Below are 57,671 nucleotides of genomic sequence, written 5' to 3'. Positions count from 1 at the left end.
GCAGCGCCGCCATCGTGCTCATCCAAAATGTTTGCCGCATGCCCACTCCACTGCCTGAAAACCGCCATTATGCATGGCCGTTCAGGCAAGACCGGACACGCGAGGACGCCGGCCGAACAGGGGCCGCTGCACCGTCTGCGCCAGCAGCACGCCCAGCAGCGAGATGCCGCCGCCGACCAGGTGATACACATGCATGCTTTCGTGCAGCCAGACGATGGCCAGCAAGGCCGTCAGCAGGGGCAGCAGGTTGACGTAGATGCTGCAGCGGTTCGGCCCCAGCAGTTTGACGCCTTCGATCCACAGGTAGGACAGCACGATGGATGAGCCGATGCCCGCATAGCCGATCAAGGGCAAGGTGGTGGCGTCCAGCTTGGCGCTGCCGGGCGGCAGGAGCAGGAAGAACGGCAGCATGCACGCCAGGGCCGCCAGCGCCTGGCAATAAATGGCTTGCCAGGCGGGAATGGACAACCGCCAGCGGCGCAGCAGCACGCCGTACAGGGCGAAGCTCAGGGAGGCGAGCAGCATCAGCGCATCGCCCGCATGCACGCCTTGCTGCAGCAAGGCCAGCACGTCGCCGCGCCCCACCAGGTACAGCAGGCCGCCAAACGACAGCACGCCGCCGGCCGCCATGCCGACCGTCAGGCGCTCGCCCAGCAGCAGCACGCTGAGCAGGGCCGTCATCAGGGGCGCCAGCGCCGTGACGATGGCCATATTCGTCGCCGTGGTGCTTTCCGCTGCGCGATAAGACAGGCTCTGGAACAGGGCCATCGACATCAGGCCGCACAAGGCCAGCTGCCACCAATGACGGCGGATGGCGGCGCGGTTGCGCCACAGGGGCCGGGCGATAAACGGTGTCATCACGAGCAAGACCAGCACCAGGCGGTAAAAGGTGATGGCCGTGGGGGCGATGCTGGACGCGGCCAGCTTGGACACGACGACGTTGCCGGCCCACAGCAACATGGCCAGAAACGGATACAGATAGGCGCGCACAGGCATGCGAGGCTCCATAAATAATTGCGGGTATTCATCATGCCGCAGGCACGCCGCGCCTTCTCGCGCTAAGATGTCCGAACCTATCGCAAAACTGACCTTATTTGATGGATTGTTCCTCTCCCGCCTTTCAGGAATTGCTGCCCGTCACGGCGCGTGCCATGGCGCTGGCCGTCGACTATGCGCACGGCCACGTGATTTCCGCGCACCGCCACACGCATGCGCAATTGCTGTACGCCATCGAGGGCGTGATGACCATCGAAGCGCAAGGCGGGCGCTGGGTGGTGCCGCCCACGCGCGGCGTGTGGCTGCAGCCCGGCATCGCGCACAAGGTGCGCATGAGCGGCGCCGTCAAGATGCGCACGGTGTTCGTCAACTGCGCCAATTCGCCATTGCTGCCTGGCCACAGTTGCGTGCTCGAGATCGGTCCCCTGCTGCGGCAACTGATCGTGGCGGCCGTCGACATCGCGCCCGATTTCACGGAAGGCAGCCGCGACTGGCATCTGCTGCAATTGCTGTTGCACGAGCTCGACAGCCTGCCCGTGCTGCCCCTGTATCTGCCGCTGCCCATGGACGCGCGCCTGCGCGGCATTTGCGCACGGCTGATGGAACAACCGGGTGAACAGCAGACGGTGGCGCACTGGGCGCAGGAACTGGCGATCACCGAGCGCAGCCTGCACCGGCTGTTCCAGAAACAGACGGGCATGCGCTTTGGCCAGTGGCGCCAGCAGGCGCGATTGCTGCGGGCACTCGAGCAATTGGCGCAAGGCGTCAAGGTCATCGACGTGGCCATGGACAACGGCTACACGAGCCAAAGCGCGTTCACGGCCATGTTTAAAAAACATTTCGGCACCACGCCCACCGCGTTTTACCAGGCTAAAGTCATTGCGGCGTAAAAAAAATGCTGCTATGCATCAATAATCATGGGCGATTGGGAGCAGGCTTGTTATCATCGCAAGCCTTATCGCACCGCGCCCATCCTGGCGGCGGTGTTGACCTCATCTCCACACCACCATGACACAGAATTTCTTCCAGACTTTTATCCTGCTTTTGCTCGTCACCGACCCGTTCGGCAACGTTTCCCTGTTCGTCAATGCCCTGAAACGGGTGCCCATCGAGCGGCGCTGGAAAGTGGTGGTACGCGAGTGCATGATCGCCTTCGGCATCTTGCTGTTGTTCATGTTCTTCGGCCGCCATTTCCTGAACGCCTTACAATTGTCGGAAGTGGCGCTGCGCATCGGCGGCGGCGTGATTTTGTTCCTGATCGCCATGCGCATGGTGTTTCCGCAGCCAAACGCGGGCAATAGCGACCACGAAATGGGCGGCGAACCGTTCATCGTGCCGCTGGCCATCCCCGCGCTGGCCGGTCCGTCCGCGCTGGCGACCGTGCTGCTGTTTTCCTCGCATGAAATGAATGAAGTGATCGCCCACGTGGCGGGGCTGACGGCCGTGGCCGTCGTCTGGCTGGCCGTCTTCCTGTGCGCCGAACGCTTGCAGCGTGCGCTCGGTCCAAGGGTCATGACGGCATTCGAGCGCCTGATGGGCTTGATCCTGACGGCGATGGCCATTGAAATGCTGCTCGCTGGCATACGCGCATTCCTGAAATCCGTTTAACATCAGCATTCATCCACTGAAGGAGTCCAGCATGAGCCGTTGCGCCCACATTTGCCTGATGGCCGATTACAACCAGTGGATGAATGCCAAGGTCTATGCGGCGGCGGCCAGCCTGCCGGCGGAAGAGCTGCAGCGCGAGCGGGGTGCCTTTTTTGGCTCCCTGCTGGCCACCCTGAATCACGTGATGGTGGGCGACACCCTGTGGCTGCAGCGCTATGCGAAGCACCCGGCCAGCTTCCCCCTGCTCGACCCCATCCGCGCCATCACGCCGCCCGCGTCGCTCACGCACCCGCTGTTCGCGGCCGAGGATTTTGCCGCCATGCACGCGCACCGGCAATGGCTGGATGAGCTCATCATCGACTGGGCCGCCTCCATCCGCGAAGAAGACCTGGACCACTTGCTCGACTACCGCAACAGCAAGGGGCCGAACCGGCGCGAGTTTTTCAGCCTGCTCATGCATTTCTTTAATCACCAGACCCATCACCGGGGCCAGGCCAGCACCCTGCTGTCGCAAGCGGGCGTGGACATTGGCGACACGGATTTACTGTTTCGCATCCCCAACCATCTTGCCGACTGAAGGCGCGCGGTACAACCACGCTTTCCCGGCAATCGCCGCCAGCGCCAAGGCACCGAGCAGCGCGCCGCAGCCCAGCGCCCCCGGCATGCCGTAGGACTCGATGGCGATGCCGCCCGCCATTGCGCCCACCGTCACGCCCAGGTTGATGGCGGCGATGTACACGCCGATGGCGAACGCGGGCGCCTCGCGCGCTTCGCTGCTGAGCCACACTTGCGTGACGATCAGCCCGCTCGTATGCGCCGCGCCCCAGAACAGCAGCAAGACGGCCAGCGCCAGCCAGCTGATACCCGTGCCCGCATACTGGTACAGCAGCCAGTACGCCAGCCCCAGCAGCACGGGCTGCAGCAGCACCGTGCGCAACACGTGCGTGCTCAGCTGCCGCCCCGCGAACAGATTGCCGGCCACGCCACCGATACCAAACACCACCAGCGCCAGCCCCGTCTGGCGCGCCGACAAGCCCGCCTGCTGCTGCAGATACGCGGCCGCATACGCATACACGGCAAACATGGCGGCAAACACGAGCACGGCGGCGGTAATGGTGAACCACAGGGCGGGTTTGCGCAGCACGGCCAGCTGACGGCCATACGCCAGCGGCGCCTCGCGCGGCGTGTCCGGCAAGAACAAATATAGCCCCAGCGCCGCCAGCGCGTTGACGAGGGCGCAGGCAAGGAACGATGCCTCGTAGCCATATTGGGCGGCGATCCACGTGGTGAGCGGGATGCCCAGCACCATGCCCATGCTGGTGCCCGTGAATGCGTGCGCGCCGGCCCGCGCCGCCTGTTGCGGCGGGTACAGGGCGGCGGCCGCCACCATCGCCAACGAGAAATACACAGGATGAAACAGGGCCGGCACGATGCGCAGCGCCAGCAGCAGCTCGAAGCGGGGCGCATACGCCGACACCACGCTGGCCAGCGCAAACACGAGCAGGGAAACGATCAACACACGCTTGCGGCGCCAGCGCGTAGCCAGCAGCACGAGAAAGGGGCCGCCCACGGCGATCACGAGGGCGAACAGGCTCACCAAGGAACCCGCCTGCGCGGCCGTCACGCCATAGCGCTGCATGATCATCGGCAAGATGCCGACGACGCCAAACTCGATGCAGTACACGCCGAACAGACCCAGCGCGAGGAAGACGATCGGGTGCGGCCGTGTCATGGCGCCTCCATCACGCCATACACCGCCTGGCACAGTTCAGTCACGAACGGTCCCGCCATGCCTTCCAGTGCCGTATTCGTAAACGCCACCACGGACAATTCCTGCGCCGGGTCGACAAACCACGAATGGCCATACGTGCCGCCCATGCGCCAGCTGCCGACGGACTCCGGCGTGGCAGCGGCAAGCGGGTCCGTCAACACGGTAAAGCCGAGGCCAAAGCCGCGGCCCGGCCAGAACGGCAAGTCGAACGCCCCAGTCTGGCTCGTGCCCATCTGCTGCGCCAGACCGGCTGGCAGCAAGGGCGCGCCACCCAGGCGCAGGGTTTCCAGCAGGCGCATGAAGTCGGATGCCGAGCCGACCATGCCGGCGCCGCCCGATGGATACGCTTGCGCATCGCGGGCGCGCGCCGGTGACAGGGTAAAACCGGCCATCCCTTCGAGAAACGGCAGATGGTCTTCACCCTCATCGCGCAAGCGGCGCGGCAGGGATTCTCCCGCTGCGCGGTCCGCATACGCGACGGCCAGACGCGCCGGGTCGGCAGCCACAAAACCGGTGTCGCGCATGGCCAGCGGCACAGTCACCAGGTATTCCACGGCGTGCGCCAGCGGCATGCCGGCCGCCTGTTCGATGACGGCGCCCAGCACATCGGTGGCAATCGAGTATGCCCAGCGCTCGCCCGGCGCATACGCGAGCGGCACCGTGGCCAGGCGGCGCAGGTTGTCCTCGAGGGAAATGCGGGACGCATCCATACCGTCGGACACCCCGGCTTGCGCATACGCGCCGCCCGGCGGCTGGAAAAAGCCATAGTCGAGCCCGGCCGTGTGCGTAAGCAAGTGGCGCACGGTGATGGCCGCCACCGTACCGTCCGGCTGACGCGGCGCAAAATACGGCAGCCAGCGCGTCACCAGGTCGTCCAGGCCCAGCCGGCCCTGCCCCACCAGCGCCAGCGCGGCCGTCGACACGATAGGCTTGCTGACGGACGCCAGGCGGAAGACGGCATCTTCAACCATGGGCGTACCCGCCTCGCGGTCCAGGTGGCCGGCCGCGCGGCGATACACGTCCTTGCCGCGCTGGCGTACCAGCACGACGGCGCCCGCCAGGCGCTGCTGCTGCAAGACTGCGTCCAGCAAGGGATCGATACGGGCGGACAGGGCCGCGGGAGAGAAGTTGTACATCATGGCGTAGCCTTTCAAATGATCAGGCTGCCAAGGTAAGGCAGGCGCGATCAAAGAAAAACAGGCTATAGTTTCTGTCTGTGCGGACGTTGGCATCCGCAATCAAAGGTAAAAAATGGATAACCTGGCGGGATTCACGGCCTTCGTACAGGCGGCCGAAACGCGCAGTTTTGTGGCAGCAGGCCGCGTGCTCGGCATTTCCGCCTCGGCCGTGGGCAAGAGCATCGCGCGGCTGGAAGAGCGCCTCGGTGTGCGCCTGTTTCACCGCAGCACGCGCAGCATCGCGCTCACGAGCGAAGGCACCGTGTTCCTGGAACGCTGCCGGCGCATCCTGGGCGAGATCGAAGCGGCCGAGCTGGAGTTATCGAACAGCAAGAGCGCGCCGCAAGGCCGGCTGCGCGTCAGCTTGCCGCAGGTGGGCAGCCTGCTCAATCCCGTGCTGGCCGCGTTCGCGCGCGCCTATCCGCTGGTGGAACTCGACCTCGACTTCAGCGACCGCCGGGTCGACGTGATCGAGGAAGGCTATGACGCCGTCGTGCGCGCGGGAGAGAGCGCCGACAGCCGTTTGATGAGCCGCCAGCTGGGCCAGTTCCAGCTGCAACTGGTGGCCGCGCCCGCCTACCTGGCGCAGCACGCCATGCCGCTGCTCCCCGCCGACCTCGCGCAGCACACTTGTTTGCTGTACAAATTTCCCAGCAGCGGCAAGGTCGAGGCCTGGCCCCTGCCCGAATGGCCTGCCCTGCATGCGGCCGGTTTGCCAGCCCTGCTCCACTGCAACAATGTGGAGACCTTGCTGCACTTTGCCGAAAGCGGCCTGGGCATCGCCGCCCTGCCCGACTTTGCCGTGCGCGCGGCGCTGGCCGCGGGCCGCTTGCAGCCGGTGCTGGACGCGCACCGCCAGCACGACGGCGCCTTCCGCATCCTGTGGCCCAGCAGCCGCCATCTGACGCCGAAACTGCGCGCCTTCATCGATTTCCTTGCCACCCACGTATTTCCGGAAAGCTGAGCCCGCATCCGGCGCAGCGCTCGTTGTTTCCACACGACAACTTAGTCAAGTTGCTACCAGTTTTTCAGCTTTTCACGGACTTGATACAAGTTTTTGTATTGCAGTGCGGAATTTTGAGGAACAATTACAGGCTAGCCGCCGCTACGTATAAACCCGTAGCCCCGGCCTGTCCGATGTTTTCCCTCACTTCCGCAATACGAAAGCAATCATGTCACTCACACAATTCAAAATCGGCACCCGGCTCGGGATCGGGTTTGCTGTCGTCCTCGGCCTGCTGGTGGCTGTCTTGCTCGTCGGCTTGTATTCCATGGGACAACTGAGCGCGCGCACGCACGACATCGTGGCCGACAAGAACGTCAAAATGGCGGCAGCCAATACCATGAGCGACAACGTGCGCAACATTACCCTGGCGATCACGAGCATTGTCGTGGCGCCGACGGAAGCGCTGGTGCAGGCGGAACTGGCAAAGATCGGCGAGTCGCGCAAGAAATACGGCGCTGCCAAGGAAACCTTGCAAAAGAAAATTTCGACGGACAAGGAAACGGCGCTGATGGCCGAGCTGGACGCTGCCCTGAAATCGGGCGCACCGCTGAACAACAAGGTCATCGAACTGCGCAATGCGGGCCAGACAGACGAAGCGATCGCTTTCCTGACGCAGCAGGCGGCACCGAGCCTGAAACGCGTGCTGGGCGCGCTCGACAGCCTGGTCGCGTATGAAGGCGAGCAGGCGGCGCAGGCGGCAACGGAAGCCGAAACGCTGAGCAACAGCGCGCGCGCCTCCATGATTACCTTGGGCAGCGTGGCCGTGCTGCTGGGCGCTTTTGTTGCGTGGATCATCACGCGCTCGATTACCCAGCCCATCAATGCGGCCGTCAGCGTGGCCGAAACCGTGGCGTCGGGCGACTTGTCATCGCACATCGTCGTCAATTCCAGCGATGAAACGGGCCGCCTGCTGGGCGCTCTGAAAGCCATGAACACCAGCCTGCTGGGCGTGGTGGCGCAAGTGCGCAACGGCACGGATGCGATTTCCACGGCATCGAGCGAAATTGCCGCCGGCAACCTCGACCTGTCGTCCCGCACGGAAGAGCAAGCCAGCTCGCTGGAAGAAACGGCATCGGCCATGGAAGAGCTGACCTCGACCGTGAAACAGAACGCGGACAATGCGCGCCAGGCGAACCAGCTGGCGAAAAGCGCATCGGAAGTGGCCGTGCGCGGCGGCAGCATCGTTTCGCAAGTGGTCGACACCATGGGCACGATCAACGCCTCGTCGCGCAAGATCGTCGACATCATCGGCGTCATCGACGGCATCGCCTTCCAGACCAACATCCTGGCCTTGAACGCGGCCGTCGAAGCGGCGCGCGCGGGCGAACAGGGACGCGGTTTTGCCGTCGTGGCCTCGGAAGTGCGCAACCTGGCGCAGCGCTCGGCTGGAGCGGCGAAGGAAATCAAGGAGTTGATCGCCGCCTCCGTCGCCAACGTGGACACGGGTTCGCGCCTCGTCAATGAAGCGGGCCAGACCATGGGCGACATCGTCGACAGCATCGTGCGCGTGACCGACATCATGGGCGAGATCACGTCGGCCACGCACGAACAGACCATCGGCATCGAGCAGATCAACATGGCCATTGCCCAAATGGATGAAGTGACGCAGCAAAACGCGGCCCTCGTGGAAGAAGCGGCGGCCGCCTCGCAAAGCATGCAGGACCAGGCGGGCGAACTGGCGCATGTGGTCGGCTTCTTTAAAACCGGCAACCATGTCGCCAGCGCGGCCAAGCTGGCGCCTGTGCGCACGGCACCAGCCGCCCCCGCCATCGCGCGCCCCGCGGCCAAGCCAGCGCCAGCGCGCAAGGCCGTCGCGGCCGCGCCGGCACGCCGCAGCAATGCGGCCGCCGAGAGCGAATGGGAAGAGTTTTAATGCACGAGTTTTAACCCTCAGCAACATCGCAACGGGGGAAGGCCAGGCAGGAAGTTGCTGCCTGGCTTTTTTTCGTCTGCCAATACCACTTTTTTTGCCGTAAAGCCCGCGCAATAGACAAAAGTGCAAAACGTGCAGCGCGCATACGCTTTACAATCCTCGCTCGCTTTACAAAATATTGGTCATCATGAATCAGGCAGAACAGCAGCGCCTCCTGGCTATCCTGGAGTATTGGCACAAGATCGAATTTTTTATCCCGTTTGACCTGAATCAAATCACGGACGTTGAAGACCAGTCCAGCGTGCGTCTCCTGCACCGCGAACAGCTGGCGCAATTGCCGCCGCAGTTCGCCACGCAATGGCAAGTACCGTCCGACCGCGAGATCGACGGCTTTTCATTGTTCCTCGGCGTGTTCGACAAGGCGGAAATCAACAAGGCTTGTCCGCCAGCCACTGGCCCGGAAAACATTACCGAAACAGAAAAAACAGAACTGCTGGGACGCTCGTGCTTTGCCCGCCTCAATCTCAATGCGCTGGGCGAGCCGCAGTTCGATCCGGTGTCCGTGTCGACCTTGCCGTGGGCGCTGGGCCGCGCCCGCACGCCGGACTGGTCGGGCCTGAGCCTGGACGCCTTCAGCGACAGCCAGCTGGCGCTGCAGGACAGCCTGCGCAACTTCGCGGCCAGCCGCACGCCACAGCAAGTGACGGACGAGGCCGGCAATGTCTCGTCTCCCCTGTCCGGTATGGAAATCGCGGCCCTGGCCGACCTGTTGCGCGACTGGGCCGGCTTCCACCCGTCCGCCGGCCAGCCGCTGGCCGTGCTGGAATTGCGTACGCGCAAGAAACGCGCAACGGTCACGGAAGCCGATGCGCTTGAGTCCAGCCAGAACCGCAGCCTGGACTTTGGCGACGCGGTGGAACCGTCGATCGATATCCTCAACAGTTTTTACCTCGATGACCTGGAACAGATCATCCGCGCCTTGCGTGGCGGCAAGTTGCCCGCAACGGTCGCGGCCTACCTGACGCCGCTGGCGCAGGATGAGCGCATCGACCTGTACAGCCCGGCCGGCCGCCAGGCGCTGGCCGCCATGCTCAATCCGGGCAATATGAACAGGGGACACTGGCTGGAAGACGCCAGCTACGCCATGAGCCTGATGCAGCAGTTCGCCATCCACGGCGCGCGCACGGGTTTGAGCGAACGCGGCATCTTTTCCGTCAATGGCCCGCCGGGCACGGGCAAGACGACCTTGTTGCGCGAATTGTTCGCCGACAACATCGTGCGCCGGGCCAGCGTGCTGTCCTGCCTCGATCGCGCCGGCGACGCCTTCATCGGCAAGGTGGCCGTGGCCTTCGAAGGCGTGCGCGACCCGATCACCATCGCCCGCTTGCGCCCGGAACTGACGGGCTTTGAAATGGTCGTCGCCTCGTCGAATAACGCGGCGGTGGAAAACATTTCCGGCGACCTGCCAAAACCGAAGCAGCTGGGCAAGGAATGGGCACGCACGCGCTACTTTGAAAGCGTGGCGCGCCGGGTCGTGGCGGACGGCAATGGCGCCAACCGCGCGCTGAGTGAGGCGGAAGCGCCATGGGGCTTGATGTCCTGTGCACTGGGCAATAGCGCGAACCGCCGCCGCTTCGTCAGCAATTTCTATGACGACGACTGGGACAAGACCACGACGCGCAAGACGCCGAATGCGCAAAATATCCGCCAGTGGCTGGCCAGCCACCAGGGCGTGAGCTTCGCCCAGGCGGCGCGCGAATTCCGCGAGACGGAACACGTGGTGGAAAAGGCGCTGGCCGAGCACGCCCAGTACGCGGCCCTGTGGCAAGCCGTGGGTACGTGCACGGAAGCCGAATTCATCCACAGTAGCCAGCAGGCGCTGATCGCTGCCGAGCAAGAGATGGATGCGGCGAATGGCGCCCTGTCCGACGCGCTGGCGCAGCAGGACACCCTGCTCGCCAGCAAGAAGGAATTGCTGGAAGAAGAACGCCTGGTGGCGCTGACGCAGCCCGGTTTCTTTGCCCGCTTGTTCCGCACGGCACCGGCGCGCGCCTACAAGGAAGCCGTCGTGGCCAACGCCGAAGCGCAGCGCCAGGCTGCGCGCGACGTGTCCGCCATCAAGCTGCTGCTGAAGGGCGAACTGGAGCCGCGTTGCGAACGGGCCCGCAACAGCCTGCACATCGCCCTGCGCACGGCGCAATCGCGCCAGCGCGAATGGGATGACAGCACGGAACTGTTGCGCCGCGCGCGCATGCGCTTCCCCACCATCGCCGCGCCGGCGACCCTGGACGAGCTGGACGGCGACGCGCTGCAAATTGGCGGCCTGTGGCATGAACCGGCCCTGGCGCGCCTGCGCTCGCGCCTGTTTGCCAAGGCCCTGGCCCTGCATGAAGCATGGCTGGCGGAAGTGGCAAAGAAAGGCGGACCCGGCTTTGGCGGCAACTTGCTGGCCGTGTCGAAATTGCTGAAAAACAAGCGCGCCTATGACCAGTCGCACATCGCCATGATCTGGCACAGCCTGTTCATGGTGGTGCCCGTCGTGTCGACGACGTTTGCCTCGTTCGCGCGCCAGTTCCAGGGCATGGGTCCTGAATCGCTGGGCTGGCTGTTCATCGACGAGGCGGGCCAGGCCGTGCCGCAAGCGGCGCTGGGCAGCTTGTGGCGCGCCAAGCGTGCCGTCGTCGTGGGCGACCCGCTGCAGATCGAGCCCGTGTTCACGGTGCCGGGCCGCCTCGTGCAAACCCTGTCCGCCCTGTCGCCGTACACGCAGGATGGCAGTTATGCGCCGACAAGCGTGTCCGTACAGACACTGGCAGACAAGGCCAACCGCTATGGCGCAACTGTAGGCGCCAATAGCGTGCAACCGCTGTGGATCGGCAGCCCCTTGCGCGTACACCGCCGCTGCGTGGAACCGATGTTCTCGCTGGCCAACGCCATCGCCTATGAAGACAAGATGGTCTACGGGCTGGCCGAGCGCACGCCGCCGGCCGGCGCGCGGGGACTCACGCGTGGCCCCAGCTGCTGGATTGACGCCGCCGGCCCCGTCAGCTACAAGCAGGTCGTGCCCGTGCAACTCGATTTCGTGCTGGAAGTGCTGCTGAAGCTGTATCGCCGCGACGGCAAGTTGCCCGACATGTACGTGATCACGCCGTTCAAGGCCGTGCGCAACGAATTGCGTTTGCGCATCATCGACATGGACTGGGACCGCCGCCTCGGCTACGGCAAGGCGCCGACGGCGCGCGAATTGCGCCAGTGGAGCAGCCAGATGGTGGGCACCGTGCATACCTTCCAGGGCAAGGAGCAAAGCGTGGTGATGCTGGTCCTCGGCGCCGATGACAGCACGGCCGGTGCCGCCCAGTGGGCGGCAGCCACGCCGAACTTGCTCAACGTGGCCCTCACGCGCGCGCAGCACCATGTGTACATCGTCGGCAACCCGCTGCTGTGGGGCCAATTGCCGCATTTCGCGCCCGCGTGTGCGCAGTTGCCGCATACGGGCATGCATGAGTTTTTGGTGGAGATGGGTTGACGGCCCCATGACCATGCTTTACGGCGTAGGTCGGATTAGGTCCGCAGGACCGTAATCCGACAATATGGTTGGCGCGTGATGTCGGATTACGCGCTTGCGCGCTAATCCGACCTACAGTCCTCGAGCGGAAACACTAAAGTAAACGTCGTGGCGGCCGCGTCCGATGCCACGGTCGCGCTGCCGCCATGCAACTGCATGATGGCCGTGACGATGGCCAGCCCTAAGCCTGTGGAAGCGGCCGAGTCGCTGCGGGCCGGGTCGGCGCGGTAGAAACGCTCGAACAGGTGCGGCAAGTGGCGCGCGGGGATGGCGGGGCCGAGGTTGCTTACGCTCAGTTCCACACCCTCGTTGGTCGCATGCGAGCGCAGCAGTATCGTGCTGCCGGGCGCCGCGTGGCGTATCGCGTTCGACAGCAAATTGCCGAGCGCACGACGCAGCAGTTGCGGCTCGGCCGTCACCGTGCCGCTGCCATGGCAAGCCAGCGCCAGCTCGCGCTCTTCGGCCAGTCCCTCAAAGAAATCGGCCAGGCGCAAGAACTCGTCCTGCACGGGCAAGACTTGCTTGACGAGCACCATTTCATCCTGCTGCGCACGCGCCAGGAACAGCATGCTGTCGATCATGCGCGACAGCCGTTCCAGCTCCTCCACATTCGATGACACCAGCTGTTCATACTCGTGCGCGCTGCGCGGGCGGGCCAGCATCACTTGGCTTTGCCCCAGCAAATTGGTGACGGGCGTGCGGAATTCATGCGCCAGGTCGGCGGAAAACTGCGACAGCCTCGCATAGCCTTCCTGCAGCCGCGCCAGCATGGCGTTGAGCGCCTGAATCAGAGGCAGCAATTCCGTGGGCGCGCCGCGCGCATCGAGTTGCTGCTCCAGCTTGCCAGGCCGCACGAGGGCCGCATGGGCGGCGATATTGCGCAGCGGCCGCAGTCCCCGCAGCAGCATCAGGCTCGCCAACAGCGCCGCCACCAGCGCGCTGACGGCCACGGAGACGACGATTTGCCAACGGTAGGCCGCAAACATGGCCGTGCGGTCGCCGTAGACCCGGGCGACGGAAATGTCCGCCATCTGCGCCGGGTCGCCGATGCGCGCGCTGGCCGCCACGACCCTGGCCGGATAGCCGTCGCGGCTGGTCCAGCTGACGATGTCGCTGTCCGTCACGGGCGCATCGACGGCCACGGGCACAGGATGCGCCACCGTCTCGCCGTTCGGATTGACGTCGATCAAACGCGTGCCATCGGCGCGCACGATGCGCACCAGGGAATTTTCTTGGCCGCTCATGGTGTCGCGGAAATACTGGGGCCGCTCGCGGATGATGTCGAGGGTGCCCGCATTGCCCAGCAGCTGCTGAATCTGCCGCAGTTTTCCCAGCAATAAAATATCGTCGCGGCGCTCGATTTCCGCGACAAATGAACGGTACAAATGCATGCCCAGCCCGGCCGACACGAGCGCCACGATCAGTACGAACACGAGCGTGACGCGCAGGGTCAGCGAGCGGCGGAGTTGCGCCAGCTTCATTGAGCGGTGCCACTGTCAGCCACGGCAGGCGCGCGCAATTCGCAGACATAGCCCATGCCCCGCAAGGTGTGGATCAGCTTGGGTTCGAACGGATCGTCGAGCTTGCTGCGCAGGCGGCGGATGGCCGCATCGATGACGTTGGTGTCGCTCTCGAAATTGATGTCCCACACTTGCGAGGCGATGATGGAGCGCGACAAGACTTCGCCCTGGCGCCGCGCCAGCAGATGCAGCAAGCCAAATTCCTTGGCCGTCAGGGTGATGCGCTGGCCTTGCCGGCTCACCTTGCGCTTCATCACGTCGATTTCCATGTCGCCGATGCGGATCACGTCGTCTTCGCGCGGCGGCCCGCGCCGCAGCAAAGTGCGGATGCGTGCCACGAGTTCAGCAAAGGCGAACGGTTTCACCAGGTAATCATCGGCGCCCAGTTCCAGGCCTTTCACGCGGTCCTGCACCTCGTCGCGCGCCGTGAGGAAGATTACGGGCACGTCGGCGCCGCCTTCCTGCAAGCGCAGCGCGCGCAAGACTTGCCAGCCGTCCATGATGGGCAGCATGACGTCGAGCACGATGAGATCGGGCGCCTCGCTGCTGGCCATATGCAGGCCGTCGCGGCCATTGCGCGCCAGGCTCACCGTAAAGCCGGACTCGGCCAGGCCACGCAGCAGATAGTCGCCCGTCTTCGGTTCGTCTTCAATGACCAGGATGCGCATGGGTAGGGGCTTTCTTGTGGGAAGTTGAACCATTTTACGCCGCGTGCAAACCGCTGCGGATGATAAAAATGTCATGCGGCGATCATCTTCTCGTAGGGCAACACTGGCCATACTGGCGTCACTTCACTCAACGGACAGCCACATGAAAACCCTGTTACTCGGCAGTACCCTGCTGTGCCTGCTGGCCAGCCCAGCGCACGCTCAATTGCGCAAGGTCGATGACCTCTCGCTGGCGGCGGCCAACAAGCTGGCCGATGCTGCCATGGCCGCATGCCAGGCGCAAGGACGGCACATCGTCGTCACCGTGCTCGATCGTGGCGGCAATATTGTCGCTGTGCAGCGCGCCGATGGCGTCGGGCCGCACAACACGGATGCGAGCCGGCGCAAGGCCTACACGGCCCTGTCCACCAAGAATGATACCCAGGCGCTGGCCGTGGCCGCACGCGGCAATCCCGACATGGCCAATTTGACGACCGTGCCGGAACTGTTGCTGCTGGGCGGCGGCCTGCCCTTGCGAAGCAAGGGCGAAGTAGTCGGCGCCATCGGCGTGGCCGGTGGCGGCGGTGCCCTGCAAGACCGGGCCTGCGCCCATGCCGCCCTGGCCGCCATCCCTGAACTCGATTCCCCTACCCTTTAAACTGAAAGATACGACGATGAGCACACTGAAACAATTCACCGCCGCCCTGGCCTTCGCCAGCCTGTCCAGCATGGCCCTGGCCGCCGCCAATCCCTTGAGCGTGCACATTCTCGACTTGCAGAGCGGACAGCCGACGGCGGGCGTAACGGTCACCCTGGAGCAAAAGAACGGTGAAGGCTGGCAACAACTGGGCAGTGCCGTGACGAATGCGCAGGGGCGCATCGCGGCCATGTATCCGGTGGATGCGCCCATGCAGGCGGGCGATTACCGCATCGTGTTCAAGACAGGCGAGCACTATGCGCGCCTGAAACAGGAAACTTTTTTCCCGGAAATCCCCGTGCAATTCCACGTAGAAAAGACTGAGCAGCACTATCACATTCCGCTGCTGCTCAGCCCTTTCGGCTTTTCCACGTATCGGGGCAATTAACCGTTGCTCAAGCCACCGTCTTCGCCGTCTGCCCGAAGAGCACGCTTTTCGCATCGCCGCTGACGGTCGGCTGCACATTGATTTCTGCCGCCCGCGCATACGCGCGCACGGTGGCGGGACGGGCGGCAATGGCCGCGAACCAGCGCGCCAGGTGGGGGAAATCTTCCAGCTTCTGGCGCTGGCGTTCGTGCGGCACGATCCACGGGTAGATCGCCATGTCGGCGATGGAATAGCTGTCGCCTGCCACGAATGCACGGTCCGCCAGGCGCTTGTTCAGCACGCCGTATAGCCGGTTCGTTTCGTTGACGTAGCGCGTGATGGCATAGTCGATCGGTTCGGGCGCATATTGCACGAAATGGTGGTTTTGCCCGGCCATGGGGCCCAGGCCGCCCATTTGCCAGAACAGCCATTGCATGACTTCGGCACGGCCGCGCACGTCGGCCGGCAGGAATTGCCCGCTTTTCTCGGCCAGGTATTGCAGAATCGCACCCGACTCGAACAGCGACAGCGGCGCGCCGCCATCTTCCGGCGCCTGGTCGACGATGGCGGGGATGCGGTTATTCGGCGCGATGGCGAGAAACTCGGGCTTGAACTGCTCACCCTTGCCGATATGCACGGGAATAAGGTTGTAGGGGATGCCCGCTTCTTCCAGGAACATCGTCACTTTGTGCCCGTTGGGCGTGGTCCAGTAATACAGGTCGATCATCGTGGTCTTTCCAGGTAGATAAGTAGGGGCAGGCGAACTTGGCATAACTATTGTCGCGCCGCAACTGATATGCATGGATATAATGCCACGTAAGCGAAAAACAAGGCGGCGCAAGCACCCACTAGCGCCGTCACGCAGGCATCCCGACATTCCCGAGCACAAAACAAAGAAAGCCGACCATGCGCAAACTCCTGATCGTCACGCTGTCCGTCCTGCTGTCAGGCTGTGTCCAGGACTTCGCCATCTACATGTTCGATGGGCAAGACCATTCCCTGACCGTGCGCCGCCAGCAACGTTATTTTTGGCAAGATACCGTGGAAGTGCAGCTGATGGCGACCAATCTGCCGCAATGCCAGCGCTTGCATACCCTGTCCACGGATGCGCCGGCCGACATCACCGTCGAGCTGTTCGCGGCCGGCGATGGCCTGTGGAATATCCGCATGGGCAAGCAGTTGTGGCAGGCGGAAACGAATACCTGCAATGAACTGACGGAAATGGAAAACGACCCGAAAGCCGACCTGGGCCAGCCGGTCGGGCAATTCGTGGTCGTCGATGACAAGCTGGAATTCGAACCGGCGCCGCCAGCGGCGGCACCGGCCCAGTAAATCAGCGCGCCGCCAGGCTGCGCAGCGGCTTTTTCGCCGCGGCGCGCGGTGCGCCAGCCGAAGTGGCCGCCAGGCGCGGCGACGTGCCCGGCTCCTGCGCCGACAGTTTGAAGCGCGCCACCAGTTGCGCCAGCACGGCCGCCTGGTCCTGCATGCTCGACGCCGCTGCCGCCGCCTCTTCCACCAGTGCCGCATTTTGCTGCGTCACGCTATCCATCTCCGTGATCGCCTGGTTGACGTGGCCGATGCCCGTGCTTTGCTCGTGCGAGGCGGCCGTGATGTCGGCCATGATGTCGGTCACGCGCGAAACGGAAGCGACCACCTGATCCATGGTCGTGCCCGCCTGTGCAACGAGCGTGCTGCCGGCCGCGATGCTGTCGACGGAAGCGCCGATCAGCTCCTTGATTTCCTTCGCCGCACCGGCCGAGCGCTGCGCCAGATTACGCACTTCTGATGCCACGACAGCAAAGCCGCGGCCCTGTTCGCCGGCGCGCGCCGCTTCCACGGCCGCGTTCAAGGCCAGGATATTCGTCTGGAACGCGATGCCGTCGATGACGCCGATGATGTCGACGATCTTGCGCGACGAGGCGTTGATGGTGTCCATGGTGCCGATCACTTGCGCCACCACGGCGCCGCCCTGGCGGGCCACGGCGGAAGCGGACTGCGCCAGTTCATTTGCCTGCACGGCGTTGCCCGCGTTTTGCGTCACGGTCGAGGTCAATTCCTCCATCGAGGCAGCCGTTTCTTCCAGCGAGCTGGCCTGCATTTCCGTGCGCGCCGACAAGTCCATATTGCCGCTGGCGATCTCGCTCGACGCCGTGGCGATCGTCTCGGCGCTATGGCGGATTTCGCTGATCGCATCGACCAGGTTGGTTTGCATGGTTTTCATCGCGTACAGCACGCTGTGGCGATCGTTGGCATGCGTGCGCACGACGCCGCTCAAATCGTTATTCGCGATCTTTTCCGCCACGTCGGCCGCATACTCGGGATCGCCGCCCAGCGCATGGCGCAAGCTGCGGTTGATCACCACGACAACGGCGGCCAGCAAGCCGCACACGAGCACCAGCACGCCCAGCGAGGTCAGCAGCGACTGGCGGAAGGCCGCGTCGATATCGTCCATGTACACGCCCACCACCAGGGTCCAGGCCCATGGCTTGTAGGCCACCACGCGGCTCATCTTCGGTTCGGGGGTCTTCTGGCCGGGACGGGGGAAATAATAATGAACGAAGCCCTTGCCCGTATCGCTCTTGCCGACGGCCACGATGTCGCGGTACAGATAGGTGCCGTTGGCATCTTTAAAATCCGACATGTTCTTGCCATCCGTTTGCGGCGCGGCAGGATTCATCACGACGACGGCGTCGAGGTTGATGATGGACAAATAACCGGTCTCGCCGAAACGCATGCTCTTGATGACGGCCGTGGCCTGCTTCTGCGCTTCTTCCTTCGTCAAGGCGCCGCTGGCGGCCAGGTCGCCGAACATCTTGACGGCGCCCAGGCCCAGGTCGGCGGCATTGCTCAGGTCGGCGCTACGTTCTTCGATGCGGATCTTGCGCACTTCCAGGGCGTTATAGACAAAAATAACGGTGATGCACAACAGGCTGCAAATCAGGGGAATCCATAACTTCTGCTGGAACGTCAATTTCTTCATGCTGTGTCTCCAACTATCTATTTGCGGCGGTGGGGCGTGGCCCGCTTCCTGCGCGACAGGCCAGGAATGCGGCGGCGACGATGCTCTGGCGGCACCGTTCAGACGACACCAGCATACGCTCGAAATACCGGTATTTACAATGCCGGGAGGCAATGATTTTTGCTTGGTGTTGTTAATGCGTTGCGACAATTGATGAGAATTGATGCTGCATTGCAGTAAAAAAGCATGCAGATAGGGCCGGCAAGGCAGGCGGGGGTGGCGTGCCTGTGTCAAAATGCAGCCCGGATATAAGATGAATCACGAAAGCACAGCATGACCAAGAATGAAGCCATGAAACGCATCAACGACCGCCTGGGCAAACCCACCTTGACGGACAAGAACACGCATTTTGCCAGCGTCGCCAGCTATGGCACGGACGAAGGCTGGTGGCTGAAGATCCCCTTCCTGACCTTCAAGCAGGAATTGCATTTCATCCTCAACAATGAGAAAACGAAAAGTTTCCAGCACCTGAAAATCGGCGCCAACCAGATCCTCAGCCCCGGCATGAAATTCCGCAGCACGGGCGGCGCGGCCGACGCCTTCATGTCGGCCTCGGCGCCGAAGCGCCTGGTCGACTTGCTCGACGGCGGCAGCAAGTACAATTTTACAAAACACTTTGTCAACGATTATCGCTATTAGGAACACCTGACCAAACCTGCTGCGCGTCGGTTTTGTCAGGCGTTGTGTAGCCTTGTCAGATCATTTTTGGGGCGGCAGCCACGCGTGCAGCAAATGCTGGGCGATGTCGAGCGCGTCGTCGCGGCTGGTGCCGAAATGCAGGGAATAACCCCAGAACTTGCCGAACATCACGGCAAAGGCCTTGCCCGCCAGACGCTTGGCGGCGCTCGGTTCGACCAGCACCATGCCCTGGATATACGCGCGGATGGCCGCCTTGTTCTGCTTCATCCAGAGTGACGCCCGCTTGCGCTCTTCCTGCGGGTGTTCGTGCCCATCCTCGTCAAAGCCTTCCTCGCTGAGAATGACAAACGCCTGGCGGCGCGCCAGCAGCGCGTCAAACTGGGCAAACAGCATATCGGGCTGGACAGGCGCTGCCTCGCGGCGCATCCAGACGAGGGGAAAAGTGGATAGATCAAGCTGCATAGTGATGACTCCTTCAAGGGGTTGCCGTTCCTCCTTACCTTCATCAGAACACTGGCGGCGGCGGTTGCCGTTGAAGCGGGGCTGCGGATCTCCATACAATACCGTTGGCGGTGCTGCGCGTCATTGCATAAAATAGCCACAATATTATTCAATCCAGCCAGAATCCACCCATGTCCCATCCATTGCAGCCCAGCATGCTCACCACCGAGCTGGGCCTTGACGCCAGCGCCTCCCTCATGGATTTCGACGTCGATGGCGTGTTGCGCCCGCTGCTGGCCGTGGGCCTGGCCAGCGTGCCCGAGGAGGCCGAGCAGGCACCGCACCAGCACCGCAAGGGGCAGTTGCTGTATGCCACGCGCGGCGTGATTCATTGCGAGGTGGACAGCGGTGTGTGGATCGTGCCGCCCCAGTGCGCCGTGTGGATACCGGGCGGCCTGATGCATTCCGCGCAGGGCGTGGGAGAGGCCCAATGTTATTGCCTGTTTGTCGAACCGGCCATGGCGCCGGCCTTGCCCACCGTCTGCTGCACCGTGGCCGTCTCGCCCCTGCTGCGCGAACTGATCGCCAAGGCGGCCGGTTTTCCCACCCTGGCCGCGCTGCATGGCGCGCAGGAACGCCTGGTGTTCACCCTGCTCGACGAACTGGCGGCCGCGCCCGTGGAAGACTTGCATCTGCCGATGCCGCGCGATGCGCGTTTGCGCCGCCTGGCCGCCCTGCTGCTGGCGCAGCCCGCCGATAAAAGCACCCTGGCCGAGTGGGCCGGCCGCATCGGCATGAGCGAGCGCAGCATGACCCGGCAGTCACTGGAGGAATTGGGCATGAGCGTGGGCCGCTGGCGCCGGCAATTGCACGTCATCCTGGCCTTGCGACGGCTGGCGCAAGGCCACAGCGTAAAAGCGGTGGCGCTGGAACTCGGTTATGAAAATACCAGCGGTTTCGTCACCATGTTCCGCAAGGCGGCGGGCAAGCCGCCAGCGCGCTACCTGGCGGAACGGGAATCGGGAAGAGCATAAAAAAAGGCGGCATCTGCCGCCTTCGTCACGCATCATCGCCGAACAATCAGCTTTCGCGCGCCAGTGCCAGAAATTCCGTACGCAGCGCCAGGTTCGGCTGCATCTCGCCCAGCATGGCCGAGGTGATGGTTTCTTCGCCCGGCGTACGGATGCCGCGGCTTTCCATGCACAGATGGCGGCAGCGTACGACCACGCCCACCGATTTCGGTTCCAGCACTTCCATCAGGGCATTGGCGATCTGCATCGTCATGCGTTCCTGCACTTGCAGGCGCTTGGAGAAACAATCGACGAGGCGCGTCAGTTTCGACAGGCCGACGATCTTGCCGTTTGGCACGTAACCGATGGTGGCCTTGCCGAAGAACGGCGCCAGATGGTGTTCGCAATGGCTGTAGACGGGAATCCCGCGCACGACGATGAGCTCGTTGTACTGTTCCGCGCCATCTTCAAACGCTTTCAGCAAGTCCACCGGATCCTGGCCATAGCCGGACGTCCAGTGCTTCCACGCCTTGGCCACGCGTGCCGGCGTTTCCAGCAAGCCAGGACGCTGCGGATCTTCACCAAAGCTGCTGATCAGCCGGCGCCAGTCGTTTTCGGAGAATTCTTCTTGAGACATGCTACACCACCCTAAAATTTTCAATTGCCGCCAGTATATAGAAAATGCGGCAGGCTGCCCGAGCAGCCCCGGCTTTCTATGCCGTTGGCGGACGGTGGGCGCCCACCAGCAACGCGGAAATCGACACGCTCGAACTCGCCTCCGGCCACGCATCGCCGGGGCCGAACCAGCGCGCCTCGGCGATCTCGTTCTCGTCGAGGCGGATCTCGCCGTCGAGGTAATCGGCCGTAAACGCGATCATCAGCGAATGGGGAAACGGCCAGGACTGGCTCATGAAGTACTGCAGATTGTGCACGCGCAAGCCCACCTCTTCCATCACTTCGCGGTGCACGGCTTCCTCGATCGATTCACCCGCTTCCAGGAAACCGGCCAGCGGGCTGAAACGCTGCGATGGCGAGTGCTTGTGCATGGCCAGCAACACCTGTTCGCCCTTGCGGATGAGCACCATCATGGCCGGCGAAATGCGCGGATACGCGAGCATGCCGCAGGCGGCGCAGGTGAAACAGCGTTCGCCGCGCGTGCGCTGCATGGGCGTGGCGCACACGCCGCAATGGCGGTGCGTGCGCGCCCACTCGGCCAGTTGCACGGCGCGGCTGGCCAAGCCCAGGAAAGCATCGTCGACGGCATTGAACAGCGAGCGCATGCCGTGCCAGGCCAGGCCGGCACCCGGCGGCAACTCTTCGTCGGCCCAGACCGTCTGGCAATAGCGGCCCTGCCACCAGCCCACGGGCTGTGCGCGGCTCAGATCGATATCGTACGCGGCTACCTCGGCGGCCGTGGGCAAGGTCAGCTCTGGCGTACGCAACAACAAACGCCCGCGGTGAAAGACAAACGTCAGCGTATCCGTGGCGGCCGGGGCCGGTTCGGGCGCATCGATCAGGGGGACAAAGGCATCGGGAGTCTGCAGCATTCTGAAAGGAAATTTGTAAAGGTTGCTCATCATACTCCCGCCGGCGGACGCTTGCGCGCATAGCAGCGGCCGGGCCGCAAAGCAAGCATTCATCAGCCATGACAGTGTTTTTTTTGCGGCACGCCCAATCCGTTGCGTAAATGATACTGATAACGATTCTCATTTACGAAATAGCGCCCAGTTATTACAATACGGCCTATTCCGTCTCCATCGCCAGCCACTTGCCCGCGTGCCCAAGCACTGCGGCGCAGAGCCAGCCAGGAACCACTACCCTGACCTTTTCGAAAGAGCAAGATGGCAATCAAGAGCCGCAAACACGCCCCCACCCGTTTCAACCAGCACATCGGCGCCGCCCTGGCCGTGATGCTGCTGCCCGTTGCCGCCCAGGCAGCCGACCCGGCCGGCCAAAGCGCGCCCGCATCGCAGCAAACCCTGAACGAAATCAAGGTCGTGGGCTCCAAGGAAAATGATTTCAAGGCAGAAAAAGCCTCGTCGCCGAAATACACGGAAGAGCTGGTCAATACGCCGCAAACCATCGTCGTGATCAAAAAGGAATTGATCGAGCAGCAAGGTGCGCTGACCCTGACGGACGCGCTGCGCAACACGCCAGGCGTGGGTACTTTTTTCCTCGGTGAAAACGGCAACACGAACACGGGCGACGCCGTCTACATGCGCGGTTTCGATTCGTCGGGCAGCATCTATGTCGATGGCGTGCGCGACGTGGGCTCCATCTCGCGCGACGTCTTCAACATCGAACAGATCGACGTATTGAAGGGCCCGGCGGGCACGGACAGCGGCCGCGGTTCGCCGACCGGCTCGATCAACCTGGTCAGCAAGACGGCGACCATGGAAAACAAATTCAATTCGCTGCTGACAGTGGGCAGCGGCAAGCAGAAACGCGCCACGGCCGACTGGAACCGCGTTCTCGACAGCGATACCGGCACGGCATTGCGCCTGAACCTGATGACGCAGGACAGCGGCGATCCGGCGCGCGACGAAGTCAAGAACAAGCGCTGGGCCTTCGCGCCCACCGTCACCTTCGGCATCGGCAAACCGACGCGCATCACGGCCAGCTACCTGCATGTGGATCAGGACAACGTACCCGACGGCGGCGTGCCGACCATCGGCTTGCCTGGCTACTCGACGCCGGACACCATCACGAAGACAAACCCGGTCATCCGCACTTTCCTGAACGGCGCGGCCAAGGTCGATCCGAAGAATTTCTACGGCTCCACTGCGGACTACAACAAGGTCAAGGCCGATATGGGCACCTTGCGCATCGACCATGATTTCTCGCCAACCTTGCAAATCCAGAACACCACGCGCTATGGCAAGACCCAGCAGGACTACCTGCTGACGGCCTTCATGGGCAGCACCGTCAACCTGAAGACACCGGTCGCCACCGATCCGTCGACCTGGACCATGGCGCGCTCGTTGCGCACCGTGAAAGACCAGGAAAACACGATCCTGACCAACCAGACCGTGGTCAGCGCACAATTCGACACTGGCGTGCTGAAGCACTCCGTGGTGGCCGGCGCCGAGTTCACCAGCGAAAAACAGACCAACTACAGCTATGTGCCCGCCAGCCTGGGCACTTTGCAGGATGCCAATCTGTACAACCCGAACCCGCGTGACACCGTCACCGGCCATAACCCCGTACGCAGCGGCGCCTTCACCGAAGGCGAAGTCAATACGCAAAGCCTGTACGTGTTCGACACCATCAAGTTCGGCGACAAGTGGCTGTTCAACGGCGGCGTGCGTTTCGACCATTTCAACACCACGTATGATGCCGTCGCTCTGCAAGGGGCCGTGACTGCGCCTGCGGTACAGCCCTTGCCCGTCGGCACGCCGATTCCGACGCATCTGACCCTGAGCGACACCTTGGCCAACGGCAAGATCTCGGCCATGTACAAGCCAACGCCGGACAGCAGCGTGTACGCCTTGCTGGCCACGTCGAAAGCGCCGCCGGGCGTCAACTTCGCCTTGAGCGCGGGCGCCAACAGCGCGCAAAATCCAAAATATGACCCGCAGGAAACCATTACCAAGGAAATCGGTACCAAGTGGGACTTCCTGAAACAAAAACTGTCGTTCTCGGCCGCCGTCTACCAGACCACCGTCAAGAATGAAGTGGAACAAGATCCTGTGATCCCGACCATTTATTACCAGACCGGCAAGAAACGCGTGGAAGGCCTGGAACTGGGCGTGGTGGGCGAGATCATGCCGAACTGGCTGGTCAGCGCCGGCTACACGCGCATGAATACCAAGGTCGAGTCGGGCAAGGTCGTCACGGCCAGCGGCGTCAACAACCTCAGCTACACGCCAAAACAGGCGTTCACCAGCTGGACCTCGTACACCCTGCCATTCGGCCTGAAGATCGGCGGCGGCGCGCGTTACGTGGGTGAAATGCTGCGCGGCACCGATGGCGCCGTCGGCACGCCGGCACGCGTCGATGCCTACTGGGTCTTCGATGCCATGGCAAGCTACACCGTCAACAAGAACCTCGACTTGCAGCTGAATGCCTACAATCTGGCCGACAAGACCTATGTGGCGGCCATCAACAAGTCCGGCTTCCGCTACACGCCAGGCCAGCCCCGTTCGTTCAGTCTGATGGCCAATATCAAGTTCTAACGTCAAGAAAACAAGTATTACGCGACATCGAGCCCCTCTTCGGAGGGGCTTTTTTATTGTCCTGATAATCTTGCCTTTTTGACGCACTGCCGCCCTGCCGCCCTGCCGCGACTAGCGTATGAAAAGTCATACAGCGATGGCCCGCCGCGTCCAATATTTCGCGCAAGCACGCGAAGTTGCAACATCCTAACAACAAAAAAGCTTCCTTAAATCAACAACTTAAGAAGTTATGCGCCAAATGCCAATTTCAGGCATATCCTTTGCTATGTACAGGTTTTGCTGCAAATAATCGCTAGCACGCAAGGGCTTGTTTTTGAGAAATATTGACTCCAAGCTTGAGTTGCTCGCTATCAATAATCCGCTCACAGCGGCGTTTCACCGGAGGAGTCAAAATGAAAAAGAAACGGCCATTAACCCTGTACATCCTGATTGCCATGGTCCTCGGCATTATTGTCGGCTATGGATGCAACACCGCTTTCCCTGATGCCAAGCTCAGCGCTCAGATCGCTGGCAATATTTCCATCGTCACCGACGTCTTCCTGCGCCTGATCAAGATGATCATTGCGCTGCTGGTGTTCTCGACCCTGACAGTCGGTATCGCTCACATGGGCGACGGCAAGACGGCCGGCCGCATCGGCCTGAAAGCCATGTGCTGGTTCGTCGTTGCCTCGCTGGTTTCGCTGGCGCTGGGCATGGTGCTGTCGAACCTGATGCAGCTGGGTACCAACCTGGGCTTGCCGTTGCCGGACGTACACGCTTCGACGAATTTGAAAACGGCCGCCTTCACCTTGAAAGACTTCTTCACGCACCTGGTGCCGAAGTCGCCGATCGAGGCCATGGCCAACAATGAAATCCTGCAAGTGCTGGTGTTCTCGATCTTCTTCGGCGGCGCACTGGCCGGCCTGGGCGAATCGGGCAAGACCCTGACGGCCGTCGTCGACCAGCTGGCGCAAGTCATGCTGCGCATCACCGGCACCATCATGAACCTGGCCCCACTGGCCGTGTTCGCCGCGATGGCTTCCGTCATCACCACGCACGGCCTGGGCGTGCTGGTCACGTTTGCCAAGTTCATGGGTGGCTTCTACCTGGGCCTGATGTGCCTGTGGGCACTGCTGATCGGCGCCGGCTTCGTCGTCATCGGCCCGCGCGTCTTCAAACTGGTCGGCCTGATCCGCGAACCGTTCCTGCTGGCATTCTCGACGGCCAGCTCGGAAGCGGCCTATCCAAAACTGCTGACGGCGCTCGACCAGTTCGGCGTGGACCGCAAGATTTCCAGCTTCGTGCTGCCGATGGGCTACTCCTTCAACCTCGATGGCTCGATGATGTACTGCACCTTTGCCGTGCTGTTCATCGCGCAAGCCTACGGTATCGACCTGTCGATCGGCACGCAGATCACCATGCTGCTGCTGCTGATGCTGACCTCGAAAGGCATGGCCGGCGTACCGCGCGCCTCGCTGGTGGTGATTGCCGCTACCCTGAACCAGTTCAATATCCCGGAAGCGGGCTTGCTGCTGCTGATGGGCGTCGACCAATTCCTCGACATGGGCCGTTCGGCCACCAACGCGGTCGGCAATGCCGTCGCCACGGCTGTCGTCGCCAAGTGGGAAGGTGGCCTGGCCACCGAGGAAGAAGCCGCCGCGGCCAACGCGGCCAGCCAGAACACGGAAAGCCATTGGGGCGAAGCGGATCACGCTAGCAAAGCCTGATAGCGCCATGGCCCGCCACAAGCGGGCCATTTATTTGTTGTCGATGTTGAGTAACAAGCAGTCAGGTAGTGCGATCAGTAGTCATTCCAACTTATTAGAGAGATTTTCATGAAAAAAGTCCTGTTTACCCTGCTGACCCTCGGCGCAGCCTCCACCGGCGCCATGGCCCAATCGAGCGTGACCATGTATGGCGTGGCTGACGCCGGCCTGGTGTTCGACAAGGATGCGTCCGGAGACCGCCTGAACCGCGTCGCTTCCGGCGTCGCTTCGGGCTCGCGCATCGGCTTCAAGGGCAAGGAAGACCTCGGTGGTGGCCTGGCCGCTACCTTCGTACTGGAAAGCGGTTTCAATATCGATACCGGTACCTCGGGCCAGGGCGGCCGGCTGTTCGGCCGCCAGGCGTATGTGGGCCTGACCGGCAGCGCCGGCGCCCTCACCCTGGGCCGCCAATATACGCCGTACTACCTGGCCCTGCGCGACGTGGCCGATCCGTTTGTCATCGGCCTGGCCGGCACGGCATCGAACATTATGGCGACGAATTATCGCATCGACAACATGGTGCAATACAGCACGCCGACCTGGAGCAAGCTGTCGGCCGACCTGGCGTATGGTTTTGGCGAAGTGGCCGGCGACAATGCGAAAAACCGCAGCATGGGCGGCGCCGTGCATTACATCGACGGTCCGCTGAACGTGACCCTGACGCACCACCGCCAGGAAAATGCGCTGGCGACCCAGCAAACGCGCAACACCCTGCTGGCCACGCGCTACGACTTTGGCGTGGTGCAAGGTAACTTCGGCTACGCCGACAACCGTGCCCTCGACGACAGCAAGAGCAACGACATCCTCGTCGGCTTCAGCGCCCCGTTCGGCGCCACCAAGCTGGTCGCGTCGTACATCCGCCACAACGACAAGAGCAATGCCAACCGTGACGCCCAGCAGTGGGCCATCGGCGCCTTCTATGCACTGTCCAAGCGCAGCGACCTGTACACAGGTTACGGCCACATCAGCAACAAGAACGGCGCTACCTACAAGGTTGGCAATGCCACGGACGATGGCACCGGTAACAGCGGTTTCAACCTCGGCATGCGCCACACGTTCTAAGGACGTCGGCCAAAATCTACTGCGCGGCGCGCTTTGCGGCCGGCGATGCTCACCGTACTAAAGTACGGTTGCGCTTCTCGGCCACAAATCACTGCCGCTCGCTACGATTTTGTCGGACGTTGAGATGTCCGTAAAATAGAAGTGTGGGCCGCCGGATGCATATCCGGCGGCTTTTTCTTTTTACGCAATATTTAAATGCGATACTGTGGGTTCTTGCAAGTTGGCAGCTGATTTTATGAATAGCAGTACTACCAAACCCTCCCTTTCCTGGCGCCAGCGCCTGTCGCAACGGTCGGGCCGCGAAACGCTGGCCTGGGGCGTGGTGCTGGCCGCCTGCCTGGCCACCGTCTGGCTCGTGTATTTCTGGACCGAACGCATCGCCATCGGCAAGCTGCAGGCCAGCGGCGCGCAGCGCCTCGAGGTGTATGTCAGCAGCCTCGAAAATGCGCTGGAGAAATACGACTTCCTGCCCAAGACCCTAGAGCTGAACCGCGACGTGATCCGCCTGCTGCAGCACCCGGAAGATCCGGTCCTCGTCGATACGGTCAATCATTACCTCGAGCAGATGAATGCCCAGGCGAAATCGTCGACCATTTTCATCAGCAACCTCGATGGCAACACGCGGGCCGCCAGCAACTGGCAGCAGCCCGACAGCTTTATTGGCGACAATATCTCGTTCCGCCCCTACGCCCAGGACGCGCTGCGCGGCACGCCGGGCCGCTTCTATGGCGTCGGCACGACACGGCTGGAACCCGGTTACTTCTTTGCCCACGGCATCTACCAGAATGGCCACATGCTGGGCCTGGCAACGGTAAAGGTGAACCTGGAAACCCTGGAAAAACGCTGGGTGCAGGGCGCCGACAAGGTCATGCTGGCCGACGAGCACGGCGTGATCTTTCTCAGTTCCATGGCGGACTGGAAGTACAAGACCCTGGCGCCGCTGTCGCCCGCCATCGTCGAAGAACTCAACCGCACGCGCCAGTACTATTCGAAGCAGCTGGCCGCCATCCCTTTCGTTTCCGACCGCCAGCTGGGCAATGGGGCCCGCGTGATCAGCGTACGCGAGCAGGAACACGCCGACACGCCGCCGAAGATCAGCTCGAGCGTCATGACGCAGATCAAGCTCAAGTCGCCGCAAGGCTGGACTTTCATTTATTTGTCCGACCTGGCCCAGGCCAAAGCCAGCGCGCGCGCGGCGGCCGCCTTCTCCTGCGTGCTGCTGGGCTTTTTCATGCTGCTGTTCTTTTACCTGCGCCAACGCCGCGCGGCCGTGGCGCAAAAATTGCGCGCCCGCGAAGATCTGCAGCATGCCTATGACAACCTGGAAGCCATGGTCGAAGAACGCACGTCGGAACTCAATGCCATGACGCAAAGCCTGAGCCAGGAAATCGAGGTGCGCAGCAAGGCCGAGCAAAAGCTGCACATCACGCAAAATGAACTGTTCCAGGCCGGCAAGATGGCCGTGCTGGGGCAAATGTCGGCCAGCATCACGCATGAACTGAACCAGCCGCTGACGGCGCTGCGCACCATGTCCGACAATGCCGTCATCCTGCTCGAGCGGGGACGGCTCGACGACGCGCGGCGCAACCTGGCGAAGATATCGCAAATTGCGGCCAGGATGGGGACCATTACGGGCCAATTGAAGATTTTTGCGCGCAAGTCGACGACCAGCCTGACCTCCGTGTCGATCCCCACGGCCATCAGCAATGCCCTGTTCCTCGTCGAACGCCGGCTGCAGGTGGAAAATGTGCGTTTTACCTTGCAACTGCCGCCCGAAGACATCTTCGCCATGTGCGAAAGCAACCGCCTGGAACAGGTGCTGGTGAATCTGTACGCGAATGCGCTCGACGCCATGAATGGCAGCGACGTGCGCAGCCTGCGCGTGTCCGTCGAATGCACGCCCGAACACGTACTGATCCATGTAGCCGACACGGGCCCGGGCCTGTCGACGGAAGTGTATGAGCACCTGTTCGAACCGTTCTTCACGACAAAACCGCAAGGCTTGGGACTGGGCCTGGGACTGGCCATTTCCGAACAGATCACGCGCCAGTTCGGCGGCGTGCTGCGCGCCGAAAACGCCCCCGGCGGCGGCGCCATCTTCACCATCGAACTACAGATAGCAACGCAGGAGGAAAAACATGTTTGACGGCTTGAAGGTCTTGCTGGTCGAAGACGACCCCACCGTACGCGAAGGCAGCGAGCAGGCATTGCAACTGGCCGGCCTGGACGTGCTGGCCTTCCACTCGGCCGAGCTGGCCTATAAACTGCTCACGCCCGATTTCCCCGGCATCGTCGTCAGCGACGTGCGCCTGCCCGGCATGAGCGGCCTGGAATTGCTGCAAGCGGTCAAGACGCTCGATGCCAACCTGCCCGTGATCCTCGTCACGGGCCATGGCGACATCACCATGGCCGTGCACGCCATGCGCACGGGCGCCTACGATTTCATCGAAAAACCATATTCGTCCGACCAGCTGGTCGACGTCATCCTGCGCGCACTGGAAACGCGGCGCCTGACCCTGGAAGTGCACAGCCTGCGCCGCCAGCTCGAGGACGGCGGCGGCATCGAAGCGCGGCTATTGGGCAATTCCGTGGCGATGCGCGACATACGGCGCTTGATACTCGACGTAGCCGACGAACCGGCAGACGTGCTGATCTATGGCGACACGGGTACGGGCAAGGAAATGGTGGCCCGCTGCCTGCACGACTTCAGCCACCGCCGCAAGCACAACTTTGTCGCCGTCAACTGCGGCGCTATTCCCGAAAGCATTTTTGAGAGCGAAGTCTTCGGCCACGAACCGGGCGCGTTTACGGGTGCGGCCAAACGGCAGGTGGGCAAGATCGAGCACGCGGACCAGGGCACTTTTTTCCTCGACGAAATCGAATCGCTGCCCCTGTCGCTGCAAGTGAAATTGTTGCGCGTGCTGCAGGAACGCTATATCGAGCGGCTCGGCTCGAACGTGCCCACGCCCGTCGACGTGCGCGTCATCGCGGCGGCCAAGCTGGACCTGGAAGACTTGTCGCAGCAGCAGAAATTCCGCAGCGACCTGTACTACCGCCTGAACCTGATCGTGCTGCACCTGCCGCCGCTGCGCGAACGGCGCGAGGATATTCCCATCCTGTTCGAACACTTCGTGCTGGCCGCCGCCGCCCGCTACAACCGCGCCGCGCCCGTCGTTTCCAGCGCGCAGATGCGCAACCTGATGGCCCATTCCTGGCCCGGCAATGTACGCGAACTGCGCAATATCGCCGACCGCTTCGTGCTCGGCATCGCCGGTGGCGCATCGAGCCTGCTGGCGAGCGGCCAGGCGAGCCCCTTGTCGCTGGCGGAACAGGTGAACGGCTTCGAACGTGCATTAATCGAGCAGGAACTGCGCGCATATGCGGGCAACGTCAGCGAAGTGAGTGCGGTGCTCGGCTTGCCGAAACAGACCTTGTATCACAAGATGCAGAAGTACAATCTGGTGGCGGAAGAATTCCGCTAGGGAGCGACGCGGGGGAAACTTATCAAAAAGAGCAGCAATATATTGCTGTATGGTATATATTGTTTCTTTTTGATAATTTAAAATTCACAATGAAAAACCCTGCCGTCCTGTTTTCCCTGTTACTCAGTGCCTCCGGTTTTGCCCAGGATGCCGTCACCACCGACGCCCCCGCAGCTGCAGCCGCCGAAGCGGCCAGCGCGCCAGCCGCACCGGCAACATCGGCCATCAGCCGCCTGCGCCTGTTCGGCCAGAATGGCGCCACGGCCTTCCTGTACCGCGACAGCAGCTGCATCCGCGGCATGTTCAGCGATGGCGTGGAAAAGGCCAGCGGCGGCATGAGTTCAGCCTTCGGCTCCCTGATCGGCACTGTCAGCAATACCAGCCTGGGCATCGCGGAGACGGAAACGTCGCAAAACCTGGCGCGCAAGGACGGCTTTTTCTCGAAAGCCTATTTCCGCGAATATGAAGTTCCCGCCGACAAGCCCAGCAGCTTGCGCCTGGGCTTCCAAGACGTGTCCTCGTTTTACGTGGCCAACGGAGTGCGCTATGAAAGCGTCTCGCCCAGCTGCCATGGCGACATCACCTTCACGCCGCGCGCCGGCGAAGATTACGAAGCGGCGTTCTCGTGGGAAGGCAAGCGCTGCAGCATCAGCATCAACCAGGTGATAGCCAAGGACGGCAAGACGGAACTCGTGCCCGTGCCCGTCACGCGCGCCCCAAGCTGCTAAAGCGCTCAGGCGGCGCCGACGAATCCTGTGCGCAAGGGCGTGGCCCAGTCGGGCCGGCCGTTGGCCAGCGCCAGCCGGGCCGCCTTTTCCCAGTCATATTCCACGGCGTAGAACTGCGCCGTCCAGCGGCCATCGGTCCCCTGTTCGGCAATCGCATAGCGCGCGTGCGGCGTGCCGTTTTCCATCACGTGCGGATAACCATGGTCGTCGTCATAGGCTTGCAAACCGACGCTGCCCGGGTTGACGATCAGCCGCCCGTCGGCCAGGCGTACCTGGCGCGGCATGTGCGTGTGGCCGCACAGGATCAGCGCGGCGTCCGTCTCGCCGGCCCGTTCGGCCACTTCCATCGGCGTGGCGGCGCGGCTGCCTTGCGGCGTGACGCTGTCGAGAAAATACACAAGGTCGCTGGCGGGCGTGCCATGCACGAGCAACACATCGTGCCGCAGGCGCAAGGTGGCGGGCAGCGCCGCAATCCAATCCAGTTGCTCCGGCAACAGTTGCGTGCGCGCATAGGCGTCCGACACACCCATGCGGGCCGGATCGCCCAGCAGCTGGCGTTCGTGGTTGCCGCGGATGGTCGGCAAGCCGAGCCCCATCAGGCGTGCTGCCGTGGCGCGCGGCTGCAGATGGCCCGAGACGATATCGCCAAGGTTGACGGTCACGTCCACGCCACGCAGGGCGATGTCGGCCAGCACGGCGTCAAGCGCGTCGAGGTTGCCGTGGATATCGGATATGGCGGCGATTCTCATGTTCCCTCCTGTGCACACCATTCTGCGCGCGTCAGACGATACAGGCAATGCGTGCGCAATGCGTGTCCTGGCGCCAGGGCCGGATGCTCGAACGTGTCCGCATCGCGGCGCATGCCCAGACGCGCCATCAGCGTGCTCGAACGCAAGTTGGGCAGCGCCGTGAACGCGACGATTTCCGGCAATTGCAAGCGTTCAAAACCTGCCCGCAAGGCGGCGTGCGCCGCTTCCTGCGCGTAACCTTGTCCCCAGTAATCGAATGCCAGGCGCCAGCCGATTTCCACGCACGGCGAACATGGCAGTTGCACAGCGGGAATATGCAAGCCCGTCATGCCGATGAAGGCATCGCTTTCCCGCAAGGCCACGGCCCACAAGCCCCAGCCGCGCTCGGCGATCAGCCCGCTGCAGCGCTTCGCCATGGTGTCGCTGGCGTCGCGCGACAGGGCCGTCGGAAAATAGGCCATCACGCGGGGATCGGCATTCAGGTCCGCGAACGGCGCGAAGTCGCTGTCGCGCCATTGCCGCAGCACCAGCCGCGGCGTCACCAGTTCCATAATTTCCTGCATCGTTTCCATCCCTTCATTACCAGTTTTTACAGTTGATTTACCGGCGGTAGGACAAGTCCGACGGACAGTTGCGCCGTGCGGCTACGTGATCTAAATGTAACAGTTGCTACCATTTCCTCATTGCACTGTTGCCCAAAGCGTCGCGACAGTTTTTACTTTATTTTGAGGAGTTGCCCCATGTCTGCCATGTCCGTGTCCACCCGCCTGTCCCCACCACGCCCGCACCATCTTGCCTTGCGCGGCGCCATGATGCTGGGCGTGCTGGGCATTGCCACGGCGGCCGCCACGGCGCGGGCCGAACCGTCGCCCACCCTGGACCGTGTCAGCATCTCGGTAGGCGCCTTTTCCGCCGATCCGCGCATCAATATCGGCGCCGACACGCAATTTGGCCGCATCGACGCGCCCGAATCAAAGCCAAGCCATACCACTATCCCGCGCGTCAAGGCGGACTTGCTGATTGGCGACCGCCATGGCCTGGCATTCGACTATTACCGCTACGACAAATCCTACACGCCCACCTTGACGGGCGAAACCATCATCAATGGCCAGCCTGTCACGGGCACGGCCACGGCGAATGCGGATCTGAAGCTGGACCTGGCCAAGCTGGCCTATAAATGGTGGCTGGGCAGCGGCAACGATACCTTCGGCATCGGCCTGGGCGCCGCCTACTACCATGCCAACCTGAAAGGCACGGCCACCGGCGTCGTCAATGGTGAAACGGCCACGGCGCGCGATTCCATCGGCGAGCACGCGTTTGCGCCACTGCTGGAAGTGGGCTGGCGCCACGCCTTCACGCCGGACTTGCGCATGTATGCGGAAGCGTCGGGCATCAAGAAAAACGGCGGACGCATCAATGGCCACATCTACGGCGGCAATGTCGGCGTGGAATGGTTCCCGTTCAAAAATATCGGTTTCGTGGCCGATTACGGCATCTCGAAAATCAAGCTGCACCGCGACAGCGAACGCGATGCCGACCTGAACATCCGTCTGACGGGACCGTCGGCGTATGTGAAAGTACGCTTCTAATCCAGCTCAGGCCGCCGGTTTCAGCAACGTCAACTGGAACTGCGGCAAGTCCGGATCATCCCACGTCTCGACCCTGGCAAACGGCAGGCGCGCAAACGCCTGCCGCCAGAACGCGCAGGCATTAGCATCGGCGCGGAACGTCGCCACCATCCACGTCTGCTGGCTGCCCAGCAGCACACGCCGCACCACTTCCAGCGCCCAGCCTCGGCGCCGGTACTTATTCAAAATAAAAAAATCGCTGAACTCCTGCACCGGCAGCTCGCCCGCCATGCCAGGCTCCGTGATGAAAAAGCCCGCCAGCACGCCATCGACCTCGATCCAGACGGCCGTATGCCCGGGCGCATGCACATACTCGGCCAGCCCGGCATCGCACACGTCGTAGCGGCCGTCGGCCAGCACGTCTTCGCCGCTCCAGGCGGTGTTGTCGTAGCAGTACAGCTGGAACAGCCGCGCCAGCGCCCCTTCTTCGCCGGGTACAACGGCGCGCAATGTCATGTTCTGTGCTACCGGCATGGTCCCTTCTTTCCGCCATCTGGCGTCATTGAGATGGCGAGTGTAGCACCACGTCGTTCATCGCTTCCTCGTGCATTCCAGCCCTGCATTCCCACCCTTGGTCGCAAAAATATTAATTTCCATCCAATTGGTTATATATTATTGTTTTTAAGTAACATCCGCCATCGCGGCTGAAAAACAAGGGTGATCCCCTTCCACAGACCGGCAGGCATGCATCTGCCGGCTTTCATACCCAAGCTCTGGAGAGTGCTGCACATGCTATCGATCAAACAGCTGAACAAAACGTATGCCAATGGCGTCAAGGCCATCAACAATGTCAGCCTGGAAATCCCCAACGGGATGTTCGGCTTGCTGGGACCGAATGGCGCGGGCAAGTCCTCGCTGATGCGCACCATTGCGACATTGCAAGATCCCGATAGCGGCAGCATCCATTTCGATGGCATCGATGTGCTGCAGGACAAGGCCGGCCTGCGCCGCCAGCTCGGCTACCTGCCGCAAGATTTCGGCGTATATCCGAAGGTCAGCGCGGAAACCCTGCTCAACCACTTTGCAGTGCTCAAAGGTTTGACGGAAAAGGGCCCGCGCAAGGAGGCCGTGGAAGCCTTGCTGCAGCAAACCAATCTGTGGGAAGCGCGCAAGCGCAACCTGGGCACGTATTCGGGCGGCATGCGCCAGCGCTTCGGCATCGCCCAGGCGCTGCTGGGCGCGCCGCGCCTGGTGATCGTCGATGAACCGACGGCCGGCCTGGATCCGGACGAGCGCAACCGCTTCCTGAACCTGCTGGCGAAGATCGGCGAGCAAGTGGTCGTCATCCTGTCGACGCACATCGTCGACGATGTGACGGACCTGTGCCCGCGCATGGCGATGATCGTCAAGGGACAGGTGCTGGTGCAGGGCGAGCCGCAGGCGGCCATCGATACGCTGTTGGGCAAGGTATGGCGCCGCAGCGTCAGCATGGACGAGCTGGCGCAGTACCAGCAAACCTTGCACGTGCTGTCGACGCGCCTGGTGGGCGGCAAGCCGCAAATCAATGTGTTTGCCGACAGCCAGCCCGACAGCGGCTTCACGCAGATCGCCCCGGACCTGGAAGACGTGTACTTCCTGCACGTGCGCAACGCCGCCCGCAGTGGCGCCGCCGCGCCGGCCGCCGTCGCAGCCGCAGCGTAAGGGGCCGCCATGTGGAAGGAATTTTTCAAGTTTGACCTCGGCTATCAGCTGAAACAGCCGCTGCTGTGGATATTTGCCGTCATCCTCGCCTTGATGGCGTTTGGCGCCAGCAGCAGCGATTCGATCCAGGTCGGCGGCGCCATCGGCAACATCAACCGCAATGCGCCCACCGTGGTGGCGCAGCTGCTGACGATGTTCAGCCTGCTGTCTATGCTGCTCATCACCATCTTCATCGCCGGCGCCGTGCTGCGCGACAGCGAAGTGGGCATGGCCGACATGCTGTTCGCCACGCCCATGCGCAAGTGGGATTACCTGTTCGGCCGCTTTGCCGCCGGCTTCGTCGCCTGCCTGGTGATCTTTGCCGCCATCGCCCTGGCCATCATGCTCGGCCCCCTCATGCCCTGGGTCGACCCGCAGCGCGTGGGCGCGTTCTCGCTGCATGCGTACGCGTGGAGCTTCGGCGTGATGGTAATCCCGAACCTGCTCTTCATCGGCGCCCTGCTGATGCTGCTGGCGGCCACGACGCGCTCGATGTTGCTTGTCTACGTGGGCGTGCTGGGCTTTTTCGTGCTGTGGGGCATGGCCGGCGCCTTTACGCGCGACATCAACAACGAATGGATCGCCGTCCTGCTCGACCCGTTCGGCATGCGCGCGTTCGGCCGCATGACGCGCTACTTCACGTCCGCCGAAGCGAACGCCGGCCTGCCGCCGTTTGCCGGCTTCCTGCTGGCCAACCGCTTGCTGTGGCTGGCCATCACGGTGGTCCTGTTCGCCGCCACCGTGATCCTGTTCAAGCCGCAGCGCACGGGGACGGGAAAACGCCTGTTCGGCAAGCACAAGGCCGTGGCCACCGCGCCGGCCTTGGCGGCGCCGCTGCACCTGCCGCGCAGCGTCCCCACCTTTACGGGCGCGACAGCCTGGCGCCAGTGGTGGCAAATCCTGCGTTTCGACGCCGTCGGCGTGTTCAAGAGCGTGCCCTTCCTCGTCATGCTGCTGTTCGCCGTAATCAACCTGATCGCCGGGGCGAATATCGGCAAGAACATGTACGGCACGGCCGTGTATCCGATGACGCATTTGATGCTGCAAAATATCAACAACAGCTTCAGCTTCATGCTGATCATCATCGTCACCTTTTATGCGGGCGAACTGATCTTCAAGGAACGGCAAGCCAGGATCGCCGACGTCAGCGATGCCATGCCCGTGCCCAGCTGGGTGCCCCTGCTGGCCAAATGCACGGCCCTGGTCGGCGTCATCGCCGGTTACCTGCTGGTGGGCGTCATCGCGGCCATCGGTTTCCAGCTCTACAAGGGCGGCGCGCCCGTGGAACTGGGGCTGTACCTGAAAGGCACCCTGCTGGGCGCCCTCTTCTTCGTGCTGATGGCCTTGTGCGCCCTCACCCTGCAAGTGCTGTCAAATAACAAGTTCATCGGCTACCTGCTGGTGATCCTGCTGATGGTGGCGCAAATGGTGCTGGGCATGCTGCACTTCGAACACAATCTGTACGCCTTCGGCGGCACGCCGGCCATCAAGTATTCGGACATGAACGGCTATGGCCACTTCCTGGCCGGCTGGTCCTGGTTCGCGCTGTACTGGAGCCTGTTCACTGTGGCCCTCGTCATGCTGGCGCAGGCATTCTGGGTGCGCGGCCTGTCCGCCGACTGGCGTGCGCGCGTGCGCCTGGCGCGCCAGCGCCTGAGTGGCGGTGCAGGTGTCGCGCTGGCCCTGGTGCTGCTGTGCTGGGCCGGCACGGGCGGCTGGATCTTCTACAACACGAATGTGCTGAATCGGTACGAAACGGCGAATGTCAGCATGGACAAGCAGGCGCGCTACGAGAAATTGTACAAACAGTACAAGGACTTGCCGCAGCTAAAGATCACCGATATCCAGGCCGACGTGGATATCTATCCCGAGCAACGCAAAGTCTTGATCAAGGGCCACTACGTGCTGCAAAACAAGACGCAGCAGCCGCTCGACACCTTGCGCATCCAACTCAATCCGGACCTGGACACGCACTGGTTGAACTTGCCTGAGCACAAGGTGGCGCTGGACGACAAGGAAGCGGGCTTCAGCATCCTCAAGCTGGCCCGTCCCGTGGCGCCTGGCGCCGCCCTGCCGCTCGACTTCACGGTGGCCGTCACGCATGCGGGCTTTACCAACAGCGGCGCGCCTGACCAGGTCAACCTGAACGGCAGTTTCTTTAACAACCAGGCGTATTTCCCGCACTTCGGCTATGCCAAGGAAATGGAGCTGACGGACCGCAACGAGCGCCGCAAGCGGGGCCTGGGCGAACCGCAGCGCATGGCCAAGCTGGAAGACACCTCGGCGTATGGCAATACGGTCTTTGGCGGCGAGGCGGACTGGATCCATTTCGACACGACGGTATCCACCAGCGGCGAGCAGATCGCCCTGGCGCCCGGCTACCTGCAGAAGAGTTGGGAAAAGGATGGCCGCCGTTATTACCGCTACAAGATGGACCAGCCGATGATGCCGTTCTTCGCCTACCTGTCGGCGCGCTGGGAAGTCAAGAAAGACGCGTGGAAAGGCTTGCCGATCGAAATTTATTTCGATAAAAAGCATGGCTACAATACGCAGCGCATGATTACCTCCGTGCAAAAGTCGCTCGACTATTACACCACCGAGTTCACGCCTTACCAGCACAAGCAGGTACGCATCCTGGAATTCCCCGGCTACCAGAGCTTCGCGCAGTCGTTTGCCAATACGATCCCGTATTCGGAAGGCATCGGCTTCATCGCCGACCTGCGCGACAAGGATGACATCGATTATGTGTTCTACGTCACGGCGCATGAAATGGCGCACCAGTGGTGGGGCCATCAAGTGATCGGCGCCAACGTCCAGGGCGCCACCATGCTGATGGAGTCCTTGGCGCAATACTCGGCCCTGATGGTGATGGAAAAGGAATACGGGCGCGACAAGATGCGCCGCTTCCTGCGCTATGAACTGGACCGCTACCTGAGCGGGCGCGGCGGCGAAGCCATCGAGGAACTGCCGCTGGCGCGCGTGGAGGGACAGCAATATATCCACTACAACAAGGGCAGCCTGGTGTTCTACCGCCTGCGCGATGAAATCGGCGAGGAAGCGCTGAACCGTGCGCTGAAACGCTATCTGCAGGACAAGGGCTACCAGCAGGCGCCGTTCACCACGTCGTCGGAACTGCTGGCCTACATCCGCGCCGAAGCGCCGCAGGACAAGCAGGCGCTGATCACGGACCTGTTCGAGAAAATCGTCTTCTACGACAACCGCGTCACGCAAGCGAGCGCCGTACAGCGCAAGGACGGTCAGTGGGATGTCACCATGCAATTGCACTTGGCCAAACTGGAGTCCGACGGCAAGGGCAAGGAAAGCCCACGCGCCTACGACGAGCCGGTGGAAATCGCCATCTTCGCGCGCCCGGCAGGCGGCAAGGAAAAAGATGAAAAAGTCCTGTTCACCGACAAGCGCGTGTTGTCGGGCAGCGACCCCGTGATCACCATCACGGTGAAGGAAAAACCGTTTGAAGTGGGCGTCGATCCGTACAACAAGATGATCGACAGGGTTCCGCGCGACAACCGCAAGGAAGTCAGCGTGAATTAATCGATGGGGGTCTGACGGGGACGCCGATTCCCCGTCACCCCCCCATTCACGCCATCAACGGTACACCAATCCCCCGTCGATCAGCGGCGCCTGGCCCGTCATGTAATCGGCATCGGGCCCCGCCAGGAAGGAGACGAGCCCTGCCACGTCGTCCGGCGTCTCGGCGCGCCCCAGTGCGATGCCGTCCACATATTTTTTATACGTCGCGCCCAGCTCGGCGCCCGTCACTTCAGCCATGCGCTTGTCGATCTCGGTCCACATGTCCGTGCCGACGACGCCAGGGCAATACGCGTTGACGGTGATGCCGTCGGCCGCCAGTTCCTTGGCCGCCGCCTGCGTCAGCGCGCGCACGGCAAACTTGGTGGCCGAGTACACGCCCAGCAAGGCAAAACCGTCATGACCGGCGATGGAGCAGGCATTGATGATCTTGCCTTTCTGCTTGCGCTTCTTGAAGGTCTTGGCGGCCGCCTGGATGCCCCAGAGCGTCCCTTGCACATTGATACGCATGATGCGGTCGACCTCTTCCGGCGTGACGTCGAGCAGCGGCTGCACTTGTGCGATACCGGCGTTGTTGACGATGATGTCGAAGCCGCCCAGCTCCTGCTCGGCAAACGCCACCGCTTCGGTGACCTGAGCGAGCTGCGACACGTCGGCAATGAAGGTGACGGCGCGGCGTCCCAGCGCGCGCACTTCGGCGGCGGCCGTGTCCAGCTTTTCCTGGTTCAGATCCACCAGCGCGATATCGGCGCCATCCTTGGCCAGGCGCAAGGCGATAGCCTTGCCGATACCTTGCGCGGCCCCCGTGACGAGCGCGACTTTTCCGGAAATACTCATGCTGCGTTCCTTTCAGAGTAGTGAGAAGAGACGCTTCAGCCTACCTGAAATTGACATTAGGCCGCGCCTTGGAAACGTGCGTGGCCAGAAAAAGCGCACAGGTCAAGAAAGGACGAAAAAACGCGCCGATTTTGAGTCAGGACGACGCCCTGTTCATCGGTTCAAACAGCGGCGCGCAGGAATACCGCGGCCAGCTACAGTCTGGAGATAGGCTTGCGCGATTAAATAGGGGAGCTGCCGACGCGGTCGATACGGCCCGCATAACAGCCCCGCTTGGCATTGTGTACGTGAATATAACTGACGTCCGCATTGGCGAATAGTCGTGCAATGAGGGCTTCCATGGCAGTGCCATCGACCACGTCGGCATCGAGCATCATGCCATCGGCAGCATAGGCGCGCAGCGACAACATGCGCCGCCGCATCGATTCCGGCACCTGGTTGACGGCATCGTACGCTTGCGTGGCGCCCTCGCGGACAAAAATGGCGTGGCAAGCCCGGTAAGGCGTCATGGCGGGCTGGCACACATGATTCAATAACAGCACGGTCTCGCCCAGTTCGGCGTCCATCAGCGTTACACGGTCAGGAAATCCGGGGTGTTGGTCGACCACCTGACGCCGCATGCCCAGCGCCATTAACTCGGCATCGGACAAGGAAAAAAAGGGCAGAAAAGGTTCGGGCGACAAGCCCGTAATACGAAAATCCATGCTGTTCTCCGGCGTCGTCAAAACCACCATCAGACCAGCATCGGGACAGCGCCGCCATCCGCTTCTTGCCATGGAATGTGAGAATGCGTCACGAATCGCCTTCTAGCGCCCGTGCGCATAAAAAAAGCCTGCTTCACGGAGGAAGCAGGCTCTTTATCGGCAGTGTCTGACGGCAGGCCTCAGAACAGCGTGCTTAAAATGGGATGTCGTCATCCATATCCGAGAAGTTCGGCGCTGGCTTCGGTGCCGGGCGTGGCGCCGGTGCCGGAGCTGGACGCGGGGCTGGCGCCTGGCGCGGGGCCGGGGCGTCGTAGCCGCCGCCACCGCCACCACCGTAGCTGTCATCGCCACCGCCGGCGTCGCCGCCCATGCCGGAACGGCCGCCCAGCATTTGCATCTGTTCCGCGATGATGTCGGTTGCGTACTTCTCGACGCCGTCCTTGTCCGTGTATTTACGGGTTTGCAGACGGCCTTCGACGTAGACGGACGAGCCTTTTTTCAGGTATTGGCCGACGATTTCCGCCAGACGGCCGAAGAACGAGATACGGTGCCACTCTGTCAATTCTTTTTGTTCGCCCGTGTTGCGGTCCTTCGATTTGTACGAAGTGGCCACGGCGATGTTGGCGATCGCGTCGCCGCTAGGCATGTAGCGGATTTCCGGGTCACGGCCCAGATTGCCGACGATGATGACTTTGTTGACTGATGCCATGAATAACTCCTGATGAACTGCAGCGGGAGCCGGTGTCCCGCGCGTTAGTTTAGTGTACTAAACGAGGATTATAAGCGACCACGCGGCGCAAAGCACCCGCTTTCTGGCGGACGCCCTCTCCTGTGCGGCAGCACGTTTTTTTCACGGCAGGTGAAAACAAGAAACTTGAATACTGGTATTATATACAGTATTCAAACGTCAGTACGCATCTGCATCAAACTTTGTCAGGGCACGTTCGCCCGGCGGCGCAATCCGCCCATGGACGCCTCAGGCATGCAGAGCAAAACCCGGCTATAGTTACAGGTTGACCCGTTGTGGCTCCTCATCCGCCCCCAGGCACAATGCGCCGGCCGCACCACTCACTGAAAGCAAGGCAATCACATGGAACAGATCCGCATTCGCGGCGCTCGCACGCATAACCTCAAGAATATCAATCTCGATTTGCCGCGCAATAAGCTGATCGTGATTACCGGCTTGTCCGGCTCCGGCAAGTCGTCGCTGGCTTTCGACACCTTGTACGCGGAAGGCCAGCGCCGCTATGTCGAGTCGCTGTCGGCCTACGCGCGCCAGTTTTTGCAGTTGATGGAAAAGCCCGATGTCGACCTGATCGAAGGCCTATCGCCGGCCATCTCCATCGAACAGAAGGCAACGTCGCACAACCCGCGCTCGACCGTGGGTACCGTGACGGAAATCCATGATTATCTGCGCCTGCTGTATGCGCGCGTGGGTACGCCGTACTGCCCCGACCATCCGGAAAACGCGCTGGCCGCGCAATCTGTGTCGCAAATGGTCGATGCCGTGCTGGCCATGCCGGAAGACACCAAGCTGATGATACTCGCCCCCGTCGTCGCCAACCGCAAGGGTGAACACGTGGACCTGTTCGAGCAGATGCAGGCGCAGGGCTTCGTGCGCTTCCGCGTGCAAAGCGGCACGCATGCGGCCAAGATCTATGAAGTCGATGATCTCCCGAAACTGAAGAAAACGGAAAAACACACGATCGACGTCGTCATCGACCGGGTCAAGGTGAACCAGGAGATCAAGCAACGCCTGGCGGAAAGTTTCGAGACGGCCCTGCGCCTGGCCGATGGCCGCGCCATTGCCTACGAAATGGATACCGCCCAAGAGCATGTGTACTCCAACAAGTTCGCCTGCAATGTGTGTGGCTATTCCCTGCAGGAACTGGAACCGCGTCTGTTCTCGTTCAACAACCCGATGGGCGCCTGCCCGGAATGCGACGGCCTGGGACACATTGAATTCTTTGACCCGAAACGCATCGTCGCGTTCCCGAACCTGTCGCTCGCTTCGGGCGCCGTCAAGGGCTGGGACCGCCGCAACCAGTTTTACTTCCAGATGCTGTCGAACCTGGCCGCGTATTACGAGTTTGACTTGGACATGCCGTTCGAGCAGCTGGACTTGAATTCACAGCAAGCCGTGCTGTACGGTTCCGGCAAGCAAGTGATTCCATTTACCTATGTCAACGAACGGGGCCGCACCGTCATCAAGGAACACACGTTCGAAGGCGTGGTCAACAATCTGCAACGCCGCTACCGCGAGACGGATTCGATGGCCGTCAAGGAAGAATTGGCCAAGTTCATCAATGAAAAATGCTGCCCCTCATGCGATGGCGCACGCCTGCGCGTGGAAGCGCGCTTCGTCAAGGTCGGCACGGGCAAGCAGCAGCGCGCCATCTATGAAGTGGCGGGAAAACCGCTGCGCGAGACCCTGGAATTCTTTGAAAAACTGAAACTGACGGGCGCCAAGAAAGAGATCGCCGACCGCGTTGTCAAGGAAATCATTTCACGCCTAAAATTCCTCAACAATGTGGGCCTCGATTACCTGTCGCTGGACCGCAGCGCCGACACGCTCTCCGGCGGCGAAGCACAGCGCATCCGCCTGGCGTCGCAAATCGGCTCCGGTTTGACGGGCGTCATGTATGTGCTCGACGAGCCGTCGATCGGCTTGCACCAGCGCGATAATGACCGCCTGATCGAAACCTTGAAACACTTGCGCGACATCGGCAACAGCGTGCTGGTGGTCGAGCATGACGAGGACGCCATCCGCACGGCCGACTACATCGTCGACATGGGCATCGGCGCGGGCGTGCATGGCGGCGAGATCATCGCCGAAGGCACCTTGCAAGACATTCTCAAGAACAAGAAATCGCTGACGGCGCAATACCTGAACGGCAAGCTGAAAATCGCCGTGCCGGCCAAGCGCCACGCCAGCAATCCGGAAAAGCAGCTGGTCATTACTGGCGCGACAGGCAACAACCTGAAAAAGGTGTCGCTGAGCTTGCCTGTGGGCTTGATGACATGCGTGACGGGCGTGTCCGGCTCGGGCAAATCGTCGCTGGTCAACGATACCCTGTATCCGGCCCTGTCGCGCCATTTGTATGGTTCGCAGACAGAACCGGCGCCGCACGAGTCGATCAGCGGCCTGGAACACTTCGACAAGGTCATCTCCGTCGACCAGGCGCCGATCGGCCGCACGCCGCGCTCGAACCCCGCCACGTACACGGGCTTGTTTACACCGATCCGCGACCTGTTCTCCACGGTGCCGACGGCCAAGGAACGCGGGTACAGCGCGGGCCGCTTCTCGTTCAACGTCAAGGGCGGACGCTGCGAAGCGTGCCAGGGCGATGGCGTGATCAAGGTCGAGATGCATTTCTTGCCTGACGTCTATGTCCCGTGCGACGTGTGCCACGGCAAGCGCTACAACCGAGAAACGCTGGAAGTGCAATACAAGGGCAAGAACATCACGGAAGTGCTGGGCATGACGGTGGAAGAGGCGCATGAATTCTTCAAGCCCGTCCCCTTGATCGCGCGCAAGCTGCAAACCCTGCTCGACGTGGGCCTCGGCTACATCAAGCTGGGCCAGAGCGCCACGACCCTGTCCGGCGGCGAAGCGCAGCGCGTGAAACTGTCGCTGGAATTGTCCAAGCGCGACACGGGCCGCACCCTGTACATCCTCGATGAACCGACGACGGGCTTGCACTTCCACGATATCGACTTGCTGCTGAAAGTCATCCACCGCCTGCGCGACCAGGGCAACACTCTGGTGATCATCGAGCACAACCTCGACGTCATCAAGACTGCCGACTGGATCGTCGACCTGGGCCCGGAAGGCGGGGCTGGCGGCGGCCAGATCATCGCCACGGGCACGCCGGAAGACGTGGCGCTGAACCCGGCCAGCGTGACGGGTAAATACCTGGGGCCGCTGCTGAAGCAATAACGACGGCAGCGCAATAAAAAACGGCGCGGATTGCTCATGCAATCCGCGCCGTTTCTCTTTTTGATAGCACCCCAGTCATTGCCGGCGTGTCATTTATCGCACGCCAGTCTTTGCTGGCGTGTTTCTCCCCCACTACAACTCTCAACACCTGACAAGCTACTGCGCGGCGCGCTTTGCGGCCTGCGATGCTCACCGTGCTTCAGCACGGTTGCGCTTCTTAGCCACAAATCACTGCCGCTCGCTACGCTTGTCAGATGCCGCTTTACGCTAACTTAGTTATGCACTCAGCCGCTTTTCCAGCGCAGCCTTGTTATCTGCCAATTCCTGCGGCAGATGATACGCGAGTTTTTCAAACAACTGCGTATGCAATTTCAACTCTTCCACCCACGCGGCCTTGTCGATCGAGGTGATGGTGTCGAACTGTTCTTGCGTGAATGGCAGGCCATCCCAGTTCAGGTCGCCATACTGCGGCGTCGTGCCGAACAGGTTTTCCACGCCGCCGGCCTTGCCTTCGATACGCTCCAACATCCATTTGAGCACGCGCATGTTGTCGCCAAAGCCAGGCCAGACGAACTTGCCAGCGTCATCCGTACGGAACCAGTTGACGCAGTAGATCTTCGGTAGGGCGGCCGGGTTGACCTTGCCCACCTTGACGCCCATGTCCAGCCAGTGCTGGAAGTAATCGCTCATGTTATAGCCGATAAACGGCAACATGGCAAATGGATCGCGGCGCACGACGCCCATCTGGCCCACGGCCGCGGCCGTCGTTTCCGAGCCCATCGTGGCTGCCATGTAGACGCCTTCGACCCAGTTGCGCGCTTCGGTGACCAGCGGCACGGTGGTCGAGCGGCGGCCGCCGAAGATGAAGGCCGAGATCGGCACGCCGGCCGGATCGTCCCAGGCCGAGTCGATCACGGGGTTTTGCGTTGCCGCCACCGTGAAGCGGGCGTTCGGGTGCGCCGCCTTGGTACCGGACGCCGGCGTCCAGTCCTTGCCCTGCCAGTCGATCAAATGGCTAGGTGCTTCCTTGGTCAAGCCTTCCCACCAGACATCGCCGTCGTCCGTCAGCGCCACGTTGGTGAAAATCGTGTTGTCGCGCATGGACGCCATGCAGTTGTAATTGGTTTTTTCGTTGGTGCCTGGCGCCACGCCGAAGTAGCCCGCTTCCGGGTTGATCGCATACAAACGGCCATCGGCACCTGGCTTGATCCAGGCGATATCGTCGCCGATGGTGGTCACTTTCCAGCCATTAAAACTTGCCGGCGGGATCAGCATGGCGAAGTTGGTCTTGCCGCAAGCCGATGGGAACGCTGCCGCGACGTAATGCTTCTTGCCTTCCGGCGATTCCACGCCGAGGATCAGCATGTGTTCGGCCAGCCAGCCCGGGTTGTTGTCCGATGCTTGCGCTTCCTGGTAGCCCATGTTCGAGGCGATACGCAGGGCGAAACATTTCTTGCCCAGCAAGGCGTTGCCGCCGTAGCCGGAACCGAAGGACCAGATTTCACGCGTTTCCGGGAAATGCACGATGTACTTGGTGCTGTTGCACGGCCATTTCACATCGGCCTGGCCGGCAGCCAGCGGTGCGCCCACGCTATGCACGCACGGCACGAATGCGCCATCGGTACCCAGCACGTCGTACACGGCACGGCCCATGCGGGTCATGATCTTCATGTTGACGGCGACATACGGCGAATCGGACAGTTCCACGCCGATGTGCGCGATTGGCGAGCCCAGCGGGCCCATCGAGAATGGCACGACATACATGGTGCGGCCGCGCATGCAGCCATCGAACAGGCCGTTCAGAGTGTGGCGCATCTCGCCAGGCTCGGTCCAGTTATTCGTCGGGCCGGCCGCCTCTTTCGTTGCCGAGCAAATATACGTGCGGTCTTCGACGCGGGCCACGTCGCTCGGATCGGAGCAGGCCAGGTAGGAATTCGGGCGCTTTTCGGCATTGAGTTTTTTCATGGTGCCGCTGGCAACCATTTCGGCGCACAGGCGCTCGTACTCTTCTTGCGAACCATCGCACCAGTAGATGCGGTCTGGCTTGGTCAGCGCGGCAATGTCTGCCACCCAGTTGATCAGTTTCTGTTGTTTAATATAAGCTGGGACGTTGAGTGCGGCGACGCCACCCATGACGGGCTGATTCATATTACCTCCAATACCAATAAAAGAAATTCTGGTCGTTCCGGCAAGACAGGCAGCATCGTTGAGAGGTGGCTGCGGCTCACTGCGGGCGGCGTGTTCACGCGGGCAGGGCTCTGGTGTCGTGTCCGCCGCGGCGCTCGCGCCGGCGGCATTTACCTGGATCATGCTCCCGGGCTGCAGGAACAGTTTGCGCTATCACTATCATCAGGAAGCTTCAAAAGTGCCGGCGATTGTACACCCGCGTAACAGCTATTCTCGCAAAAATGTAGGAGAATAGCTTGACTAATGTAGTAGGCTATTCAGCATTTCCCGTATCCTGTTATTTCCCTACCAAATCCTCACTAAAATCGGCCATCCACCATGAAAATTGCCATACTCGATGATTACCAAGATGCCGTGCGCGGCCTCGATTGCTTCCAGTTGCTTGCCGGCCACGAGGTCAAAGTGTTCAGCAATACGGCGCGGGGCCTGGGCCAGCTGGCGATCCGCCTGGCGCCGTTCGACGCGCTGGTACTGATCCGGGAACGCAGCAGTTTCAACCGGGCCTTGCTGTCGAAACTGCCGAATCTGAAACTGATTTCGCAAACGGGCAAGGTCAGCGGCCACATCGATGTGGCGGCCGCCACCGAGCTGGGCATCGCCATCGCGGAAGGCATCGGCTCGCCCACGGCGCCGGCCGAACTGACATGGGCGCTGATCATGGCGGCGCAGCGCAAGATCGTGCCGTACGCGCAACATTTACAAGAAGGACTGTGGCAGACGTCGTCGCTGGAACCGGCACGCAACACGCTCGGTATGGTATTGAAAGGGCGCACCCTGGCGATCTGGGGCTACGGCAAGATCGGGCAATTGATCGCCGGCTACGGCCGCGCTTTCGGCATGAGCATCCTCGTGTGGGGCAGCGAAGCGAGCCGCGCGGCGGCCGTGGCGGCCGGCGATACGGCGGCAGAGTCGCGCGAGGCCTTCTTCGAGCAGGCCGACGTGCTGAGCTTGCACTTGCGCCTGTCCGACAAGACGCGCGGCCTGGTAACGAGCGAGGACCTGGCGCGCATGAAGCCGGCTTCGCTGTTCGTCAACACCAGCCGTGCCGAGCTGGTGGCCGATGGCGCGCTGGAAGCGGCGCTTCAGATGGGGCGCCCGGGCGCCGCCGCGCTGGACGTGTTTACGGACGAGCCGCTGCCGCCAGGCTCGCCATTGCTGCTGCTACCGAACGTGCTGGCCACGCCGCACCTGGGCTACGTCGAGCGTGACAGCTATGAACTGTATTTTCGCTACGCCTTGCAAAACATCGTCGATTTTACGCAGGGCCAATGCACGCGCCTGCTCAATCCCGAGGTGTTGCAACATGCGCGGCAAAGCCCTCAGGAACGCTGAAAACCCTTCAGCAAGTCCGGCTCGCCCGTGATGCCGATGGCGGGCGCAGGCAGCACGTGCCGGCCCCGCCACAGGCCGGCCCAGCCGGGCGGCCAGGCGATGTCCGGCCCACTGTACGACGCCACGCCAGCGCGCACGGCCACGACCGGCACGGGCGGCATGTCTTGCAGGGGCTCGCCTGCGGTGCGCTGCATATCCAGGCTGTACATGTAATTGGGCAATAAAGCGTCGCAGACGCGGCCAAACCAGTCGCTATGGTCGTCGTCGCGGCCCAGCGCCTGCGCCAGCCCCTGCGGGTCGAAGCGGGCCAGGGCATCGATCAGCTCGCCAGTGGTGGCGCCCGGGGAATCGCCCCAGCCCATCACGGGGTTGACGTTGTAATCGGCGCCCGAGCCATACCAGCCTTCGCGCCAGGGCCGCTGCATCCAGTCGCGCGGCCCCGTAAACAAATGCCAGCGCCAGTGCAAGCCGGACGGCTTGGGCCAGGCATACAGATACAGCTTTTGATAGCCGGCCTGGTGCAGCTCGCGCACCATGGCCATCAGACGCGCGTGCGGCATGCGGTCCGGCGGCGCGCGGCGAAACAGGATCGCTTCGCCATCGGCAAACTGCACGTCATCGGTCGACAGGTTCAGGTCCAGGGTCCGCGCTTCGCTGCCGAAACGGGCGGCGATCCAGCCCGTCAGCAAATTGACGGACGTGATCACCCCGTAACCGCGGTGGCGGTGAAAAATGACGGTGCCGGGAGCGAGCGCTTTCATACGGAGTCGGGGGGCAGGCAAACAAAGAAACCAGTGTACTCACAGATGGCCAATTTTTCCAGATGCGGCGCAAGCGCAGGCGGCAAGCACGCTGCCCCATCCGCAGCGCCATTCACGCAAGGGCATCAATCCACGATATCATGCGCGTCATTCTCCACTGACATCGTGACCACATCATGACATTGCGCATACTCGCCACCGGCGGCACTTTCGACAAGCACTACAACGAATTGAACGGTACCCTGGGCTTTTCCGACAGTCATTTGCCGGCAGCGATCGCCCGCGCGCGCATGACGGCGCCCGTGGCGCTGGAGCAATTGCCACTGCTCGACTCGCTCGACATGCAGGATGCGGACCGCCAGCGCGTGCTCGCTTCGTGCCGCGCGGCGCACGAGAAAGCCATCGTCATCATCCACGGCACCGACACCATGCGCGAAACGGCGCAAGTGCTGGGCGCGGCGAACCTGCAGCAAACGGTGATTTTGACGGGCGCCATGATTCCCTACGAGATCGACAACTCCGATGCCCTGTTCAACCTGGGCTTTGCCTGCGGCGTGGCGCAAACCTTGCCAGCCGGCGTGTATGTGGCCATGAACGGCCAGATCTTCGCCTGGGACAATGTGCAAAAGAACCGCGCCGCCGGCGTGTTCCAGCCTTTGTAAGCCGATGGCGGGACAGGGCGCACAAGCAGAACGGCCAACGCTCTGACTGACACTCTGTCACAATTCGACCAGCCCGCTTTCAGCGGGCTTTTTTACGTTTTTTTACTTTGCATAAATTCCGCAATACAACATTTTTCGTCTAATTATTGCTGGCAAAACATCGAATTGCCAATACAATAATTTTATGTTGCAAAAAAACGCCATTGATCATTTTTAAAAATGTAGATATTTATAAATATAAAATCTACATTTAACATTTAAATCAAATATTCTTCAGTATCTCGAATTTATTGCCAAATCCGACACGGTTGAGGTGCATTTTTTCTTGCTGAGACGACATAATGTTTGCCTCGACAAGTCAAAAGTGCATTTATAACAATATTGCACCAAGTAGTCTTCCACCTCCCACCGACGTGGTTCCGCCTACCGTACACGAGCACCGCAGACCATCTACCCGATGGCTATATCGGTGCTCGTGTGCCGCTTGTCGTTATTAAAACTACTACGGAGTAATTGTTACAATGGCATTCAAAGAAAAAATTGGCGTACGCAGCGTACGCCTGGCCCTGACCGTCCTGGCAGGCAGCGTCTTGTTCTCCGGCCAATCCATGGCGGACGAAGCAATTCAAAAAGTTGAAATTACCGGTTCGAGTATCAAGCGTATCGCTGTCGAAGGCGCACTGCCTGTACAGCGCCTGTCGCAAGAAGCGATCGCCAAATCGGGCGCCACTTCGGTAGCCGACCTGATCCAGGCCCTGCCAGCCATGCAAGGCTTCACCATCGGCGCAGTTGCTGCCGGTTCCGACTCGGGCGGCAATACCAGTGCATCGCTGCACGGTATCGGCGAGTCCTACACCCTGGTACTGCTGAACGGCCGCCGCATCGCGCCACAAGGCTCCGGCACCACGGTCAACCTGAACGCCATCCCAATGAGCGCCGTTGAGCGTGTCGAGATCCTGACCGACGGCGCTTCGGCCCTGTACGGCTCGGACGCCATCGCCGGCGTACTGAACTTCATCCTGAAGAAAAACCAGCAAGGCGCTACTCTGGAAGCCACTTATGGCGGTCCGGAAGACAAAGGCGGCAACGCCTGGAATACCAGCGTCACCTACGGTTTCGGCGACCTGGACGAAGACCGCTTCAACGTGCTGCTGTCGTACCGCCACGATGAGCAATCGAAACTGCGCGCCACCGACCGCGATTTCGCCGCCACCTCGTATGTGCCATTCAGCCGCAACGGCAACAACTATGTATGGGACCGCACCAGCACCTCGGCTTCGCCAGCAGGCGCCACTGTTGCCTACAATAGCGGTGCTAAATCGACAGCCTTTACGCCTTACCTGGCGATGAATGGCAAGTGCCCTGAAGACTCCTACAAGACGACCAGCAATGCACGCGCTTGTGGCTTCGACACGGGCTCCACCGTGGAAGTCGTACCGCAATCGAAACGTGACAGCCTGTTCTCCAAAGCTACGTACAAGCTGAACGACAACCTGAACGCGTTCGCCGAACTGGCCTACTCGCGCTACGACCTGACGGCGCGTATCGCCGCCAATCCGATCCCGATTTCGATCGCCAAGGGCAGCCCGCTGTACAACACCTATGTATCGCCGTACCTGACGCCAGCGCAACGTGCCGACGTCAAGTCGATCACCGCCAACTACCGCAGCACCGACTTCGGTCTGCGCGCCAGCAACACCATCACCGAAACCAAACACATGGTCGTTGGTGTGGAAGGCGAACTGGGCGCGTGGAACTTCGAAAGCGGCCTGACCTGGTCGCAAAACTCGATCGACGAGCGCTACACGGGCGGTTACCAGAAGAGCCAGGAGTTCAAGAACATCCTCGCCAATCCGGACTTCAACCCGTTCGCAGTGACGCAAAAACCATCGGTGCAAGCGCAAATCGCTGGTGCGCAGTTCGTTGGCTCCGTGCGTACCGCATCGACCACGATGCGCGGCGTCGATACGCACGGCTCGCGTGAATTGTTCAGCCTGCCAGGCGGCAAAGCCAGCCTCGGTATCGGTGGCGACTACCGCACCTATACCTATGAGCAATCGCCAGGCAGCAATGCCACCGGCGACGATATCTACAACTTCAACACCAAGGCCGCCTACGACATGAGCCGCGACACCTACGGCGCATTCGTCGAGTTGCTGGCACCGTTGACCAAGTCGTTCGAAATGACCGTTGGTGGCCGTCACGACGCCGTCAAGGCGATCGATGACAAGCTGAACAACAAAACTGTCGGCAAAAAAGACAGCGCCAATACCTACAAGGTATCGGCACGCTGGCAGCCAGTACAGACCGTGCTGATCCGCGGTTCCTACGGCACGGGCTTCAAGGCGCCAAGCATGCTGGAAATTGCTCAGCCACTGGTCAACGCCGGCTTTACCGCCAAGAAATTTGATTGCCCATACCCAGGCAACGCACTGTGCCGCGCGGAAGCAACGCAATACAACGCCGTGTCGCAAGGCAATCCGGATCTGCAATCGGAAAAGTCGAAACAGTTCACCCTGGGCTTCCGTGTCGAACCTAGCTCGGCCTTCTCGTTCGGCGCCGACCTGTGGGATGTGAAACTGCGCAATGCCGTGTCGGAAGTTTCCGAAGAGCAAGCATTTGCCGATCCGATCAAGTATGCGTCGAGCTTCGGCGAATACACCGAGCCATCGACCGGTATCACCTACTACTCGTTCAAGAAACTGTCGGTCAACATCGGCAAGAAGGAATACCGTGGTATCGACTGGGATCTGTCGGCCAACCACAAGTTCTCCTTCGGTAAGCTGACCGCCCAATTGAGCGGTACGCACATGTTGCACGCCAACTACACCAAAGCCGGTAGCGATAATATCTACACCAGCAACATGAACTTCTTCGGCGACACCAACGAAGTCACGTTCCGCAACCTGATGAAGCTGACGACGACCCTGGATACGGGCCGCCTGAGCAACACGGTAACGGTCAACTACCGTAACGGCTACACCGATGCAGCCGCTACCGTGTACAACCTGGCGACCCAGCAGGAAGAGAAAAACTTCCGCCTGCAAGTACCGTCGTACACCACGTTCGACTGGCAAGCACGTTTCGCCTTTGACAAGCAAACCACGATCCGCGCAGGCATCAAAAACCTGTTCGACCGTGCACCACCGCTGTCGCTGCGCGCTTCGTCGGGCCACCAGGTTGGTTTCGACCCACGCTACGCCGATCCAATGATGCGTTCGTTCTACATCACCGGCAACTACAAGTTCTAATGTGACGTTGTGAATTAGCTTGTCCGAAAGCGCCTTGCACTTCACCGTGCAAGGCGCTTTTTTTATGGCGCGACATATTGCGCAGACGAAAAAAAGGAGCCGCAGCTCCTTTTTTGTACCGGCATGACGGCTGTTACGCCGTCGCTTCGCCGCCCAATGCTTCGACCACGTCGGCCATCAGCTTGCTCAGCTCGCCCGTCATCAGCATCACGTCGCCGTCGAAACGCTCTTCGTCGTTCTTCGTGCTCGATTCCGTTTCCTTGATCACGTCGAGCGGCTTGACGCTCTTGATGGCCAGCGACTCCGTCAGCACGAACGAGATCTTGTCGTTCCACGTCATGGCCAGGCGCGTGCACTGCTTGCCGGCCGCGATGTGGCGGCGCACGTCGTCCGCTTCCAGGGTGTGGCGCACGTAGCGCACGGTGGCCTTGCTTTCGCCCGTGGCGCGCAATTCCGTATCCATGTCGACCGTGAAGCCGGCAGGCGCGTCGTCCGCCTGCAGCCATTCCGTCATCACCGCCACGGGCGAGCGCTGCACGCGCAGGCTTTCCAGCGGCAGTTTGTCGACGGCTTTCAACAGCAGCTTGATGACTTCATCGGCTTTCGCCGGGCTGGCGGCATCGACCACCAGCCAGCCATTGACGGGGTCGATCCACGTCCAGACGTTGCTGCGGATGCTGAAGGCGCGCGGCAGCAGCTCGTCGGCCACGCGTTCCTTCAATTCCTTCATGGCCTTTTTACCAGGCGCAAAGCCTTGCGCTTCTTCCATCTCGGCGGCGCGGGCCTTGGCCACCTGGTTGATGACGGTCGCTGGCAGCAGTTTCTTTTCCGTGCCCAGCAGGATCAGCATCTGTTTGTTGACCACGTGGACCAGGCCGCCGTTCGGGCGTGGCGTATCCCAGCCCTGGCGCATCAGATCCATGCTGGTCGCCGGCGTAAATTTGTTCGAGGACAGCGCCTCTTCCAGTTGTTCTGGCGTGTAAGCCCACGGTGCGGGCAGGCGGTAAATCTGAAGATTCTTGAACCACATAGTTTTTGTCTTCCGTTTGTTTCAGTAGTGCCAGGGGAACGCCATTCTACACTTTCGACACGGGAATGCCGTCAAAAGCGCGGACTGGCGCGGTGTTGTTGCTGCGTGGGGAATGCCGCTACAGGGCGGGAAACAGCTCCGCCTGGGCCGGCGCCTGCCGCGTCACGAGGGCCGGGTCGGACAAGGTCGAGATGCGCACGCCCAGCAGGCGGATTTTCTTGTCAAATGGCACGCGCCGCAAGCAATCGCGGCTGGCGCGCAGGATGGCGGCGGCATCCGCCGTGGCGCTGGGCAGGGTGATGTCGCGCGTGACGGTGCTGAAATCCTCGAAGCGCAGCTTGATGCCCACCGTGCGCCCCGCCAGCGATTGCTTGTCGAGGTCGCCCGCCACGCGCGTGCACAGGCTTTCCAGCTTTTCCGACAGGGTGGCGCGGTCGCGCACCACCTGCAAGTCGCGCTCGAACGTCGTTTCACGGCTGACGGACTTGGTTTCCCGGCTCGTCTGCACAGGCCTATCATCGATGCCCAGCGCCGCCTGGCGCAGCCAGCCCGTGTACAGGTCGCCGAACTGCGTGCGCAGCATGGCCATGTCGGCCCGGGCCAGTTCGCCAATGGTGACAATACCCAAGGCTTCCAGCTTGGCCGTTGCTTTCGGGCCGATGCCATTGATCTTTTTCGCCGGCAAGGGCCACACGCGCGTTTCAATATCCTCCGGGTTCAGGATGGTCAGGCCGTCCGGTTTTTCCAGGTCGGAACAGATTTTCGCCAGCAATTTGTTGGGTGCCAGGCCGATCGAGCACGACAGGCCCGTCGCTTCGAACACGGCCGCCTTCAGGCGCGCCGCCATGGCCGGCGCCTGCTCGCCGTATTCGGTGAGATCAACATAGATTTCATCGATGCCCACGTTCTGGATGATGGGGCACAACTGGGCCACGGCCTGCTTGAAGCGGGCTGAATAGTCGCGGTAGGCCTCGAAATCGGCCGGCAGCAGGATGCTGTCGGGCGCCAGCTTGGCCGCCTTCATGATGCCCATGGCGGAAAACACGCCGAACACGCGCGCCGCATACGTCGACGTGGTGACGACGCCGCGCCCCACGTAGTCGCGCATGCGCGCAAATTGCCGCGTGCCGTCTTCCTGCAGCACGGGCTGCTGCAGACGCCCACCGCCGATGACGACGGCTTCGCCGCGCAATTCCGGATATTTCAACAGTTCCACGGAGGCAAAGAAGGCGTCCATGTCCAGATGCGCTATCCAGCGGCGGGCTGCGGGTGGCTCGGGAAAGGGGGAGGCAGATGTGGTCAAGGACACCTCGCGGCGGGATACTGTAGTTATATACAGTATCGCTGGAAATGCCCATGGATGCAAGTTGAAACGCACGCGCAAGGCGGTTGCTTTTCTCAATAGCAAGATTACAATCCTGACACAACTATTCAAAGGAGTCGCCTTGTCTATCGCCCATCACGCTGCGCGCCGCCGGTCCGCCTGGTTATCCATCCTGCCGGCCCTGCTGCTGTCCTCGCTGGCGCCATCCGCGCTGGCCGCCGACGCCGCCACCGCTACCGTCGCCACCATGTCGGCGCCCGTTGCCGCCAAGACGGCCTGGCAGGAAACGCGCCACGGCACGGTCGTCACGGACGACTACCGCTGGCTGCAAAAGAAAACCGATCCTGCCGTGATCGATTACCTGAATGCGGAAAACGCCTACACGGCCGCCGTCACGGCCCCGATCCAGCCGCTGGCCGACAAGGTGACTGCGGAAGTCAAGGGACGCATGCAGGAAGTGGACCTATCCGTGCCTGCGCGCCAAGGCAATTTCTACTATTACACGCGCACGGAAGCAGGCAAGCAATACCCGATTCACTGCCGCCGTCCTGTCGGCAAGAACGGCGCCTACGATGCGCAGGCGCTTGAAGAAATCCTGCTCGACCAGAACCAATTGGCCGAAGGCCACAAATTCTTTGCCGTGCGCGCATTCAGCATCAGCCCGAATGAACAACTGCTGGCCTACACCACCGACACGACGGGTTTCCGCCAGTACGAATTGCATGTCAAGAATTTGAAGACGGGCAAGCTGCTGGACGACACCATGCCGCGCGTGACCTCGCTGGCGTGGGCGGCCGATAACGCCACCCTGATGCTGGCGCAGGAAGACGTCACCACCAAGCGCTCGGACCGATTGTTCCGCCTGGCCTTGGGCGGTGAGGCGCAACAGGTTTACCACGAGCAGGTGGAACAGTTCGCCATCAATGTAGGCCGCACGCACGACAAGCAGTTCTTCGTGCTCACCTCGGGCAGCACGGATACGAGCGAAGTGCTGCTGCTGCCAACCAGCAAGCCGCAAGGCAGTTTCCAATCCGTGCTGAAGCGCGAAAAAGGCCACCGCTACATCGTCGAGCACCGCGACGGCCAGCTGTATATCGTCACCAACAAGGATGCGAAGAATTTCCGTGTCGTCAGCGCGCCATTGTCCGCGCCGCAGCCGAAGAACTGGAAGAGCGTCGTGCCGCATAACAAGGATGCCGTGATCCAGTCCATCGACGTCTTCCAGGGCTACCTGGTGGTGATGGAAAAGGCGCGCGCCCTGAACCGCGCCCGCATCTACGATTTCGCACATAAAAACTGGAAGACGGTGCAGTTCGACGACCCAGTCTACCTGGCCACGTCCGTCGGCACGCCGGAGTTTTCCGCCACGCAATTTCGCATGTCCTACCAGTCGCCCGTCACGCCGCCCACCGTCATCGACGTGGCGATGCAAGACGGCAAGCGCACGGTGCTCAAGCAGCAGGAAATCGTCGGCGGCTTTGATGGCAGCCGCTACACGACGCAGCGCCTGTGGGTGACAGCGCGCGATGGCGTGCAAGTGCCGCTGTGGGTCGTCTACAAGAAAGGCGTCAAGCTCGACGGTTCCGCGCCGCTGCTGCTATATTCGTATGGTTCGTATGGCATCTCGACGGAAGCCAGTTTTTCCATCAGCCGCATCAGCCTGCTGGACCGTGGCGTCATCTATGCGCAAGCGCATATCCGCGGCGGCACAGACATGGGCGAAGCGTGGCATGAAGACGGCATGCTGATGAAGAAGAAAAACACCTTCAATGACTTCATCGACAGCGCCGACTACCTGGTGCGTGAAAAATGGACGAGCCCGAGCCGCCTGATCATCCAGGGCGGCAGCGCCGGCGGCTTGCTGATGGGCGCCGTCGTCAACATGCGCCCCGAGCTGTTCCACGCCGTGCACGCGGCCGTGCCCTTCGTCGACGTGATGAACACGATGATGGACGCCAGCCTGCCGCTGACGACGGGCGAGTACCTGGAATGGGGCGACCCGAACCAGAAGGCGGCCTACGACTACATGCTCAGCTACTCGCCATACGACAACATTGCGCGCAAGAATTACCCGGCCATGCTGGTGACGACGGGCCTGAACGACAGCCAGGTCATGTACTGGGAACCGGCGAAATACGTGGCCAAGCTGCGCGCGTACAAGACGGACGGCAATCCCCTGCTGCTGAAAACGAATATGGGCGCCGGCCATGGCGGCGCCTCGGGCCGTTACAACGCCATCGCCGAGAACGCATTCAATATGGCGTGGATGCTGTCGCAGTGGAATATCACGGAATAATGTGAAAAAAGCGCTTGCAGAAGGATTTTGTCCGTCCTATAATAGCGCCTCTTCCAGACGTGGTGACAAACGTCGGGATGGTTTTCTGAGACAAGCAACGGGTGCTTAGCTCAGTTGGTAGAGCGGCGCCCTTACAAGGCGTAGGTCGGGAGTTCGAGCCTCTCAGCACCCACCAAATCAGAAAACTGTCCAGTGCTTCATGGATCAGCAAT

At 61.7% G+C, this 57,671-nt stretch carries 46 protein-coding genes and 1 tRNA gene (1 of these 47 running past the window's edge); 26 read left to right on the top strand and 21 right to left on the bottom strand.

Annotation, left to right across the window (positions count from 1 at the left end):
• Together V3C40_RS27165 and V3C40_RS27160 are read right to left on the bottom strand one after the other, a co-directional pair.
• Positions 1 to 40, bottom strand: partial view of a toxin-antitoxin system YwqK family antitoxin gene (locus V3C40_RS27165; protein WP_331779017.1) — the start only. It extends 875 nt beyond the left edge of the window; 40 of the gene's 915 nt are visible here — the first part of the coding sequence; it begins with the start codon at positions 38 to 40; its stop codon lies beyond the left edge, outside the window.
• Positions 41 to 81: 41 nt separating this feature from the next.
• Entirely contained in the window at positions 82 to 996 is a 915-nt protein-coding gene (locus tag V3C40_RS27160) for a DMT family transporter (protein ID WP_331779016.1), read from the bottom strand.
• Between the two features lie 101 nt (positions 997 to 1,097).
• On the opposite strand from V3C40_RS27160, the gene V3C40_RS27155 reads away from it, so the two are divergent.
• The 3 genes from V3C40_RS27155 (at position 1,098) to V3C40_RS27145 (ending at position 3,181) form a co-directional block, all read left to right on the top strand.
• Positions 1,098 to 1,886, top strand: a complete 789-nt coding sequence (locus V3C40_RS27155; RefSeq protein ID WP_331779015.1) for an AraC family transcriptional regulator — start codon at positions 1,098 to 1,100, stop codon at positions 1,884 to 1,886.
• 118 nt (positions 1,887 to 2,004) lie between these two features.
• Positions 2,005 to 2,604: a MarC family protein gene (locus tag V3C40_RS27150; protein ID WP_034754361.1), complete on the top strand. Its 600-nt coding sequence runs from the start codon at positions 2,005 to 2,007 to the stop codon at positions 2,602 to 2,604.
• Between the two features lie 31 nt (positions 2,605 to 2,635).
• Positions 2,636 to 3,181, top strand: a complete 546-nt coding sequence (locus V3C40_RS27145) for a DinB family protein (RefSeq protein WP_331779014.1) — start codon at positions 2,636 to 2,638, stop codon at positions 3,179 to 3,181.
• Here the strand turns inward: V3C40_RS27145 and V3C40_RS27140 are convergent.
• Together V3C40_RS27140 and V3C40_RS27135 are read right to left on the bottom strand one after the other, a co-directional pair.
• Positions 3,146 to 4,336, bottom strand: a complete 1,191-nt coding sequence (locus V3C40_RS27140) for an MFS transporter (RefSeq protein WP_331779013.1) — start codon at positions 4,334 to 4,336, stop codon at positions 3,146 to 3,148. The genes V3C40_RS27145 and V3C40_RS27140 overlap by 36 nt on opposite strands.
• Entirely contained in the window at positions 4,333 to 5,514 is a 1,182-nt protein-coding gene (locus tag V3C40_RS27135) for a serine hydrolase domain-containing protein (RefSeq protein WP_442907319.1), read from the bottom strand. Before V3C40_RS27135 ends, V3C40_RS27140 begins: the two co-directional genes overlap by 4 nt.
• 112 nt (positions 5,515 to 5,626) lie before the next feature.
• Here V3C40_RS27135 and V3C40_RS27130 point away from each other — a divergent pair, with 112 nt between their 5' ends.
• From V3C40_RS27130 to V3C40_RS27120, 3 genes are all read left to right on the top strand, one after another.
• Positions 5,627 to 6,517, top strand: coding sequence for a LysR family transcriptional regulator (locus tag V3C40_RS27130; protein WP_331779012.1), 891 nt, complete (start codon positions 5,627 to 5,629; stop codon positions 6,515 to 6,517).
• A 208-nt stretch (positions 6,518 to 6,725) separates the two neighbouring features.
• Complete coding sequence (locus tag V3C40_RS27125; RefSeq protein ID WP_331779011.1) at positions 6,726 to 8,432, top strand: methyl-accepting chemotaxis protein; 1,707 nt, start codon at positions 6,726 to 6,728, stop codon at positions 8,430 to 8,432.
• A 187-nt stretch (positions 8,433 to 8,619) separates the two neighbouring features.
• Entirely contained in the window at positions 8,620 to 11,958 is a 3,339-nt protein-coding gene (locus tag V3C40_RS27120; protein WP_331779010.1) for a DEAD/DEAH box helicase, read from the top strand.
• A 101-nt stretch (positions 11,959 to 12,059) separates the two neighbouring features.
• On the opposite strand, the gene V3C40_RS27115 is transcribed toward V3C40_RS27120, so the two are convergent.
• Entirely contained in the window at positions 12,060 to 13,478 is a 1,419-nt protein-coding gene (locus tag V3C40_RS27115; protein ID WP_319993493.1) for a heavy metal sensor histidine kinase, read from the bottom strand.
• Positions 13,475 to 14,185 carry a heavy metal response regulator transcription factor gene (locus tag V3C40_RS27110; protein ID WP_139091984.1) on the bottom strand — a complete coding sequence of 237 codons (711 nt, stop codon included), beginning with the start codon at positions 14,183 to 14,185 and terminating at the stop codon, positions 13,475 to 13,477. The genes V3C40_RS27115 and V3C40_RS27110 overlap by 4 nt, the downstream gene beginning before the upstream one ends.
• A gap of 142 nt (positions 14,186 to 14,327) precedes the next feature.
• Between V3C40_RS27110 and V3C40_RS27105 the strand changes: the two genes are divergently transcribed.
• Both V3C40_RS27105 and uraH read left to right on the top strand, forming a co-directional pair.
• The gene (locus V3C40_RS27105) at positions 14,328 to 14,822 is read left to right on the top strand and encodes a GlcG/HbpS family heme-binding protein (RefSeq protein ID WP_331779009.1); all 495 of its coding nucleotides are present in this window, start codon (positions 14,328 to 14,330) and stop codon (positions 14,820 to 14,822) included.
• A 16-nt stretch (positions 14,823 to 14,838) separates the two neighbouring features.
• Entirely contained in the window at positions 14,839 to 15,249 is a 411-nt protein-coding gene (uraH, locus tag V3C40_RS27100) for a hydroxyisourate hydrolase (RefSeq protein WP_331779008.1), read from the top strand.
• Positions 15,250 to 15,256: 7 nt separating this feature from the next.
• Here the strand turns inward: uraH and V3C40_RS27095 are convergent, their stop codons facing one another.
• Positions 15,257 to 15,955 carry a glutathione binding-like protein gene (locus tag V3C40_RS27095; RefSeq protein WP_128140559.1) on the bottom strand — a complete coding sequence of 233 codons (699 nt, stop codon included), beginning with the start codon at positions 15,953 to 15,955 and terminating at the stop codon, positions 15,257 to 15,259.
• Positions 15,956 to 16,134: 179 nt separating this feature from the next.
• Between V3C40_RS27095 and V3C40_RS27090 the strand changes: the two genes are divergently transcribed.
• A complete protein-coding gene (locus V3C40_RS27090; RefSeq protein WP_034754379.1) occupies positions 16,135 to 16,560 on the top strand; it encodes a hypothetical protein in 426 nt (141 codons plus the stop codon).
• A gap of 1 nt (position 16,561) precedes the next feature.
• Here the strand turns inward: V3C40_RS27090 and V3C40_RS27085 are convergent, their stop codons facing one another.
• Positions 16,562 to 18,208, bottom strand: coding sequence for a methyl-accepting chemotaxis protein (locus V3C40_RS27085; RefSeq protein ID WP_331779007.1), 1,647 nt, complete (start codon positions 18,206 to 18,208; stop codon positions 16,562 to 16,564).
• 312 nt (positions 18,209 to 18,520) lie between these two features.
• Here V3C40_RS27085 and V3C40_RS27080 point away from each other — a divergent pair, with 312 nt between their 5' ends.
• Positions 18,521 to 18,886 carry a hypothetical protein gene (locus V3C40_RS27080; RefSeq protein WP_034781254.1) on the top strand — a complete coding sequence of 122 codons (366 nt, stop codon included), beginning with the start codon at positions 18,521 to 18,523 and terminating at the stop codon, positions 18,884 to 18,886.
• A 60-nt stretch (positions 18,887 to 18,946) separates the two neighbouring features.
• On the opposite strand, the gene V3C40_RS27075 is transcribed toward V3C40_RS27080, so the two are convergent.
• Positions 18,947 to 19,348: a hypothetical protein gene (locus V3C40_RS27075; RefSeq protein ID WP_331779006.1), complete on the bottom strand. Its 402-nt coding sequence runs from the start codon at positions 19,346 to 19,348 to the stop codon at positions 18,947 to 18,949.
• A 170-nt stretch (positions 19,349 to 19,518) separates the two neighbouring features.
• On the opposite strand from V3C40_RS27075, the gene V3C40_RS27070 reads away from it, so the two are divergent.
• The gene (locus V3C40_RS27070) at positions 19,519 to 20,361 is read left to right on the top strand and encodes an AraC family transcriptional regulator (protein WP_331779005.1); all 843 of its coding nucleotides are present in this window, start codon (positions 19,519 to 19,521) and stop codon (positions 20,359 to 20,361) included.
• A 46-nt stretch (positions 20,362 to 20,407) separates the two neighbouring features.
• Here V3C40_RS27070 and folE read toward each other — a convergent pair whose 3' ends face one another.
• Both folE and nudC read right to left on the bottom strand, forming a co-directional pair.
• Complete coding sequence (folE, locus tag V3C40_RS27065) at positions 20,408 to 20,974, bottom strand: GTP cyclohydrolase I FolE (protein WP_034754386.1); 567 nt, start codon at positions 20,972 to 20,974, stop codon at positions 20,408 to 20,410.
• A 76-nt stretch (positions 20,975 to 21,050) separates the two neighbouring features.
• Positions 21,051 to 21,884, bottom strand: coding sequence for an NAD(+) diphosphatase (gene nudC / locus V3C40_RS27060; protein ID WP_070302960.1), 834 nt, complete (start codon positions 21,882 to 21,884; stop codon positions 21,051 to 21,053).
• Between the two features lie 294 nt (positions 21,885 to 22,178).
• Between nudC and V3C40_RS27055 the strand changes: the two genes are divergently transcribed.
• The 6 genes from V3C40_RS27055 to V3C40_RS27030 all read left to right on the top strand — a co-directional run bounded on the left by V3C40_RS27055 (position 22,179) and on the right by V3C40_RS27030 (position 31,529).
• Positions 22,179 to 24,512 (top strand): catecholate siderophore receptor Fiu, encoded by a 2,334-nt coding sequence (locus V3C40_RS27055; protein ID WP_070302962.1) that lies wholly within the window; start codon positions 22,179 to 22,181, stop codon positions 24,510 to 24,512.
• A 392-nt stretch (positions 24,513 to 24,904) separates the two neighbouring features.
• Complete coding sequence (locus V3C40_RS27050; protein ID WP_034754392.1) at positions 24,905 to 26,218, top strand: dicarboxylate/amino acid:cation symporter; 1,314 nt, start codon at positions 24,905 to 24,907, stop codon at positions 26,216 to 26,218.
• A 108-nt stretch (positions 26,219 to 26,326) separates the two neighbouring features.
• The gene (locus V3C40_RS27045) at positions 26,327 to 27,319 is read left to right on the top strand and encodes a porin (protein WP_051991521.1); all 993 of its coding nucleotides are present in this window, start codon (positions 26,327 to 26,329) and stop codon (positions 27,317 to 27,319) included.
• Between the two features lie 235 nt (positions 27,320 to 27,554).
• Complete coding sequence (locus V3C40_RS27040; RefSeq protein ID WP_034754394.1) at positions 27,555 to 29,465, top strand: sensor histidine kinase; 1,911 nt, start codon at positions 27,555 to 27,557, stop codon at positions 29,463 to 29,465.
• A complete protein-coding gene (locus V3C40_RS27035; RefSeq protein WP_070302966.1) occupies positions 29,458 to 30,801 on the top strand; it encodes a sigma-54-dependent transcriptional regulator in 1,344 nt (447 codons plus the stop codon). Before V3C40_RS27040 ends, V3C40_RS27035 begins: the two co-directional genes overlap by 8 nt.
• A gap of 89 nt (positions 30,802 to 30,890) precedes the next feature.
• Entirely contained in the window at positions 30,891 to 31,529 is a 639-nt protein-coding gene (locus V3C40_RS27030) for a hypothetical protein (protein ID WP_072457534.1), read from the top strand.
• A gap of 5 nt (positions 31,530 to 31,534) precedes the next feature.
• Here the strand turns inward: V3C40_RS27030 and V3C40_RS27025 are convergent, their stop codons facing one another.
• Both V3C40_RS27025 and V3C40_RS27020 read right to left on the bottom strand, forming a co-directional pair.
• Positions 31,535 to 32,278, bottom strand: coding sequence for a metallophosphoesterase family protein (locus tag V3C40_RS27025; protein ID WP_331779004.1), 744 nt, complete (start codon positions 32,276 to 32,278; stop codon positions 31,535 to 31,537).
• Entirely contained in the window at positions 32,275 to 32,841 is a 567-nt protein-coding gene (locus tag V3C40_RS27020) for a GNAT family N-acetyltransferase (RefSeq protein ID WP_331779003.1), read from the bottom strand. The genes V3C40_RS27025 and V3C40_RS27020 overlap by 4 nt, the downstream gene beginning before the upstream one ends.
• Before the next feature lie 177 nt (positions 32,842 to 33,018).
• Here V3C40_RS27020 and V3C40_RS27015 point away from each other — a divergent pair, with 177 nt between their 5' ends.
• On the top strand, positions 33,019 to 33,867 hold the full coding sequence (locus tag V3C40_RS27015) for a hypothetical protein (protein WP_331779002.1): 849 nt from the start codon (positions 33,019 to 33,021) through the stop codon (positions 33,865 to 33,867).
• A 6-nt stretch (positions 33,868 to 33,873) separates the two neighbouring features.
• On the opposite strand, the gene V3C40_RS27010 is transcribed toward V3C40_RS27015, so the two are convergent.
• The gene (locus tag V3C40_RS27010) at positions 33,874 to 34,380 is read right to left on the bottom strand and encodes a hypothetical protein (protein WP_331779001.1); all 507 of its coding nucleotides are present in this window, start codon (positions 34,378 to 34,380) and stop codon (positions 33,874 to 33,876) included.
• Between the two features lie 255 nt (positions 34,381 to 34,635).
• Here V3C40_RS27010 and V3C40_RS27005 point away from each other — a divergent pair, with 255 nt between their 5' ends.
• Positions 34,636 to 35,547 carry an ABC transporter ATP-binding protein gene (locus V3C40_RS27005; protein ID WP_331779000.1) on the top strand — a complete coding sequence of 304 codons (912 nt, stop codon included), beginning with the start codon at positions 34,636 to 34,638 and terminating at the stop codon, positions 35,545 to 35,547.
• A gap of 9 nt (positions 35,548 to 35,556) precedes the next feature.
• Positions 35,557 to 39,138, top strand: coding sequence for an ABC transporter permease/M1 family aminopeptidase (locus V3C40_RS27000; protein ID WP_331778999.1), 3,582 nt, complete (start codon positions 35,557 to 35,559; stop codon positions 39,136 to 39,138).
• A 54-nt stretch (positions 39,139 to 39,192) separates the two neighbouring features.
• On the opposite strand, the gene V3C40_RS26995 is transcribed toward V3C40_RS27000, so the two are convergent.
• The 3 genes from V3C40_RS26995 to ssb all read right to left on the bottom strand — a co-directional run bounded on the left by V3C40_RS26995 (position 39,193) and on the right by ssb (position 41,385).
• Positions 39,193 to 39,972: an acetoin reductase gene (locus V3C40_RS26995; RefSeq protein ID WP_331778998.1), complete on the bottom strand. Its 780-nt coding sequence runs from the start codon at positions 39,970 to 39,972 to the stop codon at positions 39,193 to 39,195.
• A gap of 221 nt (positions 39,973 to 40,193) precedes the next feature.
• Positions 40,194 to 40,706: a DUF1203 domain-containing protein gene (locus V3C40_RS26990; RefSeq protein ID WP_331778997.1), complete on the bottom strand. Its 513-nt coding sequence runs from the start codon at positions 40,704 to 40,706 to the stop codon at positions 40,194 to 40,196.
• Between the two features lie 163 nt (positions 40,707 to 40,869).
• On the bottom strand, positions 40,870 to 41,385 hold the full coding sequence (gene ssb, locus V3C40_RS26985) for a single-stranded DNA-binding protein (protein ID WP_034754418.1): 516 nt from the start codon (positions 41,383 to 41,385) through the stop codon (positions 40,870 to 40,872).
• A gap of 381 nt (positions 41,386 to 41,766) precedes the next feature.
• Here ssb and uvrA point away from each other — a divergent pair, with 381 nt between their 5' ends.
• On the top strand, positions 41,767 to 44,616 hold the full coding sequence (uvrA, locus tag V3C40_RS26980; protein WP_331778996.1) for an excinuclease ABC subunit UvrA: 2,850 nt from the start codon (positions 41,767 to 41,769) through the stop codon (positions 44,614 to 44,616).
• A gap of 276 nt (positions 44,617 to 44,892) precedes the next feature.
• Here uvrA and V3C40_RS26975 read toward each other — a convergent pair whose 3' ends face one another.
• Positions 44,893 to 46,764 (bottom strand): phosphoenolpyruvate carboxykinase (GTP), encoded by a 1,872-nt coding sequence (locus V3C40_RS26975; protein WP_319993507.1) that lies wholly within the window; start codon positions 46,762 to 46,764, stop codon positions 44,893 to 44,895.
• Positions 46,765 to 47,121: 357 nt separating this feature from the next.
• Here V3C40_RS26975 and V3C40_RS26970 point away from each other — a divergent pair, with 357 nt between their 5' ends.
• A complete protein-coding gene (locus tag V3C40_RS26970) occupies positions 47,122 to 48,135 on the top strand; it encodes a D-2-hydroxyacid dehydrogenase family protein (protein WP_331778995.1) in 1,014 nt (337 codons plus the stop codon).
• Here V3C40_RS26970 and V3C40_RS26965 read toward each other — a convergent pair.
• Complete coding sequence (locus V3C40_RS26965) at positions 48,123 to 48,896, bottom strand: L-asparaginase (protein WP_331778994.1); 774 nt, start codon at positions 48,894 to 48,896, stop codon at positions 48,123 to 48,125. The genes V3C40_RS26970 and V3C40_RS26965 overlap by 13 nt on opposite strands.
• 176 nt (positions 48,897 to 49,072) lie before the next feature.
• Between V3C40_RS26965 and V3C40_RS26960 the strand changes: the two genes are divergently transcribed.
• A complete protein-coding gene (locus V3C40_RS26960) occupies positions 49,073 to 49,558 on the top strand; it encodes an asparaginase domain-containing protein (RefSeq protein WP_034754431.1) in 486 nt (161 codons plus the stop codon).
• 521 nt (positions 49,559 to 50,079) lie between these two features.
• Positions 50,080 to 52,809: a TonB-dependent receptor gene (locus tag V3C40_RS26955; protein WP_331778993.1), complete on the top strand. Its 2,730-nt coding sequence runs from the start codon at positions 50,080 to 50,082 to the stop codon at positions 52,807 to 52,809.
• A 133-nt stretch (positions 52,810 to 52,942) separates the two neighbouring features.
• Here the strand turns inward: V3C40_RS26955 and V3C40_RS26950 are convergent, their stop codons facing one another.
• Positions 52,943 to 53,839, bottom strand: coding sequence for a recombination-associated protein RdgC (locus V3C40_RS26950; RefSeq protein WP_034754435.1), 897 nt, complete (start codon positions 53,837 to 53,839; stop codon positions 52,943 to 52,945).
• A 118-nt stretch (positions 53,840 to 53,957) separates the two neighbouring features.
• Positions 53,958 to 55,142, bottom strand: a complete 1,185-nt coding sequence (gene dinB, locus V3C40_RS26945; protein ID WP_442907318.1) for a DNA polymerase IV — start codon at positions 55,140 to 55,142, stop codon at positions 53,958 to 53,960.
• 142 nt (positions 55,143 to 55,284) lie between these two features.
• Here dinB and V3C40_RS26940 point away from each other — a divergent pair, with 142 nt between their 5' ends.
• The gene (locus V3C40_RS26940) at positions 55,285 to 57,459 is read left to right on the top strand and encodes a S9 family peptidase (RefSeq protein ID WP_331778992.1); all 2,175 of its coding nucleotides are present in this window, start codon (positions 55,285 to 55,287) and stop codon (positions 57,457 to 57,459) included.
• Between the two features lie 99 nt (positions 57,460 to 57,558).
• Positions 57,559 to 57,634: transfer RNA gene (locus V3C40_RS26935), tRNA-Val, on the top strand.
• Positions 57,635 to 57,671: the final 37 nt, after the last annotated feature.

This window comes from Janthinobacterium sp. LS2A, from assembly GCF_036543145.1.
GTDB lineage: Bacteria > Pseudomonadota > Gammaproteobacteria > Burkholderiales > Burkholderiaceae_D > Janthinobacterium > Janthinobacterium aestuarii.
This window is presented reverse-complemented; position numbering and strand designations above follow the sequence as displayed.

What these genes read in the sequence shown, in the direction of transcription:
- V3C40_RS27160 (WP_331779016.1), bottom strand. Translation starts at nt 996, where the DNA reads ATGCCTGTGCGCGCCTATCTGTATCCGTTTCTGGCCATGTTGCTGTGG.
- V3C40_RS27155 (WP_331779015.1), top strand. Translation starts at nt 1,098, where the DNA reads ATGGATTGTTCCTCTCCCGCCTTTCAGGAATTGCTGCCCGTCACGGCG.
- V3C40_RS27150 (WP_034754361.1), top strand. Translation starts at nt 2,005, where the DNA reads ATGACACAGAATTTCTTCCAGACTTTTATCCTGCTTTTGCTCGTCACC.
- V3C40_RS27145 (WP_331779014.1), top strand. Translation starts at nt 2,636, where the DNA reads ATGAGCCGTTGCGCCCACATTTGCCTGATGGCCGATTACAACCAGTGG.
- V3C40_RS27140 (WP_331779013.1), bottom strand. Translation starts at nt 4,336, where the DNA reads ATGACACGGCCGCACCCGATCGTCTTCCTCGCGCTGGGTCTGTTCGGC.
- V3C40_RS27135 (WP_442907319.1), bottom strand. Translation starts at nt 5,514, where the DNA reads ATGATGTACAACTTCTCTCCCGCGGCCCTGTCCGCCCGTATCGATCCC.
- V3C40_RS27130 (WP_331779012.1), top strand. Translation starts at nt 5,627, where the DNA reads ATGGATAACCTGGCGGGATTCACGGCCTTCGTACAGGCGGCCGAAACG.
- V3C40_RS27125 (WP_331779011.1), top strand. Translation starts at nt 6,726, where the DNA reads ATGTCACTCACACAATTCAAAATCGGCACCCGGCTCGGGATCGGGTTT.
- V3C40_RS27120 (WP_331779010.1), top strand. Translation starts at nt 8,620, where the DNA reads ATGAATCAGGCAGAACAGCAGCGCCTCCTGGCTATCCTGGAGTATTGG.
- V3C40_RS27115 (WP_319993493.1), bottom strand. Translation starts at nt 13,478, where the DNA reads ATGAAGCTGGCGCAACTCCGCCGCTCGCTGACCCTGCGCGTCACGCTC.
- V3C40_RS27110 (WP_139091984.1), bottom strand. Translation starts at nt 14,185, where the DNA reads ATGCGCATCCTGGTCATTGAAGACGAACCGAAGACGGGCGACTATCTG.
- V3C40_RS27105 (WP_331779009.1), top strand. Translation starts at nt 14,328, where the DNA reads ATGAAAACCCTGTTACTCGGCAGTACCCTGCTGTGCCTGCTGGCCAGC.
- uraH (WP_331779008.1), top strand. Translation starts at nt 14,839, where the DNA reads ATGAGCACACTGAAACAATTCACCGCCGCCCTGGCCTTCGCCAGCCTG.
- V3C40_RS27095 (WP_128140559.1), bottom strand. Translation starts at nt 15,955, where the DNA reads ATGATCGACCTGTATTACTGGACCACGCCCAACGGGCACAAAGTGACG.
- V3C40_RS27090 (WP_034754379.1), top strand. Translation starts at nt 16,135, where the DNA reads ATGCGCAAACTCCTGATCGTCACGCTGTCCGTCCTGCTGTCAGGCTGT.
- V3C40_RS27085 (WP_331779007.1), bottom strand. Translation starts at nt 18,208, where the DNA reads ATGAAGAAATTGACGTTCCAGCAGAAGTTATGGATTCCCCTGATTTGC.
- V3C40_RS27080 (WP_034781254.1), top strand. Translation starts at nt 18,521, where the DNA reads ATGACCAAGAATGAAGCCATGAAACGCATCAACGACCGCCTGGGCAAA.
- V3C40_RS27075 (WP_331779006.1), bottom strand. Translation starts at nt 19,348, where the DNA reads ATGCAGCTTGATCTATCCACTTTTCCCCTCGTCTGGATGCGCCGCGAG.
- V3C40_RS27070 (WP_331779005.1), top strand. Translation starts at nt 19,519, where the DNA reads ATGTCCCATCCATTGCAGCCCAGCATGCTCACCACCGAGCTGGGCCTT.
- folE (WP_034754386.1), bottom strand. Translation starts at nt 20,974, where the DNA reads ATGTCTCAAGAAGAATTCTCCGAAAACGACTGGCGCCGGCTGATCAGC.
- nudC (WP_070302960.1), bottom strand. Translation starts at nt 21,884, where the DNA reads ATGCTGCAGACTCCCGATGCCTTTGTCCCCCTGATCGATGCGCCCGAA.
- V3C40_RS27055 (WP_070302962.1), top strand. Translation starts at nt 22,179, where the DNA reads ATGGCAATCAAGAGCCGCAAACACGCCCCCACCCGTTTCAACCAGCAC.
- V3C40_RS27050 (WP_034754392.1), top strand. Translation starts at nt 24,905, where the DNA reads ATGAAAAAGAAACGGCCATTAACCCTGTACATCCTGATTGCCATGGTC.
- V3C40_RS27045 (WP_051991521.1), top strand. Translation starts at nt 26,327, where the DNA reads ATGAAAAAAGTCCTGTTTACCCTGCTGACCCTCGGCGCAGCCTCCACC.
- V3C40_RS27040 (WP_034754394.1), top strand. Translation starts at nt 27,555, where the DNA reads ATGAATAGCAGTACTACCAAACCCTCCCTTTCCTGGCGCCAGCGCCTG.
- V3C40_RS27035 (WP_070302966.1), top strand. Translation starts at nt 29,458, where the DNA reads ATGTTTGACGGCTTGAAGGTCTTGCTGGTCGAAGACGACCCCACCGTA.
- V3C40_RS27030 (WP_072457534.1), top strand. Translation starts at nt 30,891, where the DNA reads ATGAAAAACCCTGCCGTCCTGTTTTCCCTGTTACTCAGTGCCTCCGGT.
- V3C40_RS27025 (WP_331779004.1), bottom strand. Translation starts at nt 32,278, where the DNA reads ATGAGAATCGCCGCCATATCCGATATCCACGGCAACCTCGACGCGCTT.
- V3C40_RS27020 (WP_331779003.1), bottom strand. Translation starts at nt 32,841, where the DNA reads ATGCAGGAAATTATGGAACTGGTGACGCCGCGGCTGGTGCTGCGGCAA.
- V3C40_RS27015 (WP_331779002.1), top strand. Translation starts at nt 33,019, where the DNA reads ATGTCTGCCATGTCCGTGTCCACCCGCCTGTCCCCACCACGCCCGCAC.
- V3C40_RS27010 (WP_331779001.1), bottom strand. Translation starts at nt 34,380, where the DNA reads ATGCCGGTAGCACAGAACATGACATTGCGCGCCGTTGTACCCGGCGAA.
- V3C40_RS27005 (WP_331779000.1), top strand. Translation starts at nt 34,636, where the DNA reads ATGCTATCGATCAAACAGCTGAACAAAACGTATGCCAATGGCGTCAAG.
- V3C40_RS27000 (WP_331778999.1), top strand. Translation starts at nt 35,557, where the DNA reads ATGTGGAAGGAATTTTTCAAGTTTGACCTCGGCTATCAGCTGAAACAG.
- V3C40_RS26995 (WP_331778998.1), bottom strand. Translation starts at nt 39,972, where the DNA reads ATGAGTATTTCCGGAAAAGTCGCGCTCGTCACGGGGGCCGCGCAAGGT.
- V3C40_RS26990 (WP_331778997.1), bottom strand. Translation starts at nt 40,706, where the DNA reads ATGGTGGTTTTGACGACGCCGGAGAACAGCATGGATTTTCGTATTACG.
- ssb (WP_034754418.1), bottom strand. Translation starts at nt 41,385, where the DNA reads ATGGCATCAGTCAACAAAGTCATCATCGTCGGCAATCTGGGCCGTGAC.
- uvrA (WP_331778996.1), top strand. Translation starts at nt 41,767, where the DNA reads ATGGAACAGATCCGCATTCGCGGCGCTCGCACGCATAACCTCAAGAAT.
- V3C40_RS26975 (WP_319993507.1), bottom strand. Translation starts at nt 46,764, where the DNA reads ATGAATCAGCCCGTCATGGGTGGCGTCGCCGCACTCAACGTCCCAGCT.
- V3C40_RS26970 (WP_331778995.1), top strand. Translation starts at nt 47,122, where the DNA reads ATGAAAATTGCCATACTCGATGATTACCAAGATGCCGTGCGCGGCCTC.
- V3C40_RS26965 (WP_331778994.1), bottom strand. Translation starts at nt 48,896, where the DNA reads ATGAAAGCGCTCGCTCCCGGCACCGTCATTTTTCACCGCCACCGCGGT.
- V3C40_RS26960 (WP_034754431.1), top strand. Translation starts at nt 49,073, where the DNA reads ATGACATTGCGCATACTCGCCACCGGCGGCACTTTCGACAAGCACTAC.
- V3C40_RS26955 (WP_331778993.1), top strand. Translation starts at nt 50,080, where the DNA reads ATGGCATTCAAAGAAAAAATTGGCGTACGCAGCGTACGCCTGGCCCTG.
- V3C40_RS26950 (WP_034754435.1), bottom strand. Translation starts at nt 53,839, where the DNA reads ATGTGGTTCAAGAATCTTCAGATTTACCGCCTGCCCGCACCGTGGGCT.